This window comes from Gemmata algarum (assembly GCF_034097035.1).
Classification (GTDB): domain Bacteria; phylum Planctomycetota; class Planctomycetia; order Gemmatales; family Gemmataceae; genus Gemmata; species Gemmata algarum.
The window spans coordinates 1-41,095 of record NZ_JAXBLV010000219.1 but is presented as its reverse complement, the minus strand read 5'-3'; the positions used below and the strand labels follow the sequence as shown (position 1 = coordinate 41,095).

The 41,095-nt window shown below is 68.6% G+C and carries 26 protein-coding genes; 12 read left to right on the top strand and 14 right to left on the bottom strand.

All coding sequences use genetic code 11. The annotated features are described in order from the left end of the window. Positions 1-631: 631 nt before the first annotated feature. On the bottom strand, positions 632-1,270 hold the full coding sequence (locus tag R5W23_RS26390; protein ID WP_320688950.1) for a DUF4142 domain-containing protein: 639 nt from the start codon (positions 1,268-1,270) through the stop codon (positions 632-634). A gap of 237 nt (positions 1,271-1,507) precedes the next feature. On the opposite strand from R5W23_RS26390, the gene R5W23_RS26385 reads away from it, so the two are divergent. The 8 genes from R5W23_RS26385 (at position 1,508) to R5W23_RS26350 (ending at position 12,258) form a co-directional block, all read left to right on the top strand. Beyond that, positions 1,508-1,636 carry a hypothetical protein gene (locus tag R5W23_RS26385; RefSeq protein WP_320688949.1) on the top strand — a complete coding sequence of 43 codons (129 nt, stop codon included), beginning with the start codon at positions 1,508-1,510 and terminating at the stop codon, positions 1,634-1,636. Between the two features lie 110 nt (positions 1,637-1,746). After that, positions 1,747-2,043 carry a hypothetical protein gene (locus R5W23_RS26380; RefSeq protein WP_320688948.1) on the top strand — a complete coding sequence of 99 codons (297 nt, stop codon included), beginning with the start codon at positions 1,747-1,749 and terminating at the stop codon, positions 2,041-2,043. Then, entirely contained in the window at positions 2,040-2,249 is a 210-nt protein-coding gene (locus R5W23_RS26375; RefSeq protein ID WP_320688947.1) for a hypothetical protein, read from the top strand. The genes R5W23_RS26380 and R5W23_RS26375 overlap by 4 nt, the downstream gene beginning before the upstream one ends. Positions 2,250-2,579: 330 nt before the next feature. Then, positions 2,580-6,563 (top strand): PAS domain S-box protein, encoded by a 3,984-nt coding sequence (locus R5W23_RS26370; protein WP_326522220.1) that lies wholly within the window; start codon positions 2,580-2,582, stop codon positions 6,561-6,563. Between the two features lie 333 nt (positions 6,564-6,896). After that, the gene (locus tag R5W23_RS26365) at positions 6,897-7,385 is read left to right on the top strand and encodes a fasciclin domain-containing protein (protein ID WP_320688945.1); all 489 of its coding nucleotides are present in this window, start codon (positions 6,897-6,899) and stop codon (positions 7,383-7,385) included. A gap of 577 nt (positions 7,386-7,962) precedes the next feature. After that, positions 7,963-10,224 (top strand): ATP-binding protein, encoded by a 2,262-nt coding sequence (locus R5W23_RS26360; RefSeq protein ID WP_320688944.1) that lies wholly within the window; start codon positions 7,963-7,965, stop codon positions 10,222-10,224. A 35-nt stretch (positions 10,225-10,259) separates the two neighbouring features. Beyond that, positions 10,260-10,682, top strand: a complete 423-nt coding sequence (locus tag R5W23_RS26355) for a response regulator (RefSeq protein ID WP_261189115.1) — start codon at positions 10,260-10,262, stop codon at positions 10,680-10,682. A 4-nt stretch (positions 10,683-10,686) separates the two neighbouring features. Next, positions 10,687-12,258 carry an ATP-binding response regulator gene (locus R5W23_RS26350; RefSeq protein ID WP_320688943.1) on the top strand — a complete coding sequence of 524 codons (1,572 nt, stop codon included), beginning with the start codon at positions 10,687-10,689 and terminating at the stop codon, positions 12,256-12,258. A 607-nt stretch (positions 12,259-12,865) separates the two neighbouring features. Here R5W23_RS26350 and R5W23_RS26345 read toward each other — a convergent pair. The 3 genes from R5W23_RS26345 to R5W23_RS26335 all read right to left on the bottom strand — a co-directional run bounded on the left by R5W23_RS26345 (position 12,866) and on the right by R5W23_RS26335 (position 16,103). Then, positions 12,866-13,762, bottom strand: coding sequence for a sugar phosphate isomerase/epimerase family protein (locus R5W23_RS26345; protein ID WP_320688942.1), 897 nt, complete (start codon positions 13,760-13,762; stop codon positions 12,866-12,868). Between the two features lie 562 nt (positions 13,763-14,324). Continuing rightward, positions 14,325-15,077 carry a hypothetical protein gene (locus R5W23_RS26340; RefSeq protein WP_320688941.1) on the bottom strand — a complete coding sequence of 251 codons (753 nt, stop codon included), beginning with the start codon at positions 15,075-15,077 and terminating at the stop codon, positions 14,325-14,327. A gap of 96 nt (positions 15,078-15,173) precedes the next feature. Continuing rightward, positions 15,174-16,103 (bottom strand): 2-hydroxyacid dehydrogenase, encoded by a 930-nt coding sequence (locus tag R5W23_RS26335; RefSeq protein WP_320688940.1) that lies wholly within the window; start codon positions 16,101-16,103, stop codon positions 15,174-15,176. 219 nt (positions 16,104-16,322) lie between these two features. Between R5W23_RS26335 and R5W23_RS26330 the strand changes: the two genes are divergently transcribed. Next, a complete protein-coding gene (locus tag R5W23_RS26330; RefSeq protein ID WP_320688939.1) occupies positions 16,323-18,659 on the top strand; it encodes a DUF1592 domain-containing protein in 2,337 nt (778 codons plus the stop codon). Between the two features lie 68 nt (positions 18,660-18,727). Next, the gene (locus R5W23_RS26325) at positions 18,728-20,056 is read left to right on the top strand and encodes a DUF1552 domain-containing protein (RefSeq protein WP_261189109.1); all 1,329 of its coding nucleotides are present in this window, start codon (positions 18,728-18,730) and stop codon (positions 20,054-20,056) included. Between the two features lie 346 nt (positions 20,057-20,402). Here the strand turns inward: R5W23_RS26325 and R5W23_RS26320 are convergent, their stop codons facing one another. Genes R5W23_RS26320 through R5W23_RS26300 form a run of 5 tightly spaced genes read right to left on the bottom strand, consistent with a single transcriptional unit; the run spans position 20,403 to position 25,170 of the window. Continuing rightward, the gene (locus R5W23_RS26320) at positions 20,403-21,113 is read right to left on the bottom strand and encodes a TIGR02996 domain-containing protein (RefSeq protein WP_320688938.1); all 711 of its coding nucleotides are present in this window, start codon (positions 21,111-21,113) and stop codon (positions 20,403-20,405) included. A gap of 17 nt (positions 21,114-21,130) precedes the next feature. Beyond that, the gene (locus R5W23_RS26315) at positions 21,131-21,877 is read right to left on the bottom strand and encodes a TIGR02996 domain-containing protein (RefSeq protein ID WP_320688937.1); all 747 of its coding nucleotides are present in this window, start codon (positions 21,875-21,877) and stop codon (positions 21,131-21,133) included. Positions 21,878-21,890: 13 nt separating this feature from the next. Beyond that, positions 21,891-22,508 (bottom strand): TIGR02996 domain-containing protein, encoded by a 618-nt coding sequence (locus R5W23_RS26310; protein WP_320688935.1) that lies wholly within the window; start codon positions 22,506-22,508, stop codon positions 21,891-21,893. A 20-nt stretch (positions 22,509-22,528) separates the two neighbouring features. Beyond that, on the bottom strand, positions 22,529-23,734 hold the full coding sequence (locus tag R5W23_RS26305) for a TIGR02996 domain-containing protein (protein WP_320688934.1): 1,206 nt from the start codon (positions 23,732-23,734) through the stop codon (positions 22,529-22,531). Between the two features lie 5 nt (positions 23,735-23,739). Continuing rightward, positions 23,740-25,170, bottom strand: coding sequence for an MBL fold metallo-hydrolase (locus tag R5W23_RS26300; protein ID WP_320688933.1), 1,431 nt, complete (start codon positions 25,168-25,170; stop codon positions 23,740-23,742). A gap of 252 nt (positions 25,171-25,422) precedes the next feature. Here R5W23_RS26300 and R5W23_RS26295 point away from each other — a divergent pair, with 252 nt between their 5' ends. Beyond that, a complete protein-coding gene (locus tag R5W23_RS26295) occupies positions 25,423-26,166 on the top strand; it encodes a 3-oxoacyl-ACP reductase family protein (protein WP_320688932.1) in 744 nt (247 codons plus the stop codon). A gap of 152 nt (positions 26,167-26,318) precedes the next feature. Here the strand turns inward: R5W23_RS26295 and R5W23_RS26290 are convergent, their stop codons facing one another. From R5W23_RS26290 to R5W23_RS26280, 3 genes are all read right to left on the bottom strand, one after another. Then, entirely contained in the window at positions 26,319-26,462 is a 144-nt protein-coding gene (locus R5W23_RS26290; protein ID WP_010045123.1) for a hypothetical protein, read from the bottom strand. A 234-nt stretch (positions 26,463-26,696) separates the two neighbouring features. Then, positions 26,697-30,299 (bottom strand): efflux RND transporter permease subunit, encoded by a 3,603-nt coding sequence (locus tag R5W23_RS26285; protein WP_320688931.1) that lies wholly within the window; start codon positions 30,297-30,299, stop codon positions 26,697-26,699. Between the two features lie 74 nt (positions 30,300-30,373). Further along, positions 30,374-31,597, bottom strand: coding sequence for an efflux RND transporter periplasmic adaptor subunit (locus tag R5W23_RS26280; RefSeq protein WP_320688930.1), 1,224 nt, complete (start codon positions 31,595-31,597; stop codon positions 30,374-30,376). 347 nt (positions 31,598-31,944) lie between these two features. On the opposite strand from R5W23_RS26280, the gene R5W23_RS26275 reads away from it, so the two are divergent. Then, a complete protein-coding gene (locus R5W23_RS26275; RefSeq protein ID WP_320688929.1) occupies positions 31,945-35,478 on the top strand; it encodes a tubulin-like doman-containing protein in 3,534 nt (1,177 codons plus the stop codon). Positions 35,479-35,653: 175 nt separating this feature from the next. Here the strand turns inward: R5W23_RS26275 and ftsH are convergent, their stop codons facing one another. Both ftsH and R5W23_RS26265 read right to left on the bottom strand, forming a co-directional pair. Further along, on the bottom strand, positions 35,654-37,735 hold the full coding sequence (gene ftsH, locus R5W23_RS26270) for an ATP-dependent zinc metalloprotease FtsH (protein WP_320688928.1): 2,082 nt from the start codon (positions 37,733-37,735) through the stop codon (positions 35,654-35,656). A gap of 334 nt (positions 37,736-38,069) precedes the next feature. Beyond that, positions 38,070-41,095: Tex family protein (locus tag R5W23_RS26265; protein WP_320688927.1), on the bottom strand; the 3,026-nt coding region annotated here is incomplete at its 5' end.

Genomic DNA, 41,095 nt, shown 5'->3' with positions numbered 1-41,095 from the left:
GCCTAGCCGCCTGAGCGCGGCCGATTCGCGGAAAGTACAGGCAGGTTGTCCAGGCGCGCAATCATGAGCCACTCACAACGGCAACGTTTGCACCACTACACTACGAATACGCAGCTATCGTGAATGCGATCTAGTGTATCCGGCAGCCGTCACTCCGCTGGTGGCGCCGCTGCTGTGGTAACTCGGGCTCGAACCGCAGCAGCACGGATCGCTGTGAGCCGAGTAGCTGGAACCCGAGTAACCGTAGCTTGGGTAGCTGTAGTTCGAGTGGCCATAGTTGGAGTACGGGGAGCCCCAGTTCGAGCGGCCCGAGTACCCGTAGCTGTAACCGGGGTAGGAATATCCGTAACCCGAGTTGGAGTACCCGTAGCCCGGGAAGGAGTTGTAGCCCCGTCCCGTTCCTCCACCGAACCCGCTTCAGAACCCGCCGCCCCGGAAGAACTGGGCGTCGGCCGCACCAGACGTGAACAGTAACCCAGCGGCCACAACGGCCGCGAATGCGCACGATTTCATAGCTGCTTCTCCTGTGGTGAACCCGGTCGTTTGCCGGGTGGAATGGCTCGGCCTTCGCTGCATCCGATGTACCGCGCCGCGCCGGCACGGGGGCATCGCCCGGAATCCCGACGGGCGCTTACTCCGCCTTGCCCTTGTCGAGGCCGGCCATAATTCTCTTCAGCGTCGCGATGTGCGTCTCGATGGTCTTCTGCCCGTCGGCTAGCACGGTTTCCATCTTTGGGGAGGCGTGGCGGCGGAACGTCTGCACTTTGTCCAACAGGGTCATGTGCTCGTCGAGCTGATGCCCGATGAACCGCTTGTCGAATTCCTTCCCGCTGAGCTTGTCCATCTCCGACCGGTAGTTGAGGATGCACCGGTCGGCCACCTCGTGGTCCACGGCCACCATCGCGGCGGCCTCCGTCGGCAACTTGGCTGCGCCCGCGGTGACGGACCACGCGGTCGGTTGGTTCGGTTGCGTGCCAGGAGCCGCGGTCACGGGGTAGTCGTACCCGAGGCCCTTGAGGTTCTTCTTGATGGTCTCGTGCTCGTCGATCTCGGCTTTGGCGAACGCCTTCGCCTCATCGGACTGAAGTTTCTTCAGGGCGTAGGAGCAGTTCTCGATCTGCTTGCGTCCACCGATCAGCAGGCACGGGGCCAGGAGCGGGTCCTTGGGAGGGGCGGCGATCGGTTGCGCAGTGGGTTGCGCACCTGCGAAGGCGGGCAGAAAAGCGGCGGCAGGCAAGGCGGCCAAAGCGTTGCGGCGGGTCCAGCTCACGACGAACTCCTGGGTGAATCATGATGGGAGGGGCGACTTGGGCAGATGTGCAGACCAAGTGCCCGACCAGGAGGCGCTTGAACCGCTGCGGGCACTCCCGACGCTGAGAAACAAAAGCCCTACGCGCGTCGGGATTTCGGAAGTGACGAACGACGGAAGCATTCCCGCCGGGGCGGCACATGCTTTGCCAAGTTTGGAGCGACCGATCAGAACGGGGACTAACTCAGGGGGCGCATCATGCCGACCGCCGAACCGAAACCGAAGGCTCAGAAGAAAACGTCACGGTGCTGGCCCAGTTACGAGCCGACGCCCGGAAAGAAGCCCTTCACGAAGGGGAGCTGCAAGCCCAAGGCGAAAAAGAGCTGAACTCTGAGGCCGGGTTGCACCGGCCCTCCTCGTTTCGGGCGGCTGGCGTGTGTCTGCGAGTTGCTGTACAACGGACCTTGGGCGACGGCACCCAGCCTTCTGATGCAACGATGCAACCTTCCCCATACACGATCCACCTCCGCCCCGTTTTCGTCGTACTGGCCCTCGGGTGCTCCACGGTCTTCCTGATCGGGCCACTCGCTGCCGCCGTGTTGGTCGCCGTCTTCGCCCCTGCGAACGTGAGCACGTACTTGGTGCCCGGCATGATCGGCTTTGTGGGCGTCATGACGTGGGCGATGTCGTCGAGTGTGCAGTGGGTGGAGTTGAACGACGGTGTACTCCGCGCGCGCGTCGGCTCCTCAGGCGAACAATCGTCGTTCACCGGGTCAGCGACATCGTCGCCGTGAAGCCGCTGAATTCAACGTACATGGGGCCGATGGAGAACGCGTTGGCGGACCTGATGATGGGCACCTCGAACCGAGGCTACGAGCTGCGGTTACGGGACGGATCGAAGCTCGGGCTGGTGCGGGGCGACATGAAGGGGCTAGATGAGTTCTTGACGGTGCTGGCGGCGGAGATTGCGACCCACACCGGGTCGCTGGGTGAGGGATGAGACATACCCCACGCGGTTCCCCACCGGAACGATTTCTTCGAAGGCGACTGATCGGGCTTCGCCTCACGTTCCGCCATCGCGGTGAGCGGTTTGACGGAGTAACAGAGGAGCACCGCCGAAGGGAGCAACCGGTTAAGTTTTGGCACTGAAAACGCCGTTTATTCTGACGCAAACCATATGTTAATCCGGCACGCCATTTGCATTGCGACGGCACTTTCAACGGAGTTCGCAACACGAGACGTGACTGACCTCGCCGTAAGTCATTTGCAAGCAATTTACGAGTAAAGCGTTAGGACTCCAGCCATTACGTCTCGGCGGGCGGAGGATTCGGTGACCAGAAACGACCGCGTAAACATTCTCCTCGTGACCGATCGCCCTGAGAACCTGATTGCTCTTAACGGCGCACTCGGCGATTCGAACCTCAGTCTTACGCACGCGGGCTCGGCCGAAGAAGTGGGTCGCCACCTCGCAGCGACCGATTTCGCCGCAGTCGTGTTTGACCTTAACGCACCGGGAGCGGCGGTGACCGAGATGGCTCGTATCGTTCGAGCGCATCCCCGGGCCGAAGACACACCGGTCGTCGTTTTGGTTGACAGCTTCGACCAGTTTGCCGCGGACAATTCGTACGCACCCGGCGCGGTCGATTACTTGATCAGGCCGGTACCGCCGGCCGCCCTTCGTGCCAAGGTGGCCGTGCTGGCAGACCTCTTCCGCCGGGCCAGTGAGGTCCGGCGGGCCGAGCAGAAAGTGGCCGCGGCCGAGGCGAACGAGCACCAGGAGCTGTGGCGCACCACGCTCGCCAGCATCGGCGACGCCGTCATCTCCACCGACGTGCAGGGGCGCGTCACGTTCCTGAACCCGGTGGCAGAACGGCTCACGGGATGGGCGCTCGGCGACGCGCGGCGGCGGCCGCTCCCCGAAGTGTTCCGCATCGTCAACGAGTCGACCCGGTCCCCGGTCGAGAACCCAGCGCTCCGCGCCCTGCAAACCGGCACCATCGTGGGCTTGGCCAACCACACCGTCCTGATCGCCCGGGACGGCGCCGAGTACCCGATCGATGACTCGGCCGCGCCGATCCGCGACGCGAGCGGGGCGGTCAGCGGCGCGGTGCTCGTGTTCCGTGACATCACCGACCGCCGGCGCGCGGAGCGGGACCAGGCGCGGCTCGCGGCCATCGTCGAGTCGTCCAACGACGCCATCATCAGCAAGACCCTCGACGGGGTGATCCAAACCTGGAACGGGGGCGCCGAGCGGGTGTTCGGCTACACGGCCCGGGAGATGATCGGCCGCTCGATACGGGCGCTGCTTCCGCCCGAGCGGCTCCACGAGGAGGACGAGATCCTGGCACGGGTCCGCCGCGGCGAGCGGATCGAGCACTTCGAGACAGTACGGGTGCGAAAATGCGGGACGCGCATCGACATCTCGGTCAGCGTCGCCCCGCTCCGGGACGCGCACGGCGACATTGTCGGGGCGTCCAAAACGGCCCGCGACATAACCGACCGCAAGGCGATGGAGCAGCGGCTGCGCGAGAGCGAGGAGCGGTTCCGGTCCCTGTTCGAGTCGATGGACGAGGGGTACTGCGTGGTCGAACCGGTGCTCGACGCCGGCGGCCGGCCGGTCGACTACCGCTACCTGCTCGTCAACCCGGCCGTCGAGGCCCACACCGGGCTCCGGGACGCGGTGGGCAAGACGGCCCGGCAGTTCATGCCCACCCACGAGTCCCACTGGATCGAAGCGTACGCCCGGGTCGCCGCCACCGGCGAGCCGGTGCGCCGCGTCGACCGGGTCGCCGACCTGAACCGGTGGTTCGACGTTTCGGCGTTCCGCGTCGGCCCCCCGGGGGGCCGGCAGGTGGGGGTCCTGTTCACCGACGTCACCGCCCGTAAGCGCGCCGAGGACGCCCTGGTGGCGAGCGAGCGGCAGCTCGCCGAGGTGTTCGAGCACTCCCCCTCCTTCGTGGCCGTGGTGCGCGGGCCGGAGCACGTGTTCGAGCGCACCAACCCGCAGTACCAGCGGCTCGTCGGCGACCGGGCGGTCATCGGGCGGGCGGTGCGCGACGCGTTCCCGGAGGTGGTCGACCAGGGGTTCGTGGCGCTGCTCGACGGGGTGTACCGAACGGGCGAGCCGTACATCGGCTCCGGGGTGTGGGTGAAGCTCGACCGCGGGAACGGGCGGGTCGAGGAGCGGAACCTGGACTTTGTGTTCCAGCCCGTGCGGGACCCGTCGGGCGCGGTCGCCGGCATCATCATGCACGGGGCCGACCGGACCGAGCGGGTGCGCGCGGAAGCGCTGCTGCGCGAGAAGGAGGTGCGGCTCAACCTGCTCCTCGGGTCCGCCGCGGATTACGCGGTGATCGTCCTCAGCCCCGAGGGCCTGGTGCTCGACTGGCTCGGTGGCGCCGAGACCATCACCGGGTTCACGCCGGGCGAGGTGCTGGGGGGACCGGCCGACGTGTTCTACACCCCGGAGGACCGCGCGGCCGGGGTGCCGGCGCGCGAGCGGGAGGCCGCCGCGGCGACCGGCCGGGCTGAGGACAAGCGGTGGCACCAGAAGAAGGGGGGCGAGCCGTTCTTCGCCGACGGGGTCACGGTCGCGCTCCGGGACGGCGGCACGCTGCGCGGGTTCGGCAAGGTGTTCCGCGACGCGACCGCGCGCAAGCGGGCCGAGGACGGGGTCCACTTCGTGGCGGACGCCACCGCGTCCCTTGCCGAGCTGGTCGACTACCGGAGCACGCTCGAGCGGATCGCGAACCTGGCCACCGGGGGGTTCGCCGACTGGTGCGTGGTCGACATCATCGACGAGGGCGGCACCCCGCGGCGCCTCACCGTCACCGCCCGGGAGCCCGAAGAGGTGGCCGCCGCGCGGGCGGCCGACGCGGCGTTCCAACCGGCCGACGCCCGCGCAGGCGCCATCCCGCACGTACTCAAGACGGGCGAGCCGGAGGTGGTCCCCGACATCAACGAGCTGGACCCGGAGACCGCCGCCCAGGGGAAGGAGCGGGTCACCAAGCTGAAGGAGCTGGGCGTCCGCTCGTACCTGTGCATGCCGCTGCTGTCGCGCGGGCGGGCGCTCGGCGGGATCACGTTCTTGGCCGTCTCGCCCCGGCGCCGGTTCGGCTCCGAGGAGCTCCGCGTCGCCCGGAGCCTGGCCGAGCGGGTGACGGTGGCGATCGAGAACGCCCAGTTGTACCGCACGCTCCAGGAGCAGGACCGGCGCAAGGACGAGTTCCTGGCCACGCTCGCCCACGAGCTCCGGAACCCGCTGGCCCCGGTGCGCAACGGCGTCCAGATTCTGCGCGCGGCCCTCCCCCCGGACCCGCGCCTGTCGCGCACGCTGGGCATGATGGAGCGCCAGCTCGGTCAGATGGTGCATCTGGTCGACGACCTGATGGACGTGTCCCGGGTGTCGAGCGGGAAGGTGGTGCTGAGGCGCGAGCGCGTTTCCCTGCGCGCCGTTGTCGACGCGGCCGTGGAAACGTCCCGGCAGTTGATCGAGGCCGCCCGGCACGAGCTGGTGGTGCAGCTCCCGCCCGGCCCGGTCACGATCGACGCGGACCACACCCGCACGGTCCAGGTGCTCGCGAACCTGCTCAACAACGCGGCCAAGTACACGCCGCACGGAGGGCGGATCGTGCTGACGGCCGAAGCGGTCGGGGGCGAGGCCGTTGTCCGCGTGGCCGACACCGGGGTGGGGATTCCGGCCGACATGCTGCCCCGGGTGTTCGACATGTTCACCCAGGTGGGCACGTCGCTCGAGCGGTCCCAGGGCGGGCTCGGCATCGGGCTCACACTGGTGCGGCGCCTCGTCGAGATGCACGGCGGGAGCGTCACCGTCGAGAGCCCCGGCGCGGACCGGGGGAGCACGTTCACCGTGCGCCTCCCGATGGCCGAGCCCGCCCTCACGGGCGGGGGCGGCCCCTCCGCGCAACCCGGCGCGGCACAGAAGCAGCGAGCCCTTGAAGTTCTTGTCGTGGACGACAACCGCGACTCGGCCGAGAGCCTGGCCATGCTCCTCGAGCTCCGGGGCCACCACGTGCGCACCGCCCACGACGGCCCCGAGGCGCTGCGCCTGCTCGCGTCTTACCGCCCGCAGCTCATCCTGCTCGACCTCGGGCTGCCGGGGATGAGCGGTTACGAGGTCGCGGGTCGCATCCGCCAGAGCAGCGAGCTCCGATCCGTCCGCATGGCCGCGCTGACCGGATGGGGCCAAGAGGAGGACCGGCGGCGCACGAAGGAGGCCGGGTTCGACCACCACCTCGTGAAACCGGCCGACGTTTCCGAGCTCGATCGCATTCTGGAAAGCGTCTCGAAATGACCGGGAATCCCGTCCCTGAAATCCCGTCGCGATAGGCATCGGGGTTGCCCCCGCCCACACCGTCCGCTCCGATCGAAAACCGAGACGACTCGGCACAAACGAACGTCGCCGCGTCGTGGTGCCCCACACCTTAGCGCAGCGAGAATTGACCTGTAACCGTGCAGAATGAACGTGGGCAACCGAGAAAATAAAAGTTTCTCGATTGTGAATCCGCTTCAAAAAATCCTGCGAAGCACTGCGGTCGAACGGAACGGGCCACCTGAGGCCGCCGGGTTCCGCTCGGCGACCGGCGAACCTCCGCCGGTGCCACCGTCATCGCCCGTGGAGCACCCGATGAAGACCAAGCTGATTGCTGCGGCGTCGTTCCTGGCTTTATCGCTGGCCGTGTTTCCCGCACAGGCCGCCGAGGAACCGAAGACGATTGCCGAAATCGTCGCCGGATCGAAGGACCACACCATCCTGCTCGCACTGGTCAAGGAAGCCGGCTTGGCAGAAACTCTGAGCGGCAAGGGAGAATGGACGGTGTTCGCTCCGACCGACGCCGCGTTCAAGAAGATCGATAAGGAGACCCTGGACAAGGTTAAGGGCGACAAGGAGTTGCTCAAGAAGATCCTGCTGACCCACGCGGTCAAAGGCACCTGGGTCGCCGGCGAGGTCGTCAAGCTTGACGGCAAAGAAGTTGAAACGCTCTCGGGCACGAAGTTCAAGATCGCGGTGAATGGCAAGAGCGTGACGGTCGGCGACGCGAAGGTGACGGCCGCCGATCTCAAGGCGAGTAACGGCGTGGTGCACGTCATCGACACCGTTCTGATGCCGAAGTAACCCACTGAGCTGAAGTGCCACGCGCGCGACCGGCCCGACCAGCCGGTCGCGGCGTCTGTTTTCCGATACGAATGAACCCGACAGCGTCCGGCGTGCCGAAGGCGAGGCAGGCATAGGCAGAACAGTTCAGCACCTTACTCCCTTCGCCGCGACCGGGACCAACCGAAGCGGTGTCAGGCACACCCCATCTGGTCAGAGAAAAGTTAGCGCCGCGGGGCGCGGGCCTAATGGAACTGCCGACCGGCACACGGTTACCACCTCACAGCCGCGCCCATGCGGCAGCAGAAGCTCACGAGCCAGGGTGGAGCGAATCCCAATCGACATCTTTTATTTTTGCTGTTGTGTGCGCTTGCCCGGTGCGGTTAGCACATGTTGCGTTGTATCGTCGATGCGAAGCCGCTCCAAGGTCCGCACGGCAATAACCGGCCGTTTCGGCGAGCCACCTCGGTAACAGTTCAGCGGCAGTGAGCCACGAACGTCCGGGAGCACCAACATTTGAGTTGGTCGCACTCTGTAAGATGCCCCTGGGCGGCTCGCTCCGGGTCCGTCGCCTCACAGCCTCATAAGGCGGGTCCGGATGACGATCAGCCACGACACGGCCGGGCACGCGGTCGACCTCGCGAACTGCGACCGGGAGCCGATCCACATTCCGGGCCGTGTTCAGCCGCACGGAATTCTGCTCGCCCTGTCCGAACCGGACTTGGTGATCGAGCAGGCGAGCGCGAACGCTGCGGGCCACTTCGGGGCGGCAGCGGAGCACCTAGTCGGATCGCGGCTCCTCGATCACGTTCACCCCGACGGCCGCGGCCCGCTGCGGGACGCGCTCTCCGCCCCCGACCTGCGCGACCGCAACCCGCTCCAGTTGCAGCTGCCGGGCGTCACGTTCGATGGCGTCGCCCACCGCCACGACGGGGTCCTCGTCCTCGAGCTCGAAAACCCCCGGCCGCCCGGCACGGCCGCACGCGCGGCCGACCACTCGCGGGCCCTCCAGCGGGCCATGACCCGCCTCCAGGACGCGGGCACGTTCCGCGAGTTCTGCCAGGTGGCCGCGGCCGAGGCGCGTGCCATCGGCGGGTTCGACCGGGCCACCATCTACCGGTTCGACGCGGCGTGGAACGGCGAGGTGGTGGGGGAGGACAAGCGGGCGGACCTGACGCCGCTCGACGGGCTCCACTTCCCGGCGTCCGACATCCCCGAGCAGGCCCGCCGCCTGTACCACCTGAACCCGTACCGGCTGATTGCCGATGTCGGGTATGAGCCCGTGCCCCTGGTGCCGGAGGTGAACCCGCGCACCGGCCGGCCGCTGGACCTGTCGTTCGCGGTGTCCCGGAGCGTCTCGCCGGTCCACGTCCAGTACCTCAAGAACATGGACGCGACCGCTTCCATGTCCGTGTCCCTCATGCGCGGAGGGCGCCTGTGGGGGCTCATCTCGTGCATGCACTACAGCGGCGCCAAGTACCTGCCCTTTGCCGACCGCGCGGCGTGCCAGTTCCTGGGCACGCTCGTGTCCGTGCAGATCGCCGTGAAGGAGGACAGCGAGGGGGTCGAGTACCGGCACCGGTTGCAGGCGGTCCGCGAGCGGCTGCTCCAGCGCATGGCCGAGGAGCCGGACCTGGCCCGGGCCCTGACCGGGGACCCGGCGGACCTCCTCGGCCTAGCCGCGGCGGAGGGGGCGGCCGTGGTGTCCGACGGCGGGTGCGCGGCGGCCGGGCGGGCGCCCGCCACCGAGCGGATCCAGGAACTGGTGGCGTGGCTCCGGGTGCACGCCGACGGGGACGTGTTCCACACCGACTCGCTCTCCCGGCTCGCCCCCGAGTTCGCGGACCTCAAGGACGTGGCCAGCGGGGTGCTCGCGGTCACCACCAGCCGGGCGGCCGGCCACTGGGTGCTGTGGTTCCGGCCCGAGGTCGTGCAGACGGTTGGGTGGGGCGGCGACCCGTACAAGCCGGTCGGAGAGCCGGGGCCGACCGGCCGCCTCAGCCCGCGCCGGTCGTTCGAGCTGTGGAAGGAGGAGGTGCACAACAAGTCGCTCCCGTGGCAGCCGGCCGAGGTCGAGGCGGCGCGGCTCCTGCGTGACGCGGTCGTGGCCGTGGTCGTGCGCCGGGCCGAGGAGCTGACCCGGCTGAACACGGAGCTGCGGCGCAGCAACACCGACCTGGACGCGTTCGCCTACAGCGCCAGCCACGACCTCAAGGAGCCGCTCCGCGGGCTGTCGAACTACGCCACCTTCCTGCTCGAGGACTACGCCGGCCGGCTGGACGCGAGCGGGGTGGACAAGTTGAACACCTTGGTGCGGCTCACCCGCCGGATGGACGACCTGATCGAGTCCCTGCTCCGATTCTCGCGGCTCGGGCGGGACGGGGGCACGTTCGAGCCGGTGGCCCTCGACGAAGTGCTCCGCGGGGTGCTGGACGCGCTCAAGGGGCGGCTCGCCGAGGGCCGCGTCGCGGTCCGCGTGCCGCGCCCGCTGCCCACCGTCCGGTGCGACCGGGTCCAGGTGGGCGAGGTGTTCTCCAACCTGATCGTCAACGCCGCCAAGTACACCGATAAGGCCGAGCGGTGGGTGGAGGTCGGGTACGACGAGCCGGTCGGGCGCCCGGGCGGGAGCGCGGCGCCGCCGGTGTTCTACGTGCGCGACAACGGCATCGGGATCGACGAGGAGCACCGGCACCTGATCTTCCGCCTCTTCAAGCGGCTCCACGCCCGCGACGAGTTCGGCGGCGGGACGGGCGTGGGCCTCGCCATTGTCAAGAAGATCGTCGAGCACCACGGCGGCACCGTGTGGGTTGACTCCCGCCCGGGGCACGGCTCGACGTTCCACTTCACCCTCGGCGGCTGACCGCCCCGACACTTGGTGCCACGGAGGGCGGTTACATGATCGTGGTCGTCGAGGACAGCGACGAGGATTTCGAGGCCACGGCACGCGCGTTGCAAAAGGCTGGCTCGCCGCGCCCGCTGGTGCGGTGCCGCAACAGCCGCGAAGCGCTGGACTGCCTGCACGCCCGCGGCCGGTTCGCGCACGCCCGTCCCGCGGACCTAGTCCTGTTGGACCTAAACCTGCCGGGCACGGACGGGCGGGCGGTGCTCAAGGCGATCAAGGCGGACCCGGCGACGGCGGCCGTGCCGGTCGTCGTGCTCACCACCTCCACCAGCCCCGACGATGTCGCGGCGTGCTACCGCGACGGGGCGAGCAGCTACGTGGTCAAGAGCGTCGACTATCGCCAGTTCGTCGCCACGGTGGCGACGCTGGTGGCGTACTGGTTCGGTGCGGTCCGCTTGCCGCCCGGGAGGACGTGACCGCATGGGTCCGGACGTGCCGAAGACGATTCTGGTGGTCGACGACAGTCCGGAAGACTGTGGGGTCGTCCGCCGCTACCTCGAGTCCGGGCACGCCGCCGGAGAGTTCGTCGTCGCTGAGGCGCACACCGGTCGTGCGGCGCTGGCGCGGATCGCCGCGGCCCCGCCGACGTGTCTTGTGCTCGACTACGACCTGCCCGACACGACCGGGGTCGCCCTGCTCGAGCGGCTCACCGGTCCGGACGGCACCACGGCCGTCCCGGTCGTGGTGCTGACCGGCCAAGGGAGCGAGGCGATCGCGGTCCGGGCGATCAAGCTGGGGGCACAAGACTATCTGGTCAAAGGGGCGTTCACCGCCGAGGTGTTCTGTCAGACGGTCCGGGACGCCATCCGCAAGGCGGACTTGGCCGCGCAGGTGGCCCGCGAGCGGGCCGAGAACGCCCGCCTGATCGCGGAACTGGCCGAGGCGAACCGCAACAAGGACGACTTCATCGCGCTGCTCGCACACGAGCTCCGGAACCCGCTGGCCCCGATCCGCACCGGGCTCGAGATCCTGCGCCGCACGGCCGGCGATCAGCCGGCGGTCGAGCGCCCCCGGGCCATGATGGCGCGACAGTTAGACCACATGGTGCGACTCGTTGACGACCTGCTCGACGTGTCGCGCATCGCCCGTGGCAAGTTCGAGCTGCGGCGGGAGGCGGTCGATCTGGTCACCGTCCTGGCCCGAGCGGCCGAAGCGGCCCGGCCGCGCATGGACGACCGCGGGCACAAGCTCGAACTGGATCTGCCCCCGCACCCGCTCCTGGTGGAAGGGGACCCGGCCCGCCTCGACCAGATCTTCGGCAACCTGCTCACCAACGCCGCGAAGTACACCGAACCCGGTGGCCGGGTTTGCGTGTCGGCAAGGGCCGAAGAGGAGGAAGCGGCGGTACGGGTCCGGGACACCGGGATCGGAATCCGCCCAGAAATGGTGGGACGGATCTTCGACATGTTCGCCCAGGCCGATCGGGCCGCGGGCGCGCTCGCCGACGGGCTCGGGTTGGGGTTGTCGCTCGTGCGGGGCCTCTGCGAGCTACACGGGGGCCGGGTCGGCGTTCACAGCGACGGTCCGGGCCGGGGTAGCGAGTTCGTCGTTCACCTGCCGCTGCTCACCCCGGCACCGTGTTCGCCCGGCCGGACGAACACGCCGCCCGAGGACGGGCGGTCCCTCAAACCGCTCAAAGTTCTGGTTGTAGACGATAACGTTGACGCTGCCGTGTCGCTGGCGGAGCTGTTACGGCTGATCGGACCATACGAGGTCCGCACCGCCCACGATGGGGCTACAGGGCTGGCAGCGGCGGCAGACTTTTGCCCAGATGTGGCGTTGCTTGATGTCGCCATGCCGCACGGCATGGACGGCTACGAGCTGGCCCTTCGGATCAGGGGAACGGTCGGGCTCGAGCGCACCGCTCTGGTACTCTTGACGGGTTTCGGGCGCGACAGTGACCGGCAACGTTCGAGTCAGATCGGGGTCACCGCACACCTTGTAAAGCCGGTCGACCCGAGCCTATTGTCGGAGCTACTGGCGACGATTTAGCACTGGAAGGAGATGCGACCAGAACAGGCCGGTCCGCGGGAGTGTTTTTCCCCAAACATTGCGGGGTACAAAAGGCCTGCCGCCGGTAATGGCAGAAAAACGCATTCAGCAATTTCCGGCCACATTCGGCACAGTTTCGCGTGTTCATGTCTAGGGCCGCCGTGCTGGGCTCGTAAAATGCGCAAGAATCTTCAGCATTATTCGCGCCAGCGATTTTAAAACTCAGCGTTTTTGTTACTTCACGTGTGTATATGGTCTGCGGCGGCGCGCGCGTCAAGCCGACTTTCGGAGCCCGTTCATCCTCGGCCTCAACTCCCGCACTGGCCCGAACCGATTCACCCGCACTGATCGGCAATGGCTTAATGAGTGCCTTACAGCTCAAGTCCCGTAACTGTTCAGCGCGGTAGTTTCCGCGAAGTGATTGGTCTCGGCGCGAGATTCAGGCACCCGTGTACCTGGGTAAGTGCTTTCGCGCGGGCGTGTAGATCGACCGCCCCGACCTGAATCTCTTCCGCTAGCACCTCCTTCTGCCACGCCCGGCGATTGTCCCGCGCTGGGTGCGCTGGTGAAACGAAACGTGCCACGCTGTGGGAACTCCCTCTCATCATCACGGGAAATACTTCGCTGTAACTTGGCGCAGGAACGCCAGCGATTCGGCCATTTCCTCCATCCCGTTCATCCCGTCCTCGATACTGACCCACCCTTGATAGTTGTGTTCCGCCAGGATGCGGAAAATGGAGTCGAAGTCGTTGAGCCCCTTCCCGGTCACGCCGTGACGCAACTTGTCGAAGTAACCGATGCTGCCGTCAGCTTGGCGCAGCTCTTCGAGCGTCGCGCCGTCCGCCAAATAGCGGTCGCTCGCGTGCATACTCACGACGCGGTCGGCAACGGCCTTTAAGAGTTCAACGGGGTCGTCCCCGGCCACGATCGCGTTGGACGGGTCGTATTGAACGCCAAAATGTGTACGGTCCGGGATCGCGTTGACGAGTTCGAGGAACACGTCCTTCTTTTGCGCGAACTCGGGATACTTCCAGAACCCGTCCTTGTAGTGGTTCTCCAACCCCAAAATCACGTCGTACTCGCGCGCAACCGGCAGCACCGCGTTGATGCACTCGATCACCCACGCGAGCCCTTGCGCGCGTGAAACCTCCGGATAGCGGGGGCCGCTCAGCACCCGACACACCGCCCGCGGGCCGCCGAGCCGGCGGGTCACCCGCACCATATCGGCCTCTTTCTCGATCGCGCGCTTGCGGGCGTCCGGGTCGGGATTGGTGAAGTCCGGGGAGCAGCACAGCATCGGCATCGCGCGCCCCGTCCGGGCGATAGCCTCGCCGACGGAGTCCAGGTAACCGGGTTCGAGCGAGGTGAAGAAGCCCTCGTACATCTCGAGACCGTCGCAGTCGAGCGTGCGGGCCGCCTCGATCCACTCGAAAACGGTCATCGTGCGCGTGCCGGCGATGGCGTCCAGGTAGCACTTCGGGAACGCGGAGATGCGAAGCGGCATGAGTTCGTCTGTTTCGAGTTACATGGCCCGGACAACGGCCGCCACCGAACAAGTCACAAACGCAATCGCATATTCATGTTACGAAATATAAACCGAATCGATCCGTAACCGTTTTTTGTTCGCCCGGGAGCATTCCTCCGGTTTTAAGGGCGCGATTCGGTGGTAGTAACGTACCCGCGAGCGGGTAGCGAACCGGCACCACAGCGTCCGCAGGTGTACCGTTGCGCCCCCAGCAGTGCCTCACCTGCGGCGCTGTAACCCCCGTTACAGCGCCGCAGGCGAGAGCGAACGGCGCCCCCGTAGCGGCGGCTCCTCTAACCAAGCAGATGGCACCGCGACCGTGTCCAGTCGTTTCCAGTTGGTGACGTGTGTGCCCCCGCTTGCCGACGCAGGTGGGTTTAGCCTCGGCGTGCTCCGATTTCCCACGCGATCGCCAAGACCGCGCGAACTGGAAACTACGGGGGGCGATGTGACGCCCCCTCCGGTGAAAGATGGCGAGATGTCGAGCGCGCCGTTCGGTGTTGAGTCCCCGACGCACTCAACACCCGCTCCGCCGGGCAGTTCACTTCTTAAATTCGCTGTCGTCGAGCTTTTCGAAATACTTGGTTTCGGTGATTTCGGCGTCCAGGAACGCTTTGCCGTCGCGCTTCACAACGATCTTCCGCGGGGCCAGCACGCCGTCCTTGTTCTTTGCGTAATCGGACGGGAGCCGCTCCTCGGTAACCTCGTTGCCGGTGGCCTGGTCGGTGGTGCGGAACTCCAGCTTCGCGAGCAACCCGGTCTCCTTGTCGAAGTACAAGCTCACGTCCTTCTGCCCCTTCTTCGCGACCCGCACGCCCACCACCTTCTTGTCCCCGACCTTATCCTCGCCGATGGTGCTCAGCTCGAACGCCTTGTCTTTGAGGTTCACCAGCCGCGCCGCCTCCATCACGTTCGCCATGTCCGCGACCGCGTCCTTCACCTTGTCGGTCTGATCAATGGCATTCCCGTTCACCTCGAGCGTCACCTTGTCGCCGTTGATGATGGTCAGCACGTTGATCGTCTGCCCCATCACCTTCAGCTCCATTTGGTCCTTGAACTTGTTCGGGAGCATGTACATGATGTCCTGGCTGTAGTCCACCTCCCCCACCCCGGGCAGGTCGAGCTTGCCCTTCGATTTGGTCTGCCCGGCCTTCTGCTTGGTAAGCAGTTCCTCGCCGCCGTGCGCCTTGATCGCTTTCGCGATCACGTCCTTCGGCTCGTCCGCGGCCCGGGCCACCGGGGCGAACGCGATCACCAGGGCAGCCACGGACATGACGGCCATTGAGCGAAACATGCGAGCCTCCGTTCGGAAAGGGCGAGCTTAGGTGCTATTCGGGACCACAGGATGCACATTTCTCGCAAACCAGGACGACGCCCAGAACCGGACAATTCACGTCACCGAGAACATCAACGGTTTGCCGCTCAGTCCGGCGAACAGATTTTGAACGGACAGCTCGGCCATCCGGCGCCGCGTTTCCTCCGTCGCACTGCCCAGGTGCGGCGTAATGACGACGTTGTCGAGCGTCAGAAGCGGGTGGTCGCGCGGCAGCGGTTCCGGGTCGGTCACGTCCAGCGCCGCCGCGAACAGACGCCGTGCGGCCAGCGCGTCGGCCAGCGCGTCTTTGTCCACCACCGCGCCGCGGGCTACGTTCACCAGCGTCGCCGTGGGCTTCATGAGCGCGAGTTCGGCGGCGCCGATGAAGCCGCGCGTGTCGGGGGTCAGCGGGAGCGTCAGGACAATGTGGTCCGCGGTCGCGAGCAGTTCGTCCTTCGGCGCGTAACGCGCGCCGAGAACGATTTCCGCCTCGTCGCTCCGGTTCCGGTTGTGGTACAGCACCTTCATGCCGAAGCCGTTCGCGCGCTTGGCGACCTGCCGCCCGATGCGCCCCATTCCGAAAATGCCGATGGTGCTTCCGTGGACCTCGCGACCCAGCATGAACGAGGGGTCGTAGTGCGTGAACGCCGGACCGCGGGCGTATCGGTCGCCTTCCACCACCCGCCGCCCCGCGGCCAGCAGCAGCGCGAACGCCAGATCCGCCGTCGCCCCGTCGAGGATGCCGGGCGTGTTGCCCACCGGAATCCTTCGCTCGGCCGCGGCCCTCACATCAATGTGGTCCACGCCCACGCCGAAGTTGCTGATGACCTTCAGATCCGGAAAGCGGTCCATCAGCTCCGCGCCCACGGGCGGGTGGCCGTAGGTGTACACGGCGTCCACACGCCCGGGCGCGGCGTCCCAGGGCACCAGTTCGACGAGCCCGCCCAGCAGATCGAGTACCGTCTGCGAAACCGGAAGGTCGGCGAGAACGCGGGGAAGCGACATGACACAACCTCAAAGAATCAGGCTCGCGCCCCTGGCTGCAAGACCTTCGCCCTTGCAGGACCGGCCGCACGGACAAACCTCATTCTTAGCCCCCGGCGGCGCGGCTGTCTTGTGCGCCCGAGGGCACGTACACGGGGGGCCGCTGGCTTGACTTCCGCTCCCGGCCGACCGAAACTGATTTTATCCTCCCTGCCCGCGCCACGTTTCAGGCACCTTCGCATGTCGCACACGCTCCCGCACTCCGGTCTCGCGCTCCTCGCGCTCGCGGCGCTGAGCCCGGCCGCGCTCGCCCAGGAGAAAAAGGAAAAGAGCGGCGAGGTGATCTACCGCCAGATGTGCGCGAAGTGCCACGGGGCCAAGGGTGAAGGAGCCAAAGCCTACCCGGTGCCGCTGACGGGCGACAAATCGCTGACGCAACTCGCCAAGGTGATCGACGACACGATGCCCGAGGGGTCGCCCGACCTGCTCGACGCCGCCGAGTCGCGCCGGGTCGCGGAGTACATGTACGACGCGTTCTACTCGCCGACCGCGCAGGCGAAGCTCAACCCGCCGCGCGTGGAGCTGTCGCGCCTCACGGTGAAGCAGTACCGCAACAGCATCGCCGACACGCTGGCGGGGTTCCGGCCCGCGGCGCCGAAGCCGGACGAGCGGCAGGGGCTCCGCGGCGAGTACTTCAACGCGCGCAACTTCCAGAACAACAAGCGCCAGATCGACCGGCTCGACCCCGAGGTCAACTTCGACTTCGGCAAGGGGCCGCCCAAAGCCGACGCCGAACTGAAAGAGAAGTTCGACGCCCACACGTTCTGCATCCGCTGGGACGGCTCCGTGTGGGCGCCCGAAACCGGCGTTTACGAGTTCGTCGTGAAGACCGATCACGCGCTGCGCCTGTGGGTCAACGACAACAAGAAGCCGGCCATCGACGCCTGGGTGAAATCGGGCACCGACACCGAGTTCAAAACCAGCGTGTACCTGCTCGCCGGTCGCGCGTACCCCATTCGCCTGGAGTTCTCGAAGGCGAAACAGGGCGTGGACGACTCGAAGACGAACCCGAACCCGCCGGTGAAGCCCGCGTTCGTGTCGCTCAACTGGAAGCGGCCCAACCGCACGATCGAGCCGATCGCCGCGCGCTACCTGACGCCGCAGAAGTTCCCCGAAGCGGCCGTGATCGAGTCCCCCTTCCCGCCTGATGACAGGAGCCTCGGCTGGGAGCGCGGCGCGACCATCTCGAAGGAGTGGGAGGCGGCCACCACCGAAGGCGCGATCGAAACCGCCGCCTACGTCCTCGCGAAGCTCCCCGAGTTGAGCGGCGCGCAACCGAACGCCCCGGACCGCGCCGCGAAGCTCAAGGCGTTCTGCCGCACCTTCGCCGAGCGCGCGTTCCGGCGGCCACTCTCGGAGCCCGAAAAGGTCCTGTTCGTGGACCGGCAGTTCGACGCCTCCGGGGCCGACCTCGAACTGGCGGTGAAGCGGGTGGTGCTGGTCGTGCTGAAGTCGCCGCGGTTCCTCTACCCCGACGCCGACGGCACCTCACAACCTTACGCGACGGCGTCGCGGCTCGCGTTCTCGCTGTGGGACGCTCCACCCGACAAGGAACTGTTGGACGCCGCCGCCAAAAACAAACTCGGCACCTCGGCCGAACTGCGCGCCCAGGCCGAGCGGATGCTCAACGACCCGCGGGCCAAGGCCAAGATGCGCGAGTTCCTGCTGACGTGGCTCAAACTCGATCAGGTGAAAGAACTACCCAAGGACGCGAAACGGTTCCCGGGGTTCGACCACGACCTCGCGTCCGACCTGCGCACGTCGCTGGAACTGTCGCTCGACGATCTCCTGAGCAGCCCGAACGCGGACTTCCGGCAGTTGCTCCTGGCGGACGAGTTGTACCTGAACGGGCGGCTCGCGAAGTTCTACGGCGCGAACGTGCCGGCCGATTCCGGGTTCAAAAAGGTGAAGCACGAGACCGACAAGCGGGCCGGCGTGCTGACGCACCCGTATGTCCTCGCGGCGCTCGCGTACGCCTCCGAGACCTCGCCGATCCACCGCGGGGTGTTCGTCGGGCGCGGGCTGCTGGGGATCGCCATCCGGCCGCCGATGGAGGCGTTCACGCCGCTCGCCCCGGACCTGCACCCGAACCTGACTACCCGCGAGCGGGTGCTGAAGCAAACCAGCCCGATGGCGTGCGCCGGGTGCCACACGGTCATGAACCCGCTCGGTTTCTCCCTCGAACAATTTGACGCGGTTGGGAAGTTTCGCGAGAAGGACAACAACAAGCCCGTGGACGCCAGCGGGTTGTACGAAACCCGGGCGGGCTCCACCGCAAAATTCACCGGCGCGAAGGAACTGGCGAAGTTCGTCGCCGGCAGCGAAGAGGCTCATTACGCCTTCGCGCAGCAGGCGTTCCACTACTTTGTGAAACAGCCCGTGCGGGCTTACGGGCTCGCGAAACCCGAAGAGCTGCGGAAAATGTTTGCCGCGAACGGGCTGAACGTGCGAAAATTGATAGTGGAAATCGCCGTAATCGGTGCTATGCCGAAGACAGGCGATAAACCGCCCAAGTAGCCCTCCTGAACAGTACGCCGCGCCGCCCGGCGGCACTACCGAATACGACCCCACCTGCGGAGCCTTGCATGTCCCTGACCCGCAACCGGCGCGAGTTCGTGCGCGACCTCGGAATCAGCGCCGCGGCCGTGCCGTTCCTGCTCAACCTGCCGAGCCTCAGCTTCGCCAACCAGGGGAAGCGGAAGCAGCGGATCGTGTTCGTGTTCAGCCCGAACGGGATCGTCCCCAAGGACTTCTGGCCCGACGAAGAGGGGTCGGAGTTCAAGCTGAAGGAGATCCTCAAGCCGCTGGAGCCGTTCAAGAAACAGCTCCTCACGCTCCACGGGGTCTGCGACAAGATCCGCGGCGACGGCGACGGCCACATGCGCGGCATCGGGTGCCTGCTCACCGGCATCGAACTGTACCCGGGCAACGTGCAGGGCGGCTCCGACACGCCGGCGGGGTGGGCGAAGGGCATCTCGATCGACCAGGAGATCCGCAACTACCTGCAAAAGGACCCGGCCACCAAGACCCGCTTCGGCTCGCTCGAACTCGGCGTGATGGTCCCGGACCGCGCCGACACCTGGACCCGCTGGAGCTACGCCGGCGCCAACAAGCCGATCGCGCCGATCGACGACCCGTACCAAGTGTTCAACAAGCTCTACGGTCGCGCCAAGGACAACGAGGCGCTCGCGAGCGTGCTGGACGTTGTGAAGGACGACCTCAAGAAGGTCGGGGACCGCGTCGGAACGGCCGACAAGAAGCTGCTCGACGAGCACGCCGCCTTCGTGCGTGAGATGGAGAAGGAGCTGAAGGAGCAAAAGGCCGCGTCAGCGTCCACCGTGGGCCACGCGGTTCCGCAACTGGAACCGGGCGTGCGCCGCGACAACGACAACATGCCGAAGATCGCCAAGGCGCAGATCGACCTGATGGTGAACAGCTTCGCCGCGGACTTCGCCCGGGTCGCGTCGCTCCAGATCACCAACTCGGTGGGCATGCCGCGGATGAAGTGGCTGGACATCAACGAAGGGCACCACGAGCTGTCGCACGAGCCGGACAGCAACGAGAAGGCCCAAGAGAAGCTGGTGAAGATCAACAAGTGGTACTGCGAGCAGGTCGCGTACCTGGCCAAGCGGCTGAGCGAGACCAAGGAGCCGGGCGGGAACGGGTCGCTGCTCGACAACACGCTGATCGTGTGGACCAACGAGCTGGGCAAGGGCAACTCGCACACGATGGACAACATCCCGTTCGTGCTGGTGGGCGGTGGGCTGGACTTCAAGACGGGCCGGTCGCTGAAGTACCCCAAGGTGCCGCACAACCGGCTCCTGATGGCGCTCGCCCACGGCTTCGGCCACCACGTCAAAACCTTCGGCAACCCGAACCACTGCGCCGCCGGCGCGCTCACCGGTCTGGTGTGAGCCGGACGGCTCTGGGAGTGCGAGAACAGCGCGGGCCGGGACGGATGTCCCGGCCCGCGTGCGTTCCGGTCGCGGTTTACTTCTCTTCCTGGGGTGCGGAGCGCTCACAGCACCGCCGGCGGGGACCGCCGGTAACCGGCGCGTGAACCACGACCGGCGGGGTTGCCCCAGCCACGCGCCGGTTACCGGCGGTCCCCGCCGAAAGCGGTGCTGGAACAGCGCTCCCCGCGAAGGGTGCGAAGGCAGGAGCTCGGCCGACGCAACATCGGCCTGTCGCAGAGCGACGAGCTGAACCGCCAACCGGAATACCACAACGATAACCCGACCGGCGGCCGGACGCAACGAGTTACTGCGCCGCCTCGCCCCCACCGAACACGCGCTCCAGCCGCGCGCCGAGCGGGGACCGGCCGAACGCCTGTCGCGCCGCGGCCGACACCCCGTTGTAACTCACATCCAGTTCGCGCAGTCGCGGGAACCCGGAACTGGTACCGAGCGCGGCGAGTCCGCGGTCGCCGATCTGCTGTCCCTGAACCCTGAGCCGCACCAGCTTCGGGAACATTCCACCCGCAAGCGCAGCGGCTCCAGATTTGTTGAGCAAGCCGTGCCCCCGGAGCACGAGTTCGGTTACCCGTCCGAAGATGGGCCACTTCAGCACGGCGGCGAGTTGGCGCGCGGTCACATCGGGCGTCAGTTCGAGGTACTCGATGAGCAGCAACCGCGGGTCGTCGGCACCGGCGGCCAGAGACGCGGTCAGTGCCGCTCGGTACGGAAAGCCGCGGCAGTAAAACGCCAGCCGTGTGAACCCCGGCGGCAGTTCCGTCTGCCACACCACGTCCCAGCGATACAGCAGGCGGCAGACGCGCTGGCGAATGTCTTCGCGGTCCGGGTGGCTGGCATTCATCCGCTCGAGTTGCACCGAGAGCCGGATGAGCTCCGCACGGGCGACCTGAGCGGGCGCGCCCTCTTCGTCGAGGTAGTCGGCGTAGATCAGGCGCGGGGTGTCTTCGTGGGGCTGTGCGGCGATGGCCCGCAGGAGCGCGGCTTCGGTGTCCGTCATGGGGCGCCTCGCGCGAATCACAGGTTCACTCGGGACCCGAACTTGGTGAGCAGCAAGGCCCGGGTCGGGTGGTCGAGGCTGTTCCCGCGCAGGTCGAGCTTGCGCAGCCCCGCGAGATGAGGCGACGCCGCCAGCGCGCGGCCGCCGACGTTCCCGACGGCGTTCGCCCCGAGCAGCAGCTCGCGCAACTCGCGGAACCGCCCGTCGGCGATTTCGGAGGCGAGGGCGTCGTCGACCCGGCTGTTGTACAGGTCCAGCGCGGCGAGCCGGGCCAGGTGCGGTGAGCGGAACAGATCGCGCAGCGTGCCGGCCGGCGCACCGCCCAGCAGTCGGAACGACCGGAGCCGCGTCAGTTCCGGCACGGCGGCCAGTGCCCCACCGTCGCTCAAGCTCCACAACCGAACGACGTGAACACCCGGCACTGCAAAAATCTCGGCGGCACGCGCGACAATCGCCCGTTCGTTCGCGGCCCTTACCTCTTCGATCAGCCCCCGGTTGAAGTCGCCCCACTCGACGTTTGGAATGCGGGGCAATTCCGCGTGCCACCGTTTGACGAAATGGGACAGGTAATGAACGTTCCGCCTCACCGCCCGGTACCGCTCGATCGCGGACAGCCCGGGGCGGGCGAGTTCCACCTGGTTGCGCACGAAATCGGCCCGCTCGGGCTGGCCCTGCTCTTCGAGCCAGTCCGCGTACATGAGGCGCGGGGTGTCCTCCTCGGGCTGCTCCCCGATCGCCCGCAGCAGCGCGTCGTGGTCGTTCATGGGTTCGACCCGCTCAGAATCCGCCGGATGTTGCGAACGGGAACCGCTGGTGGAACCGCTCGCGCACGCGGTCGGACATGCCCCCTTCGGCGTACCAGAGCACGCGCACCCCGGCGAAACTCGGACACTCCGCCAGCGCGATCGCGGCGGTGTCGGTCAGCCCGCGCACGTCGAGGTACAGGTGCGTGACGCTCCGGACCCACGGCCGGTTCCGGCACAGCGCGAACACGCTCCCGGAGGAGCACGGCCGGAGGAACAGCTCGCGCACCGGCGTGAGCCGCGCGAGCCGGTCGCCGTGCTCGTTGACCTTCGGCGCGGGCAAATTGAAGTACTCGACGAACCCGCGGCGGAACACCCACCCGCCCCACTGCCCCCGCTCGCAGTTCAGCACCCGGGCCAGCGGCGCGACCCACTCGCGGTCGTGCGCGACGAGCAGATCCCGCTGCCGCAACTCCAGCTCGCGCCGACGCGCGCGATCCGGCACGCCGCGCGCCAGCTCGACCTGCACCCGCACGAACTCCGCCCGCGCCGGATCGTCGTTCTCGTCGAACCAGTCCGCCATCGCGAGCCGGAGGGTGTCGTCCCCGGGGTCCGCGATCAGCGCCTGGAGCAACGGGTTGTCCGGGTTCATGGCCGCTCCCGCGGTCGCGGTCAAAAGTCGACATGTGCGTCGCCGAACAGGGGGCGCAGCCCGGCCCGGTCGTCAGCGCCGAGCACGTTGCCCCGCAGATCGACGTGCGCGTTGCTGCGCCCCTGGCACCAGCCGGCCAGCCGCTCGGCGCCGCGGGGCGTGATCCGATTGTACCCGAGGTACAGGCTCTTTAACCGCGGGCGCGCCCCGCGCGTCAGCGTCTCGACCGCACCGTCGGTCAACCCGTTGTAGATCAGGCACAGCACCTCCAACCCTTCCGACAGCGGAGCGGCCGCGAGGGTTTGCACCCCGGCGTCGGTCAGGTCGGTGTCGTTCAGGTCCAGCTCCCACAGCGTTTCCGGGAGCGGCACGGCGGCCAGCACCGCCGCGCCGGCGCCCCCGAGCGGGTTGCAGGCCAGTCGCAGCCGCCCGACCCCCGCGACCAACCGCGACCGGAGCACCGCGGCCAGCCCGACGGCGGTCAGGCCGTTGGCGGAAAGATCGAGTTCGGCGAGGTACGTGGGCCGCTCGTTCAGCCGCGGGAAGCAGCCGGCGTCGGCCGCCGCGGCCAGCGCCTCCGCGCCGGCGTCGCCGATCCGGCACCCGGCGAGGGAGAGCGTGTGCAACCGCGTCAGGGTCGGGTTGGCGGCCAGCGCCTGTGCCCCGGCCGGGCCGATCTCCTGCGGCCGGTGCTGGTAGCTGCCCGGGTGCTGCCGCACCCCCTGGCCCAGGTTGAGCGTGTGAACCGTTCGCATGTGCGGGAGCCGCAGCGCGCCGGCCGTTCGCGGGGTGAGCCGGGAGAAGTACAGGTACCCGGCCGGGGTGAGGGAGTACGCCCGCGCCGCCTGCTCGGCGAACGCCCGGGCGGTCGGGAACTCGACCATATCGACGAACCCGCGGTCGTACCCGCCGGGCCAGGCCAGTTGCCCGGGCCACTTCACCCGCGGCACCGCCTTGAGGGGCGCCACCCACTCCGGCCAGTGGGCGCGGATCAGCGCCTCGGTTTGCGGCACGATCTCGGCCCACCGCGGGTCGTCGTAGGTCTGGGCGTGCCGGACGAGTTCCACGTCCAGGCGGATGAGCTCAGCCCGGGCGCGGCGGCCGTCCGGGGTGCCGCCGGGGGCGTCGGGGTGGTCGTCCAGCCAGTCGGCGTAGACCAGCCGCGGGGTGTCGTCGTCCGGGCCGTCGCACACCGCCCGCAGGAGGGCCTCTTCGTCGGGGAGCATGGCCGCTACCCGATGGCCACGCGGTCACCGGGCACCGGCACCGCCACGTCGTCGAACCCGAGCCCGCGGAGCGTGTCCGCGAGCGCTTCCGCCTGCTCACGCTCGCCGTGGATCAGGCGCACCTTCCCGACCCGCCCCGCCAGCCCCTTCAGGTACGCGGTGAAGTCGTTCTTGTCCGCGTGCCCGCTGAACCCGTCCAGGTGAACCACCTCGATCCACTTGTTCCAGTCCCGGCCCTGGAACCGCACCGTCGGCTTCGGCTCCATCAGCTTCCGGCCCACGGTCCCCGGCGCCTGGTAGCTCACGAGGATGATGGTGCAGCGCGGGTCGTCCACCAACTGCTTCAGGTGCTGCTGGATGCGGCCCGCGTCGCACATCCCGCTCGACGCGATGATGACGCTCGGCCCGGACCGGCTCGCCAGCAGCGTGCTCTCCTCGAAGTCCCGCACGTAAGTGACGCCGTCCCCGCCGAGCAGCCCGTGCCCCTCGCGGAGCGCCTGGGCGATCTCGGCGGACAGGCTGTTCGGGTGCCCGCGGTACACCTCCGCCACCTCCGACGCCAGCGGGCTGTCCACGTACACCGGCAGTTTCGGGATCTGGCCCGCGCGGAGCCCCTGCTGGAGCACGTGGATGATGAGCTGCGTGCGGCCGAGGCTGAACGCCGGGATCAGCACCTTCCCGCCGCGCTCGACGGTGTCGCGGATCGCGGCGTAGAGCTTCTCCACGGTGTCCGCGAACGAGCGGTGCGTCCGGTTCCCGTAGGTGCTCTCGCACACCAGCACGTCCGCGGGCGGAACGGCCCCGGTGGGTTTGAGAATGGGCAGCCCGCGGCGGCCCATGTCGCCGCTGAAGGAGAGGGTGCGGTCGCGGTCCGGTGCGGCGATCGTCGCGTGGACCATCGCGGAGCCGAGCACGTGCCCGGCCTCGATGAACCGGAACCGCACGGTCTTGGTCGCGTCGGCGTCGCGGCCGTAGGGCACCGCCACCAGCCGGGTGAACACCTTCTCCACGTCGTGAACCGTGTACAGCGGCTGCACCCACGGCTCCGCATAGTTCCGCGCGATGTTAATGTGCGCCGCGTCCTCTTCCTGAATTTTGGCGCTGTCGGCCAGCATCACCCGGAGCAGGTCCCGGGTGGGGGGCGTGCAGTAGATCGGCCCGTCGAACCCCTGGCGGAGCAGCGTGGGCAGGTTCCCGCAGTGGTCGATGTGGGCGTGGCTGACGATGACCGCATCGATCTGATGGGCGTGGAACGGGAAGTGCCCGTTCCGCTGGCGGGCCTCTTCGCGGCGGCCCTGGTGGAGGCCGCAGTCGAGCAAGATTTTGTGGTTCCCGGCCTCAATGAGGTGCATCGAGCCGGTGACGCCACCGGCGGCGCCCCAGAACGTGAGTGTCGGGTCCGAGGTCGCCGGACCGGGTGTCGCGGTGGGTTTCATTCACCCATTCTAACCTGCCGACCGGTAACCACAAAGACGCGAGCCGGTCGGTTCGGGCCGGTGCCCTCGACAAGCGGGGCCGGCATAACCCGCAGGACCGAAAAACCTGAACCCCGCCCGGCGGAGGTCGGCAGTAAAGCCCCTCTCCCGGACGTGCGACCCGCCTCCGAATACAAGCCCGGCACGGGAAAGTCGCGTTCCGGGTCGTATAAACTGTCTGCCGCCTTAGTCGTGCGAACGAGGAGCAAGTCAATGAGTCAGCCGCTCAAGGGAAAACGCGCGCTGGTCACCGGCGGGAGCCGTGGCATCGGGGCCGCCATCGTGAAGCGCCTCGCGAAGGAGGGTGCGGACGTGGCGCTCACCTTCGTCAGCAAGCCAGACGAGGCCGGGCAGACGGCCGAAACGGTCAAGGCCCTCGGTGTACGGGCGCTTGCAATTCAGGCCGATGCCTCGGACGCCGACGCGGTCATTCGAGCGGTCGAGCAGGCGGCGAAGGAGTTCGGCGGGCTCGACATCCTGGTGAACAACGCCGGGGTCGCCACGATGGGGCCGATCGATTCGTTCTCCCTCGCGGACTTCGACCGGACGTTCGCGGTCAACGTGCGGGCCGCGTTCGTGGCGACACAGGCTGCGGCGAAGCACATGACGGAGGGCGGACGGATCATCAACATCGGTAGTTGCAACGCCGAACGGATGCCGTTCACCGGCGGCGCGGTATACGCCATGAGCAAAGCGGCGCTGGTGGGGTTGGTTCAGGGGCTGGCGCGAGACCTCGGGCCGCGTGGCATTACGGTCAACAACGTGCAACCGGGGCCGGTGGACACGGACATGAACCCCGCCAACGGCGCGTTCGCCGAGTCCCTGAAGGCGCTGATGGCACTACCCCGCTACGGGCACGTTGATGAGGTGGCGGCGATGGTCGCATACCTGGCCGGGCCGGAATCCGGGTTCGTGACCGGGGCCAGCCTGACGATCGATGGCGGGTTCACTGCGTAACGACGGCCCGATACCGCTGAACATGCCCGCGGATCAGAAATTCGGCAATTGAGTGATGAGTTGGGAGAAGATGCGGCGGTCGGGTTCTAGGGGCTCCCGCCGCGAGCGCCGGCGGGTCTTCAGTCTTTCTTTGCAATCGCGAGCGGGAACTCTTACACGTCCTCTCGGGCATCTTTACCGAGCGCGGCCCACAGGGCCGACAGGTCGTGGACCGTGGTGTCACGATCCGGCACGTTCGGGCAGCCGTCATCAGCCAGGCGGTACAGATCAGTGCGGTCGACGGTGTCGTTCTGCATGATACGGCCTCTGCGTTTGTGTGACGCCCGGGAATCATGTCCTTGCGTCCCCGGCGGCCGTAATCAATGCAACCGCTGTGCCAAGGAACGTGTTGCAATGATGGCTGATCCCCCCGTTCACGCTCGTTTGAAGAGCGATTCCCATTCCGTCGCGAGCCCACAGTCCGGTTGCAGAAGACCGTCGGCCGCTTTCACGCCCGTCTGTGAAGCGGCTACAGTCGCTTCGTCCGTTGGTCAGCCAGCGTGTGGCGGCGCGGGCGGGTTCGGTTCGGCCGCGGGAGCCGGATGCGGTGACTCGGGCGGGTTCGGCCCGCCAATGTCCGGAGGCGTTTGCGCCCCGGCCGGCGGCTTCGCCGTTTCTCCCCCCACGAGCCAGCGCTCGATCAGGTAGTAGAACACCGGCGTCAGCACCAGCCCGAAGAAGGTCACCCCGAGCATCCCGCTGAACACCGCGATGCCGAGCGTGCGCCGCATCTCCGCCCCGGCCCCCTGGGCCAGCACCAGCGGCGCCACGCCCAGGATGAACGCGAAACTGGTCATCACGATCGGCCGCAGCCGGAGCCGCACGGCCTCCAGAGTCGCCTCACGCAGCGCCTTACCCTCGTGCCGCTGCTGTTCGGCGAACTCCACGATCAGAATCGCGTTCTTACACGCCAGCCCCACCAGCACCACGAACCCGATCTGCGTGAAGATGTTGATCTCCGGCGCCACCGCCGGCACCAGCAGCGCGAACCCGTAAATGCCGCCGATCGCCGACAGAATGCACATCGGCACCACGAGGATGATCGCGAACGGGAGCGACCAACTGTTGTACAGCCCCGCCAGCACCAAGTACACGAGCAGCACCGCGCCGATGAAGGCGTAAATCGCCGTGCTCCCCTCCTGGTTCTGGAGGAACGAGATGTCGGTCCACTCGTACCCCGCCTGGCCGGACAGCGAGCGCTCCGCGGCCTCGGTAACCAGTTGGATGCCGGTGCCGGTGCTCGTGCCGGGGGCCAGGTTCCCGTTCACCGCCGCCGCCGGGAACGTGTTGTACCGCTGGATCACCACCGGCCCGGTAACGTCCTGGATCTTCGCGACCGACCCCAGCGGCACCATCTCGCCGCGGTCGTTGCGGACGCGCAGGTTGCGGATGGTGTCGGCGCTCATGCGGTACGGGGCGTCCGCCTGGGCGGTCACCTGCCAGTTGCGCCCGAACCGGTTGAAGTCGTTCACGTACGTCCCGCCGAGGTATACCTGCAACGTGGCGAACACGTCGGCCAGCGGGACGCCCATCTGCCGGCACCGCACGCGGTCCACGTCCACGAACAGTTGGGGCACGTTGGCCCGGTACACGGTGAACGACGCCCCCAGCGCCGGGGTCTGGTTGATCTCGCGGATGAGCGCGTTCGTTTCGCGCTGGAGCCCCTCCGGCCCCAGGTCGCCGCGGTCCTCCACCATGATCCGGTACCCGCCCGCCGAGCCCAGCCCGCGCACCGGGGGGGGCGGCAGGATCAGCACCTGCGCGTCCTGCACCTCGCGGAGGATCTTCGCGTTCAGGTCGCGCAGGATCATGAACCCGTTGCGCGAAACGTCCCCCTTGCGCGCCTCGAACGGCTCCAGGATCACGAACATGGTGCCGAAGTTCGAGCCGGTCGCGCCCAGCACGAACGACTGGCCGGTCACCGTGAGCGTGTTCGACACCCCGGGCTGCGCGCGGACGATGTCGTCGATCTGCTGCATCACCGCGCGGCTGCGCTGCGCCGACGCCGCGTCCGGGAGCTGCACCGACACGAGCAGGTACCCCTGGTCCTGCGGCGGGATGTAGCCCGTGGGGGTGCGGGCGAACCCGGTGTACGTGAGTGCGAGCAGGCCGGCGTAAATGGCCAGCACGATCAGCGACCCGCGCAGCACCTGGCGCACGGCCCAGGTGTACCCGTGCGCGGTCCTGTCGAACCCGCGGTTGAACAGCGCGTAGAACCGCCGCAGGACGGCGTTCACCCGCGGCCCGACGAACCAGCCCGCGACCGCACCGGGGATCATGTACAGGGCGTGTGAGCCGACCCACTGCGCCCACAGCTTCACGCTGGCCGGGTTGAGGGCCGCCGCCGGCGTCTGCGGCGGCACCAGCGGCAGCGGGCCGAACACCGCGACCAGCAGGCGGTAGCCCGCGTAACCGATCAGCAGCGCCCACCCCCACCGCGGGAGCGTTTCTGTGGTCTCGTGCGCGGTCTTCTCGCGCCCGCGGAAGATCGCCGCCGCCCGCGACGGCGTCAGCGTCATCGCGTTCAGCGCCGAAATCATCATCGCCACCGAGATCGTAAGCGCGAACTGGCGGAAGAACTGCCCCGTCACCCCGCCCAGGAACGCGCTCGGCAGGAACACGCTGCTGAGCACCAGCGTGATCGCGATGATCGGCCCGGTGATTTCGGACATCGCCTTCAGGGTGGCGTCGCGGGCGTTCAGCCCCTGCGCGATCCACCGCTCCACATTCTCCAGCACCACGATCGCGTCGTCCACCACAATACCGATGGCCAGCACCAGCCCGAACAGCGTGAGGTTGTTGAGCGAGAACCCGAACACGTACATCACCGCCAGCGTGCCCACCAGCGACACCGGCACGTCGATCATCGGCAGGATCATCGCCCGCCAGTCCTGCAAGAACAGCAGCACCACGACCGCGACCAGCAGTGTGGCGTCGAACAGCGTGCTGTACACCTCCTCCACGGACTGCTGGATGAACGGGGTGGTGTCGTACCGCACCGCCACCTCGACGCCCGGCGGGAACCGCTTCTTGAGCTGCTCGATCTTGGCCTTCACCCGGTCGGCCACGTCGAGCGCGTTGGCGCCGGGCAGCGCGAAGATCGCGAGCCCCACCGAGGCCTTGCCGTCCAGCGTGTTCGTGATGTCCTGGGTGCGGGCCGTGAGTTCCACGCGGGCCACGTCCCCCAGGAGCACGACGGGGCGCAGCAGCGCGTCGGACGGCGGCGCGGGCGTCGGGCTGCTCGGCGCGGCGGCCGCGCCCCCGTTCGTCGCCCCCGCCGGGTCCCCGCCCGCGGGGGCGGAACCGGCTTGCGACGACGGGGCGGCCCCGGACTTGACCACGATGTTGCGGAACTGTTCGACCGTTTCGAGCCGCCCGAGCGCGTTGAGCGTGTACTGGAACGCCACCCCGGGCGTCGCCGGCTCGGCCCCCACCCGCCCGGCCGCGACCTGCACGTTCTGCTCGCGCATCGCGTTCACCACGTCCGACGCCGAGAGGCTGTTGGCGGCGAGCTTGTCCGGGTCCAGCCACGCCTTCATGCTGTAGTCCTGCTGCCCGAACACGGTCACGTCGCCGACCCCCTCGATGCGCGCCACCTCGTCCCGCACCTGCACCGTGGCGAAGTTCGAGAGGTATAACTGGTCCCGCGAGTCGTCCGGCGAGAACAGGTTGGCGATGAGCAGGATGTCCGGCGTGCGCTTGCGCACCACGACGCCCTGGCGCTGCACCTCCTCGGGCAGGAGCGGCGTGGCCTGCTGGACCCGGTTCTGCACCAGCACCTGCGCCATGTTCAGGTCGGTGCCGAGCGCGAACGTGACGGTGAGGGAGTAGGAGCCGTCGTTCCCGGAGTTGGACGACATGTACAACATCCCCTCGACCCCGTTCACCTGCAACTCGATCGGGGCCGCGACGCTGTTGGACACCACCTGCGCGTTCGCGCCGGGGTACGTACACGACACCGTGACGGTGGGCGGCGCGACCTCCGGGTACTGCGCGATCGGCAGCCGGGACAGCGCCGCGAGGCCGAACAGCACGATGACGAGCGAAATGACCCAGGCGAGCACCGGCCGGTCGATGAACACGCGCGCGAACATGGGCACTCGGAGTTATGAGACAGGGTCGGGCGGGTAAGGCCGGGGCCGCGGCCCCGGGCGCGTCGGCGCGGCGCTCACTTTGACTTGGGTTGGTCGGGCGCGGTCCCGCCCGCGCCGGGCGCCCCGCCCTGCCCCGGGGCGCCGGTCGGCGCGGTCTGGCGCGGCTTGATCTCACCGGGTTGGGGGTCGATTTCCATGTCCGGCTGGATGCGGGCCAAACCGTTGATGATGACCCGGTCCGTCGGGGCCAACCCCTCAACGACGCGCAGCCCCAGCGACTGCGGCCCGAGCTTGACGTGCTTCGCCGCGACGCGGTTGTTCGGGCCGACCACGTACACCACGCGCTCCGCCTGGTCGCTCTGGACGGCGTCGTCGGGGATCAGCGTCGCTTCCGTCGCCGTGCTCAGCGGGATGCGGCCGCGCACGAACAGGCCGGGCCGGAGCAGCCGCGGCGCCGGGTTCGGAAACGTGCCGCGGATCTGGAGGGTGCCGGTCGAGGGGCTCAGCTCGGAGCTGGCGAAGTCGATCGTGCCCTTGTGCGGGTAGCCGGTTTCGTCGCGCAACTGGATTTCGACCGGCGGGCCGGTGCCCGGGGCCGACGACACCCGCCCCTCGCGCTGCGCGCGCCGCAGGTACGCAAGCACCGTTTGCTCATCGACCGTGAAGTACGCGTAGGTCGGGTCCACGGTGGTCACCCGCGTTAGCACGGTGCCCGACCCGGTGCCGCCGGTGACCACGTTCCCTTCGTTCACGTAAATGCGGTCCACGCGCCCGTCGAACGGGGCCACGACCGTGGTGTACGAAAGGTTCAGCTTCGCCTGCTCGACATCCTTTTGGCTCTTCTCGACGTTCGCTTTCGACACCAACAGGTTCGCCCGCGCCTGGTCGTACTCTTCCTTGCTGGCGGCCCCGGCCATGAACGTCTTGTTGACCCGCGCCTCGTTCGCCGCGGCCTGCTCCCGCTGGGCTTCCGCGCTCTTGACCCCGGCCTCGGCCAGCCCGAGCGCGACCTGAAACGGCTCGGGGTCGATCTCGATCAGCTTCGCCCCGGCCTTGACCTCGGCCCCTTCCTGGAACAGCACCTTCTGAACGTACCCGTTCACCCGCGCGCGAATGTCGGCCGTTTTGACCGCCGCCAGCGTGCCGGTCAGTTCGGTGAACTCGGTCACGGGGCGCACGAGCGGGGCGGCGACGGTAACCTTGGGCGGCCCGACATCCTTGGACTGTGCGGGCGGCTTCTTGTTACACCCCAGCGCCGACAACCCGACAACGAGCGCGAACAGGGGCAACAGACGCATCAGCGTACTCCAATAACCACCCGGCTCCGGCGGTGCGCCGTCAGACAGTAGCAGCGCGCGTGCCGGAACCCGGAAATGAACGGCGCGCCCACGAGCAGGACCGATTACGCTGCGTCGCCGGCACACGATCTTTCGTATCAGACCACCCGCATCGATCGACGGCAACAACGTCCTCGCGTTCCACCGAGGCTCAACGCTCCAAACCCTGGCCGAACTTCTGCCCCCGCCTCACTTCAATCGGCCGACTGGACTTCTGGCGGGGAGTGACTTACGGTTCAACCGGGAATTTTATGGAACGCGCAGCCGGGACGGTCCGTCCGCCGACCGGGTTATAGGGCACCCCAGCTATGAACTGGCTCCGCGAGCCCGACGGCGAACCCCTGCCCGGATACCGGCTCCTCGAGCCCATCGGCACTGGCGGGTTCGGCGAGGTGTGGAAGTGCATCGCCCCGGGCGGCATCCACAAGGCCATCAAGTTCGTGTACGGCAACCTCCACGCGCTCGACGGCGACGACGCCCGCGCGGTCCAGGAGATGAAGGCGCTCGAGCGCGTCAAACAGGTGCGCCACCCGTTCGTGTGCCAGATCGACCGCATCGAGGATGTCGGCGGCGAGCTGGTCATCGTGATGGAGCTGGCCGACCGCAACCTGCACGAGTGCCTGGTGGAGTACCAGGAGGCGGGCCGGCCCGGCGTCCCGCGCGACATCCTGCTCGGGTTCCTCGACGACGCGGCCGTCGGCCTGGACCACCTGATCGAGAAGCACAACCTCCAGCACCTGGACGTGAAGCCGCGCAACCTGTTCATGGTGGCGGACCGCGTGAAGGTGGCCGACTTCGGGCTCGTGAAGCAGCTCGAGCGGTCCAGCTCGTCGGGGCTGATGGGCGGCGTCACACCCATCTACGCCGCGCCGGAAACGTTCCAGAACAAGATCAGCAAGCACTCGGACCAGTACAGCCTCGCCATCGTGTACGTCGAGCTGCTGACCGGCAAGCGGCCGTTCCCGGGCAAGAACATCCGGCAGCTCGCGCTCCAGCACATGAGCGAGCCGCCGGACCTGTCGATGCTGCCCGAGGCCGACCGCGCGGTGGTCGCCCGGGCGCTGTCGAAGAACCCGGACGAGCGGTGGCCCAGTTGCACCGCGTTCGTCCGCGCGCTGGGCACGCGCGACCCGAACGGGAGCGGGTCCGGCAGCGGCGTCCGCGAGCCCGGCTCGTGGGCGAAGGCGGGCCGCACGGTTCACGACGTGGACCTCACCCCGCCGGCCGCGCCGCGCGGCGCGGCCGGGGGCGTGGCGGTGCTCGACAAGCCGTCGCACCGGTCGGCCGACTTCGACGCGCACCCGGAGATCGACGAGGAGCACCTGCTCGGCGCCACCGCGCCGCAGAAGGAAGTGGGGGTGCTGCGCCCCACCATCCTCATCGGGGTGGGCAGCTTCGGGCGGCGGGCGCTCCAGGAGCTCCGGTGCCGGCTCACCGACCGCGTCGGCGACGTGGTCCAGGTGCCGTGCTTCCGGTTCCTGTACGTCGACTGCGACCCCGACGCGGTGACGAAAGCGGTCAGCGCCCCGCCGGACGTGGCCCTGGGCACCGACGAGGTGTTCCCGGTGCCGCTCCAGCCGGTCACCCAGTACCGCCGCCGCCAGCTCGAACAGATCCTGGACTGGCTGCCGCGGGAGAAGCTGTACGCGATCCCGCGGAGCCTCCACGCGGGCGGCTCGCGCGCCCTCGGCCGGCTCGCGTTCTGCGACAACTACCTCCGCTTCGTCACCCGCCTGCGGCGCGAGCTGCAAATCGCCACGCACCCCGAGTCGCTGTCCCAGTCGTCCGACCAGACCGGGCTGCCGGTGCGGGACAACACACCGCAGGTGTACGTGTTCGCCAGCGCCGCCGGCGGGTCCGGGGGGATGCTCATCGACCTGGGGTACGCGGTGCGGCGGGTGCTCGCCCGGGTCACCCCGGCCGACGCCCAGGTGACCGCGTTCGTGTACGCGTCCGCGCCCAACGACCCCAGCATGTCGGACCAGGAGTTGGCGAACCTGTACGCCGCGGTCACCGAGCTGAACCACTACGCGGACCCGGACGTGCAGTTCGTCGCGCACTACGGCGGCCCGGAGGGGCCGAAGGTCGAGAGCCAGGGGCTCCCGTTCACCGCCACGTACCTGATGCCGATGCCGGAGCGCACGGCCGGCGCCTTCCGGGACTGTCTGTCGCACCTCGCCGGGTACGTGTCGCACGACATGACCACCCCGCTGGGGCCGGCGCTCCAGCAGATGCGCGCCCGGCCGGTGGGGTTCGACCGCAGCCCGTTCCGCTCGTTCGGCACCTACGGGGTCTGGTTCCCGCGCGGGCTGCTGCTCCGCGCCGCCGCGCAGAAGATCTGCGTGGGCCTGCTCCGGGAGTGGAAGTCCGACGCCAACCCGCTCGACCCGACCCCCGTTCAGCACACGGTGAACCGCGCGACCGCGGACCCGCGCCTCAAGCCCGACGCGGTCCGCGGGCAGCTCGAGCAGGAGGCCGTGCGCGGCCCGGAGGGCGGCCCGGGCGACCAGATCGAGCGCTGGCTCAACGGGCTCGAGGCGCAGCTCAACTCGACCGGGCGGCGGCCGGACGCTGCGGCGTGGTCGCGCGCCGTGTGGGAGCAGGCCCGCGACCTCATCGGGGTCCGCCCGACCGGGGACCAGGACAGCACCGTCCGCCGCAGCCGCACGTCGAAGGTGTGGGACGAGGCGGTGAAGCGCGTGGCCGAGATGTGGGGCAACGAGTTCGAGGCGGTGGTGCGGCCGCTGGAGGAGCTGCCCGGGCGCCGGCTCGGCGCGATCGGCGCGGCGCTGCGGCGGCTGGCGGCGGTGTGCGGCGAGTGGGCCGCCGCCGCGGACGTCCGCACCCAGCAGCTCGAGGTGAAGTCCCGCCAGGTGCGGGCCGACGTGCAGGCCGCGCTCGACGTGTGCCAGGCGGGCAGCGGCACGTTCAGCTTCTTCGGCGGCCGGTCGGGCCGCAGCATGAGGCACTTCCTGGACCAGCTCCGGGCGTTCACCCGCATCCGGCTCCAGGAGGATCTGGCGGACGCGACCGCCAAGTTCTACCGCGCGCTGCGCACGAAAGTGGACGAGCGGGTCAGCGAGCTGGGGTACTGCCGCACCCGGATGGACGTGCTGCTCGCCACCCTGGAATGTCCGATCGCGAACCTGCCGGTGTCCTCGGACACCCCGGTGGCGGCGATGTCCGAAGAGGCCCTCCAGCAGACGCTGCACCCCACGAACACGCTGAACGTGGTGCTGCCGTCGGGCGAAACGCACCTCGACCGGTCCGCGCGACGGGTCGTCAAGTCGATGAAGCCGGACGACGTGCTGCGGCTGGAGATCGCGCTCCAGAAGCTGGTGCTGGAGCCGCGCGGCGGGCTGACCGCGCTGTGCCTCCTGAACGCCGACATGAGCCGCACGCTCGTGGCCCCCATCGTCGAGCAGACGACGGCGTTCCTGAGCGAGCTGCTGCCCGTCACGGACGTGACGGAGGTGGAGGTCTCCGCGTCGCGGGCGCGCAAGGCGGACCTCCCGACGCGGATCCGCGACTACTACGCCCGCGCCGTCCCGCCGTGCGGCTCGGACGCGGGGGCGCAGTCTTTCGTGCTCGTTCCCGACAGCGAGTCCGGAAAGGCGTTCGCGGGGCTGGTCAAGAAGGCCGTCCCGAGCGCCCTGATGATCCCGGTGAGCGGGTCCGCGACGGACCTGATGTTCTGCCGCGAGCGCACCAACCTGTTGCCGACGGAACTGGCCGAGTTGCTGGCCGTGTGCCAGCCGGCCTATTACCAGTCCCTGGCCGCGCCGCAAACCGCCCCGCACGCCCGGTTCGATGTGACCGAGTGGCTGCCTTTGTCGGAGTAGTCCTGAGTGGTCTCAGGTCCACAAGTCCTGAGTGGTCTCAGGTCCACAAGTCCTGAGTGGTCTCAGGTCCACAAGTCCTGAGTGGTCTCAGGTCCACAAGTCGCAAGTCCCAAGTCGAAGGCACTAATTGCGGCCTTCGACTTGGGACTTGCGACTTGTGGACCTGAGACTCAGATTACGCCCCGCCGAACGCCAGCCCCGGTTTGGGCGGAACCTCCGGCGTGATGGCCAGCTCCGGCTGCGGCACCGGCGCGGCGGCGACCGGCTTCGGCGTTTCCGGGCGCAGGTCCGCCACGGACACGCCGTTCATCAGCTTCTCCACCTCCGCCCGGTCGATCTCCTCGTGCAGCAGCAGCGCGTCGGCCAGCAGGTCGAGCTTGTCGCGGTGCGTCTTCACCAGTTCCGCCGCCCGGTTCTCGGCGTCGCTGAGGATGCGCTGGATCTCCTCGTCGATCAGCCGCGCGGTGCCCTCGCTGTACGCCCGCGACTCCGTGATCTCCTTGCCCAGGAAGACGTGCTCCTCGCCCTGCTGGTGGTACACCGGGCCGACCCGGTCGCTCATGCCGAACTGGGTGACCATCACCCGGGCGACGCGGGTCGCCTGCTTGAGGTCGCCCACCGCCCCCGAGAGCGGCTCGCCGAGCACCAGCTTGTCCGCGGCCCGCCCGCCCATCGACATCACCAGCATCGCGCTCAGCTCGCTCTGCGAGTAGTCCACCCGCTCCTCGTCCTGCTGGAACATCGTCACCCCGCCGGCGCGGCCGCGCGGGATGATGGACACCCGGTCCAGCGCCTGCATCCCGGACGGCATGAGGTACGCGCACAGGGCGTGCCCGGCCTCGTGGTACGCGGTGCGCCGCTTCTCCTTCTCCGAGTACGGCTCCTCGCGCTGGCTGCCGAGCCGGACGCGGTCCGCCGCGCGGTCGAAGTCGATCTGCTCGATCTTGTTTCGGCCCGCCCGCACCGCGAGCAGCGCCGCCTCGTTGCACAGGTTCTTCAGCTCGGCCCCGCTCATGCCCACCATGCTGCGGGCGATCCGCTCCAGGTCCACCTTGTCCGACAGCGGCTTGTTCCGGGTGTGGACCTTCAGGATCTCGAGCCGGCCCTTCCACGACTGGCGGTCCACGGTGATGTGCCGGTCGAACCGACCCGGGCGCAGCAGCGCGGCGTCGAGCACGTCCGGGCGGTTGGTCGCGGCCATCACGATGACCGTTTCCGACGGCTGGAACCCGTCCATCTCGCTCAGGATCTGGTTGAGCGTCTGCTCGCGCTCGTCGGACCCGCCGCCGTACCCGGCGCCGCGCATCCGGCCCACGGCGTCGATCTCGTCGATGAAGATGACGCACGGCGAGTGCTCCTTCGCGGTGCGGAACATGTCCCGCACGCGCGACGCGCCCACCCCGACGAACATCTGAATGAACTCGCTGCCGCTGATGGCAAAGAACGGCACGTTGGCCTCGCCCGCGACGGCCTTCGCGAGCAGCGTCTTGCCGGTGCCCGGGGGACCGACCAGCAGCACGCCCTTCGGCACGGTGGCGCCGACGCGGGTGAACTTCGCGGGGTCCTTGAGGTAGTCGACCATCTCGGTCAGCTCGCGCTTGGCCGACTCCATCCCGGCCACGTCCTCGAACGTGACCCGGCCCTTCCCCTTCTCGTACCGCTTCGCGGGGCTGCGGATGTAGTTGTTGATGAACCCGCCGCCCATCGGGTCGCGGAGCCGCGGCAGGAAGAACACCACGAACACCATTACCAGACCGAAGACGATGAGCAGTTGCAGCAGGAGCGGCCCCAGCCACGGGGTCGGTTCGTCGCGGCGGTTGATGACCACCCGCTCCGGGTCGTTCTGGCCGGGGTTGGCCTTCTTGTACTCCTCGCGGTACTTCTGGTCCGCCTTTTCGATCTCGGCGGTAAGGGGCCGCTGGTCGTTCGAGTGCGGCAGGTTGACCGCGAACCGCCCCGTCTTGCCCAGTTCGAGCTTCTTGACGACGGCGGAATCCGAGTCGCGGACCTCGCCCTCGGCCCGGTCCGGTCCGAGCAGCGTGACCGACTTCAGTTGCCCGGAGTCCATCAGGTCGCGGAACTTCGAGTAGTCGATCTCGCGCGCGTTGTTTTTGAACGCGATGAACGCGAACGCGATCACGCCCAGCACGACCAGCGCGATCCACCCGCCGGGCAGCAGCGGGTTGGCGCGCCTCGCGCCGGACGGCGGCCCGCCGGGGCCGTTGCTGTTGGGAGTGGGGTCGTTCGGCTCGGCCATCGTATGCCCTCAAGCGCGAGGAGAGCCCGCGCGGCGCGGTTCGGAATGTGAGGTATTGTACGTCAGGGCGGTGAAGGGAAGTGAACTCTTCGTGCCAAACACACGTTTGGCGCGGAATGCCACGCGCGGGCTCACTGGAGCCACGCGAGAGAAGCTACGGCGAGGACGAACCGAACCGGGTTCCGCGGGCGAATTCGTCCGCGGAACCCGGCTGCGGTTGTTTCCAATCAAGTCCTTCGACCGCCCCGTCCGGTGCCGGACCCGAGCAGGCGATTCAGGTCCGTGGCACCGGTACCGGTCGCGACAGCCGTAACGCCGTAATCGGCGGTCGGCGTCAGGCCGGCCCGCCTTCTTCCGGCTTCGGTTCTTCGGCCTTCGGCTCCTCCTTGGGCGGCTCCTGCTTCTTCTCGGGCTCGGGCGGCTTGAAGAACGCCAGCAGTTCACCGAAGGTGTTGAGCGCGGCCTTGCCGGCCTTCTTCTCGGGCGTCAGGTTCGGCAGCGGCTTCGGCTTGCCGGGCTTCTTCGGCGGTTCCGGCGGCGCGGCCTCCTGGGGCTGGGGCGGCGGCGCCGTGTTCGGCCCCGGGCCGCGGTTGCCGTACCGCTGCCCCTGCCCCGCGCCCGCCCCCTGCCGCGACTGGAAGCCGCCTTGGCGCTGGGGCGGCCGGTACCCGCCGCGGTCCTCGCGGGGCGCCGGCCGCTGCTCCTGGGCGGGTTGCGGCGCCGGCTGCGGGCGCGGCGGCCGTTCGCCCCGGGGCTCGCGCGGCGGGGCGTCGGCGCGGCCCCCGCGCCCGCGGTCGGGCTGGCGCCGCTCCTGCCCCGGCTGGATCATGGAGAGCGAGATCTTCTTCTCGCCCGGCTTCACCTCCATCACCCACACCGTCACCACGTCGCCCACCGACACCACGTCGTACGGCGACTTGATGTAGCGGTTGGCCATCTGGCTGATGTGGACCAGCCCGCTCTCCTTCAGGCCGATGTCCACGAACGCCCCGAACGGCACCACGTTCAGCACGGTGCCCTTCAGCTCCATGCCCTGGGTGATGTCCTCCAGGCGGAGCACGCCGGTCTTGAAGATCGGCGGGGGCAGGTCCTCGCGCGGGTCGCGGCCGGGGCGCGCCAGCGACGCGAAGATGTCGTCCAGCGTCGGCTCGCCGGCGCCCAGCTTGGCCGCCATCTCGGGCAGGTCGGTCGCGTTCAGCTTCGCCCGCAGCTCCTGCACCTTCTCCCGGTTGCGGAGGTCGTCCGGGGCGAACCCGAAGTCCGCGAGCGCCTTGCGGGCGACCTCGTAGCTCTCCGGGTGGATCCAGGTGCTGTCGAGCGGGTCCGCGCCGTCGGGCAGCTTGAGGAACCCGGCCGCCTGGGTGAACCGCTTCTCGCCCAGGCCCGGCACCTGGAGCAGTTGCTCGCGGCTCGTGAACGCCCCGTTCTTTTCGCGGTAGTTCACGATCTCGCGGGCGACGAGCTGGTTCAGCCCCGACACGTGCCGCAGCAGGGGCACGCTCGCGGTGTTGAGGTCCACCCCGACCTGGTTCACGCTCGACTCGATGACGCCCTCGAGCGACTCCTTGAGGAACTTGGGCTTCACGTCGTGCTGGTACAGCCCGACGCCGATGTGCTGCGGGTCGATCTTCACCAGCTCCGCGAGCGGGTCCTGGAGCCGGCGGCCGATGCTGATGGTGCCGCGGGTGGTGGCGTCGAGGTCCGGGAACTCCTCGCGGGCCACCGGGCTGGCGGAGTAGTCGCTGGCGCCGGCCTCGATCACGATGACGTAGGCGAGGTCGGCGGGCGCCTCCGGCAGCCCGTCGAGCGAGATCGGCGGGGCCGCGGGGGGCGGGGGCGGCGCCACCGGCACGGACGCGGTGACCGGGGCGCCGGTGGTGAGCGTCTCGCCGACGGCCGCCGGCGCTTCAACAGGGGCCAGCGGCGCGGCCCCGTCCGGGGTCAGCGACACCGACAGCGTCAGCGACTCGGCCGGCAGCGTCGGGGCGCCCGAGTCGAGGGTGACCGCGGCCGGCGCCGGCGCCGCTTCGGCGGCCACCGGAACGGCCTCGGCGGCCACCGGCGCGGGCGCCGGCGCGTCGCTCGACACGGTGACCGACTGCGGCGCCTCGGGGACCGGGTTCAGCCGCCGGTGGACGAACTCGGCGATCAGGTCGGCGACCAGCTGCTCGCTGTCGCGGCACCCGGTCCCGTTGCCGATCGCGATGACCGAGATCTGGTACTTGCGGATGAGCTGCTCGAGCTTCCGCTTGGCGTCGCCGGCCTGCTTCTGGTTGTGCGGGTAGATGACCGCGTCCTCGAGCAGCTTGCCGGTCTCGTCGAGGGCGGCGAGCTTGCACCCGGTGCGAATGCCCGGGTCGATCGCGAGCACCTTTTTGCCCCGGAGGGGGGGCTGGAGGAGCAGGCTGCGGAGGTTCTTGGCGAACACCATCACCGCGTGCTCTTGCGCGCGGTCCGTCAGCTCGCGGCGCACCTCCCGCTCGAGGCTCGGCCGCAGCAGACGCTCGAGCGCGTCCTTGGCCACCTCGAGCAGGAGCCCGCGGTGCGGGTGCTCGGCGAGGTTCAGGTGGTAGGTGGTGATCTCCAGCCCGCGCACCGGGTCGGTGTCGACCCGCACCTTGAGCACGTTCCCCTTCTCGCCGCGGTTGATGGCCAGCACGCGGTGCGGCGGGATCTCCTTCACCGGCTCGCGGAAGTCGAAGTACGGCTCGTACTCCTTCCCCTTCCCTTCGGCGACGCTCTCGTTGCGGACCGACACCAGCACGCCGGTGTCCCAGGTGAAGGCGCGGAGCGGCCCGCGCACGTCGGCGCTGTCGGCGACCATGTCCGCGAGGATGTTGCGGACCCCGGCCATCACGTCGTCGGTGTTGAGCAGCCACTTGTCGGGGTCGACGAGCCCCTGCACCACCTCGTCGAGCTTCTCGACGGCGGGGTCGCGGTGGAAGATGGCCTCGGCCAGCGGCCCGAGCCCCTTCTCGCGGGCCTCGGTGGCGAGCGACTTCTTCTTCGGCTTGAACGGCAGGTACAGGTCTTCGAGGCGCTTCGGCGACTCGGCGCCCAGGACCGCCCGCACCAGGTCGTCGTTCAGCTTGCCCTGGAACGCGATGCTCTTGAGGATGGTCCGCTTGCGGTCGGTCAGCGCGCGGAGGGCGGCCACCCGGTCCTGGATGCGGCGGATGACGTCCTCGTTCAGCCCGCCGGTCCGCTCCTTGCGGTACCGGGTGATGAACGGCACCGTGTTGTCGTCGTCGAGCAACTGGACGACGGCCTCGACCTGCGCCTTGCGGATCTGGAGGTCTTGTGCGATCCGCGAGAGGTCGTGCGGCTGGGGCGCGGCCGGCACCTCGGGCACGGGCTGCG

Excerpts from the sequence above, each read along its gene's own strand:
- R5W23_RS26385 (WP_320688949.1), top strand. The coding sequence starts at position 1,508 with ATGCCGACCGCCGAACCGAAACCGAAGGCTCAGAAGAAAACGTCACGG.
- R5W23_RS26380 (WP_320688948.1), top strand. The coding sequence starts at position 1,747 with ATGCAACCTTCCCCATACACGATCCACCTCCGCCCCGTTTTCGTCGTA.
- R5W23_RS26365 (WP_320688945.1), top strand. The coding sequence starts at position 6,897 with ATGAAGACCAAGCTGATTGCTGCGGCGTCGTTCCTGGCTTTATCGCTG.
- R5W23_RS26360 (WP_320688944.1), top strand. The coding sequence starts at position 7,963 with ATGACGATCAGCCACGACACGGCCGGGCACGCGGTCGACCTCGCGAAC.
- R5W23_RS26355 (WP_261189115.1), top strand. The coding sequence starts at position 10,260 with ATGATCGTGGTCGTCGAGGACAGCGACGAGGATTTCGAGGCCACGGCA.
- R5W23_RS26350 (WP_320688943.1), top strand. The coding sequence starts at position 10,687 with ATGGGTCCGGACGTGCCGAAGACGATTCTGGTGGTCGACGACAGTCCG.
- R5W23_RS26345 (WP_320688942.1), bottom strand. The coding sequence starts at position 13,762 with ATGCCGCTTCGCATCTCCGCGTTCCCGAAGTGCTACCTGGACGCCATC.
- R5W23_RS26340 (WP_320688941.1), bottom strand. The coding sequence starts at position 15,077 with ATGTTTCGCTCAATGGCCGTCATGTCCGTGGCTGCCCTGGTGATCGCG.
- R5W23_RS26335 (WP_320688940.1), bottom strand. The coding sequence starts at position 16,103 with ATGTCGCTTCCCCGCGTTCTCGCCGACCTTCCGGTTTCGCAGACGGTA.
- R5W23_RS26330 (WP_320688939.1), top strand. The coding sequence starts at position 16,323 with ATGTCGCACACGCTCCCGCACTCCGGTCTCGCGCTCCTCGCGCTCGCG.
- R5W23_RS26325 (WP_261189109.1), top strand. The coding sequence starts at position 18,728 with ATGTCCCTGACCCGCAACCGGCGCGAGTTCGTGCGCGACCTCGGAATC.
- R5W23_RS26320 (WP_320688938.1), bottom strand. The coding sequence starts at position 21,113 with ATGACGGACACCGAAGCCGCGCTCCTGCGGGCCATCGCCGCACAGCCC.
- R5W23_RS26315 (WP_320688937.1), bottom strand. The coding sequence starts at position 21,877 with ATGAACGACCACGACGCGCTGCTGCGGGCGATCGGGGAGCAGCCCGAG.
- R5W23_RS26310 (WP_320688935.1), bottom strand. The coding sequence starts at position 22,508 with ATGAACCCGGACAACCCGTTGCTCCAGGCGCTGATCGCGGACCCCGGG.
- R5W23_RS26305 (WP_320688934.1), bottom strand. The coding sequence starts at position 23,734 with ATGCTCCCCGACGAAGAGGCCCTCCTGCGGGCGGTGTGCGACGGCCCG.
- R5W23_RS26300 (WP_320688933.1), bottom strand. The coding sequence starts at position 25,170 with ATGAAACCCACCGCGACACCCGGTCCGGCGACCTCGGACCCGACACTC.
- R5W23_RS26295 (WP_320688932.1), top strand. The coding sequence starts at position 25,423 with ATGAGTCAGCCGCTCAAGGGAAAACGCGCGCTGGTCACCGGCGGGAGC.
- R5W23_RS26290 (WP_010045123.1), bottom strand. The coding sequence starts at position 26,462 with ATGCAGAACGACACCGTCGACCGCACTGATCTGTACCGCCTGGCTGAT.
- R5W23_RS26285 (WP_320688931.1), bottom strand. The coding sequence starts at position 30,299 with ATGTTCGCGCGCGTGTTCATCGACCGGCCGGTGCTCGCCTGGGTCATT.
- R5W23_RS26280 (WP_320688930.1), bottom strand. The coding sequence starts at position 31,597 with ATGCGTCTGTTGCCCCTGTTCGCGCTCGTTGTCGGGTTGTCGGCGCTG.
- R5W23_RS26275 (WP_320688929.1), top strand. The coding sequence starts at position 31,945 with ATGAACTGGCTCCGCGAGCCCGACGGCGAACCCCTGCCCGGATACCGG.
- ftsH (WP_320688928.1), bottom strand. The coding sequence starts at position 37,735 with ATGGCCGAGCCGAACGACCCCACTCCCAACAGCAACGGCCCCGGCGGG.